Below are 56,881 nucleotides of genomic sequence, written 5' to 3'. Positions count from 1 at the left end.
CGAAGAGGGCGGGAGTCGTCTGGTTGACCCGCAGGTCGGTGGTCTGGGCCGACAGGACCGTGGCGACGAGGAGTTGGAAGGAATTCTCGAAGTCCAGCTCGGGGTGGGCGTACGGATAGACCTCGGCGAGCTCCCGGTCGATCCGGCGAGCACGCCGGACGAGAGCGGTGCGTGACTCGTTGCGGGGCGGCGACTTCGGGGCGGCTGCGGTCTTGGCGGTACCGGTCTTGGAACCGGCCGCCTTGGGAGTGGCGGCCTTGGAAACGGCGGCCCTGGAGGCAGGCCTGGTGGTGGCCGGCTTCGCGGACGCGGCTTTCTTCACCGGCGCGACCCTCTTCGCCGGCGCGGCCTTCCGCACCGGTCCTGCCAGTCCCGCCGGTTCTGCCGGTTCTTCCGGTTCGGACGGTCCCGCGGACTTGTCCTCCAGGGCCCCCTTCGCGGTCGTCCCAGCCCGCTCGGTCGCCCCGGTCACCTTCTTGGCGGCTTTCTCCACCGACATCACCTCTGCCGCTTTCTACGCATTCCGGCCCCCACCCGTACCCTGTTCGCCCACAGCGGAATCGCACCCTGCGGCCACCCGCTCAGCCCCCTCGGCCTGCGCTCCCACCGGCGATTTGGACACCCGGCCAGCCTAGAGCCCGGCACTGACATCCGCCCCGGACCCTGAAGATCGGCGCCCAATTGGCCCCCTGCCACACTGGCGGAGACACTCGTGCGGCATCCTTGTGACAGATCACACTGTTTGGACCGTCCGGCAAGATGGGGAACACGGTCCCCGTTAACCGGGGAGCAAGATCCCCTGAGCAGGTCGACAAGGAGAGAACTCGTGGACGACGTTCTGCGGCGCGCCCCGCTCTTCGCGGCGCTCGATGACGAGCAGGCCGCGGAGCTCCGCGCCTCCATGAGTGAGGTGACCCTCGCGCGCGGTGACGCCCTTTTTCACGAGGGCGACCCGGGTGACCGGCTCTACGTGGTCACCGAGGGCAAGGTCAAGCTTCACCGCACGTCCCCGGACGGGCGCGAGAACATGCTGGCCGTCCTCGGCCCCGGTGAGCTGATCGGCGAGCTGTCGCTGTTCGACCCGGGCCCGCGCACCGCCACGGCCACCGCACTGACCGAGGTCAAGCTGCTCGGCCTCGGCCACGGCGACCTCCAGCCCTGGCTGAACGCCCGCCCCGAGGTGGCCGCCGCGCTCCTGCGCGCCGTCGCCCGGCGCCTGCGCAAGACCAACGACCAGATGTCCGACCTGGTCTTCTCCGACGTGCCGGGCCGCGTCGCGCGCGCCCTGCTCGACCTCTCGCGCCGCTTCGGCGTGCAGTCGGAGGAGGGCATCCACGTCGTGCACGACCTGACGCAGGAGGAGCTGGCGCAGCTCGTCGGCGCCTCTCGCGAGACGGTCAACAAGGCGCTCGCCGACTTCGCGGGCCGCGGCTGGCTGCGCCTGGAGGCGCGCGCCGTGATCCTGCTGGACGTGGAGCGGCTGGCGAAGCGTTCGCGTTAGCCGGGAGCCGTCCGTACGTGCGAGAGGGGCCCTGCCGCATGGCGGGGCCCCTCTCGCATTCAACGGGTTCACCGGGGCGGGGGCCATGCGGTGACGAGAACGTGTTGCACGGAACCAAGGGGTGGGTGGCATGCACCAGGACAGAGCGCCCGAGTCGGTCTGGGAGGCCGCACCGGAGCCCACGAAACGCAGGTTGCGCCTCTTCCGCCGGGACCCGGAGGCGCAGACGCTGTGGCAGTCCGAGTTCGAGCAGCGGGACCTGGGCGAGCCGTTGGGCCTGTGGGCGACGGACCGGGCAGTGGCCCAGGCCCGCTTCGACCGCGTCACCGCGTACGCACCGGCGACCGGTGAGCCTCTCTGGACCTGGCAGCCGCCGGGCCAGGACGTGATCGTCGGGGCCTCCCAGGACGCCCAGGACGGCCTCGGCGTCGTCCTGCACCACGACGACGGCGAACCTCGCGCCGAGCATGTCCGCCTCACCGCGCTCGACCTCGGTACCGGGGCCGTGGCGTGGTCGCGTGAACAGCCGAAGAACCAGCTGGCCTACATCGGCGCCGATTCCGCGCGCGGGGTGACGATCGGCGGCGGCCGGATAGCGACCGCCCCGGTCTGGATCGCGAACAGTCAGGGCTGGAAGGGCAACGAACCACCGGTCGTCCGGTGTCTCGACGCGCGCACCGGCGCCGTCCAGTGGGAGCGGTCGCTCCCGGACCAGTGGGGCGACTGGTTCTCCGTCCTGGCGACGGACCCGCCGGTCCTGTCCGTCCGCAACAACGGCAAGCGCTCCCGCCCTCGGCTGTACGTGGTGCGCGAGGACGGGGAGTGGTACCTCGAGCTTCCGGACGGCTACAAGGACTTCGGACCCGCGGTCGCCGTCGTCGGAGACACGCTCGCCGTCGGCCTCGAACCGGACGACCCCGTCGGCGACACCGAGAAGAGCGCCGACACGGTCCTGCGCGCCTACTCCGTCCCGACCGGCGAGCAGCTCTGGGAGTGGCGCACCGATCACGGCCGTACGCTCCATCCGCTGGCCCACCGCGGATACCTCATGGTGGGCAACGGCTACGGCAGCCGGGTGACCGTCCTCGACCCCACCGACGGCCGGGTCGTCGCGGAGCGCAGACTGCCCGGCTTCAGCTACCGGGCCCGGTACGCCGCCTGGGACGACCGCCTGGCCGTGGTGTGCCACGCGGTGAGCGAGACCCGGCGCGTGCGGGTGTTCCGCTGGAAGTGACGTGACGTACGGGGTGCCGGCGCGTCCGGGGCTGGACGAGCACGGGTTCATCGCGCGTGAGGGCTCCCTCGCTCGCGTGCCGCCCGCTTTCCGGCCCGTCGTCGGTGCGGCCCGCGACCGGGTCGTCGACGTCTTCGGGGCGCGGCTGCACAGTGCGTACGTGTACGGGTCCGTCCCGCGCGGCACCGCGCGCGTGGGCCGCAGCGACCTGGACCTTCTGCTCGTCCTGCGCGATGAGCCCACAGAGGTGGACCGGGCGGCGGCCCGCGCTCTGGACGCGGCGCTCGACAACGAGTTCGAGCAGATCGACGGCTCCGGCACGCTGCTGGTCTCGCGGGCACAGGTGTTGAGCGACCTGGAGAGGCACGACCTGGGCTGGTTCGTGGCCTGCCTCTGCACACCTCTCCTCGGCGAGGACCTGGCCGGGTACCTGCCCCGCTACCGCCCCGACTCCCTCCTCGCCCGCGAGACCAACGGCGACCTGGCCCTGTGCCTCCCGCGCTGGCGGCGCCTGATCGCCGATGCGACCGCCCCGGGGGCTCCTACGGGGGCGGTACGCGCACGCGTGCGGGGCATTTCCCGCCGCCTGGTGCGGACCGGCTTCACTCTCGTCATGCCGCGCCGGGAAGGCTGGACCAGTGATCTGTACGAGATGGCCGAGGCGTTCGCGGCGTACTACCCGCAGTGGGGCCCGCGCATGAGGGAGGCAGCGTCACTGGGCCACGAGCCGACGGACGACCCGGCCGTCCTGCGGTCGTTTTCGCGCTCGCACGTCGAGGAGCTGGGCTCGTGGCTCGCCGAGGAGTACACGCGCGTGCACGGCGTCAAGGCACCCAGGCCCGAATAGGGGCCCGGGCCGGACCTAGATGAGCCCGTGCTCGCGCAGGTACTCCAGTTGGGCCCGTACGGACAGTTCGGCGGCCGGCCACAGGGAGCGGTCCACGTCCGCGTACACGTGGGCGACTACCTCCGCGGGGCTCGTGCAGCCGTTCTCCGCCGCTGTCTCGACCTGGGCGAGTCGGTGGGCCCGGTGGGCGAGGTAGAACTCGACTGCCCCCTGGGCGTCGTCCAGGACGGGACCGTGACCCGGCAGGACGATGTGTACGCCGTCGTCCACGGTCAGGGACCTGAGTCGCCGCAGGGAGTCCAGATAGTCCCCCAGGCGGCCGTCAGGATGGGCCACCAAGGTCGTTCCACGCCCCAGGACGGTGTCACCCGTCAGGACGGCCCGATCGGCCGGGAGATGGAAGCACAGCGAGTCCGATGTGTGTCCCGGCGTCGGTACGACCCTCAGCTCCAGCCCGCCGACGGACACGACGTCCCCGTGCCCGAGCCCCTCGTCCCCCAGCCGCAGCGCCGGATCGAGCGCCCGCACACGCGATCCCGTCAGCTCGGCGAAGCGTCCGGCGCCCTCCGCGTGGTCCGGATGCCCGTGCGTGAGCAGTGTCAGCGCGACCCGCTTGCCGGCCTTCCGCACGGTGTCGACGACATGCCGGAGGTGTACGTCGTCGAGGGGGCCCGGGTCGACGACGACGGCCAGTTCGGAATCGGGCTCCGAGACGATCCAGGTGTTCGTCCCGTCGAGCGTCATCGCGGAGGCGTTGGGCGCGAGGACATTGACCGCGCGCGCGGTCGCGGGGCCCGAGAGAACCCCGCCGCGCGGCTGGCCGGGGAGAGCGGCGGCTTCGGTCATGCGGGGGCACCTGCCAGGGCCAGGGGGTGGGTGGGGGGTGTGTGCGGGTGCACGGGGGCGGGTGTGCTCGCCGGCGCCGTCATGCGGGGGCTCCGCCGAGCGGGATGTGCTTGGTGAACTCCTCGTGCCCCGGCCAGGCCAGCACGATCTCACCGTCCTCCAGGCTGGCCCTGGCCAGGACTGGCGCCAGGTCGCGCTCCAGGGCCCCGGCGAGGGCCCCCGACACGCTGTCGTACGGTGCCAGCGCCCGCAGGGTCGCGATCGTGGGCGGCAGCATCAGCAGCTCGCCCTTGTCGTACGAGGCCGCCGCGGTGGCGGGTTCGATCCACACCGTGCGGTCGGCCTCCGTGGAGGCGTTGCGGGTGCGCTGGCCCCTCGGGAGCGCGGCGACGAAGAACCAGGTGTCGTAGCGGCGGGACTCGAACTCCGGGGTGATCCAGCGGGCCCACGCCCCGAGGAGGTCCGAGCGGAGCACCAGTCCGCGGCGGTCCAGGAACTCGGCGAAGGACAGTTCCCGGGCGACCAGTGCCGCGCGGTCCGCCTCCCAGTCGTCGCCCGTGGTGTCGCCGACCACGGAATCGGCGGTCGGGCCCGCGAGCAGGACGCCCGCCTCCTCGTACGTCTCCCGTACGGCGGCGCAGACGACCGCCTGCGCGGACGTCTCGTCGGTGCCCAGGCCCAGCCGGGAGGCCCACCACGCGCGCGTGGGGCCCGCCCAGCGGATCAGGTGGTCGTCGTCGCGGGGGTCGACGCCGCCGCCCGGATACGCGTACGCGCCCCCGGCGAAGGCCATGGAGGCGCGTCTGCGCAGCATGTGGACGACGGGGCCGGTGTCGGTGTCGGTGTCGGTGTCCTTCAGGAGCATGACGGTGGCCGCACGCTTGGGGGTGACCGGGGTGAGGGTGCCTTCGGCGAGCCCGCGGATGAGGTCCGGCCACTCCGGTGGGTACCACTGCCCGTTTGCCATGGGCGGAGGCTATCCGGTGGTGAGCGCATGTTCGAGGGCGCGAGGGTTTCTTCGCCCCCGCCGCCCCTCCCCGTCCCATCCCTGGGGGCTGCGCCCCCAGCCCCCCCCCTGTCGCGCTGAACGCGCTCGTCCTCAAACGCCGGACGGGCTAAAGACCGACCAGCTCAACCTGGACCTCGACCTCCACAGGCGCGTCCAGTGGCAGTACCGCCACGCCGACCGCGCTGCGGGCGTGGACGCCCTTGTCGCCCAGTACCTCGCCGAGGAGTTCGCTCGCGCCGTTGATCACACCGGGCTGCCCGGTGAAGTCCGGCGCCGAGGCGACGAAGCCGACGACCTTCACGACGCGCGCGACCAGGTCGAGGTCACCGGCGACCGACTTGACCGCCGCGAGCGCGTTCAGCGCACACGTACGGGCCAGTTGTTTGGCCTCCTCCGGCGTGACCTCCGCGCCCACCTTCCCGGTGACCGGAAGTTTCCCGTCCACCATGGGCAGCTGGCCCGAGGTGTACACGTACACCCCCGACCGCACAGCCGGCTGGTACGCGGCCAGCGGCGGCACGACCGCCGGCAGGGTCAGGCCCAGCTCGGCGAGGCGGGCCTCCACCGCGCTCACGCCTTCTCCCGCTTCAGGTAGGCCACGAGCTGCTCGGGGTTGTTCGGCCCGGGCACGACCTGGACGAGCTCCCAGCCGTCCTCGCCCCAGGTGTCCAGAATCTGCTTCGTGGCGTGGACGAGCAGCGGCACGGTCGAGTATTCCCACTTGGTCATGGAGGCGACTTTATCCGCTGCCGCCAAGCGCTCCGCGCCCACGTTGTCCACAGCCTCCGGCGTAGGTTCGAGCCGGACTGGTTAGTCTCGAATACGTGAGCAGGTTCCAGGTCGTCAGCGGTAAGGGCGGGACCGGAAAGACCACGGTCGCCGCAGCGCTCGCGCTCGCCCTCGCAACCGAGGGGAAGCGCACGCTTCTCGTCGAGGTCGAGGGCAGGCAGGGCATCGCGCAGCTCTTCGAAACCGAAGTGCTGCCTTATGAGGAGCGGAAGATCGCCGTCGCTCCCGGGGGCGGGGAGGTGTTCGCCCTCGCCATCGACCCCGAGCAGGCACTGCTGGACTACCTCCAGATGTTCTACAAACTCGGGAGCGCCGGTCGTGCCCTGAAGAAACTCGGCGCGATCGACTTCGCCACCACCATCGCCCCGGGCATCAGGGACGTGCTCCTGACCGGAAAGGCGTGCGAGGCGGTCCGGCGGAAGGACAGGAGCGGGCGGTTCGCCTACGACCACGTCGTGATGGACGCCCCGCCGACCGGCCGCATCACCCGTTTCCTGAACGTCAACGACGAGGTGGCCGGCCTCGCGAAGATCGGCCCGATACACAATCAGGCCCAGGCCGTGATGCGCGTGCTCAAGTCGCCCGAGACGGCGGTGCATCTGGTGACGCTGCTGGAGGAGATGCCCGTCCAGGAGACCGCGGACGGCATCGCCGAGCTGCGTGCGGCGAAGCTGCCGGTGGGGCGGATCATCGTCAACATGGTGCGGCCCGAGGTTTTGGACGAGGCCGAGCTGGAACTCGTACGGGCGGCCCCTCGCGGCGCGCTCGCGCGGTCGCTGTCGGCCGCCGGGCTCGGCGGGGCGCGGCGCGGCGGGAACGCCGAGAAGCTGGTGGATCCGCTGCTGGCCCAGGTCGAGGAGTACGCCGAGCGGTACGCCCTGGAGCACGAACAGCGGTCCGTGCTGGGCGGGTTGGAGCTGCCCCTGCACGAACTGCCGTTGTTCGCCGAGGGCATGGATCTGGCAGGTCTGTACGAACTGGCCAACGAGCTGCGGAAGCAGAGGATTTCATGAGCCCGGACCCGCACGACTCCGCCTCCCGTCACGGCCTGTCCCCCGCGCGCGTGCTTGAGGTGGATCCGCTGATCGACGATCCGAGGACGCGGATCGTGGTGTGCTGCGGATCCGGCGGGGTCGGCAAGACGACCACCGCGGCGGCGCTCGGACTGCGCGCCGCCGAGCGGGGGCGGAAGGTGGTGGTGCTGACCATCGACCCGGCCCGCAGACTCGCCCAGTCCATGGGCATCGACTCGCTCGACAACGTCCCGCGGCGGGTCAAGGGCGTCGAGGGCGGCGGCGAACTGCACGCCATGATGCTCGACATGAAGCGGACGTTCGACGAGATCGTCGAGGCGCACGCCGACCGTGAGCGGGCCGCCGCGATCCTCGCCAACCCCTTCTACCAGTCACTCTCGGCGGGCTTCGCGGGCACGCAGGAGTACATGGCGATGGAGAAGCTGGGGCAGCTGCGGGCGCGCGACGAGTGGGATCTCATCGTCGTCGACACACCTCCGTCCCGGTCCGCGCTGGACTTCCTGGACGCCCCGAAGAGGCTCGGCTCGTTTCTCGACGGCCGGCTGATCCGGCTGCTGACGGCGCCGGCGAAGCTGGGCGGGCGCGCCGGAATGAAGTTCCTGAACGTCGGCATGTCGTTGATGACCGGCACCCTGGGCAAGCTCCTGGGCGGCCAACTCCTCAAGGACGTACAGACGTTCGTCTCCGCGATGGACACCACCTTCGGTGGGTTCCGTACCCGCGCCGACGCCACCTACCAGCTTCTTCAGGCGCCCGGTACGGCGTTTCTGGTGGTCGCGGCCCCGGAGCGGGACGCGCTGCGCGAGGCCGCGTACTTCGTGGAGCGGCTGGCCGCGGAGGACATGCCGCTCGCCGGGCTGGTGCTCAACCGGGTCCACGGCAGCGGCGCCGCCCAGCTGTCGGCCGAGCGTGCGCTCGCCGCCGCGGAAAATCTTGAAGAGCCCCGCATTGTCGATCAGGAGGACGGGAAAGCTGGACTTCGTAACTCCCCCGACCCGTACGGCGGTTCAGAACGTCCGGACCAGACAGCAGCGCCCGAGGCAGGCGTCGAGGAACACGTCAGGGAACACGTCGAAGGCTCCCCCACCGCCACCGACGGTGCCCCGACCGCCGACCCGAGCGAACCCACCGTCCAACAACTCACCGCAGGCCTGCTCCGGCTGCACGCCGACCGTATGCAGCTGCTCTCCCGCGAGCAGCGCACACGCGACCGCTTCACCGCCCTCCACCCGGAGGTGGCGGTCACCGAGGTCGCCGCACTGCCCGGCGATGTGCATGACCTCGCGGGCCTGCGGAACATCGGCGACCGACTCGCGACCGACCGGCCAGAGCTGCCGGACCCTCCGGTGACGAGCGACTGAGACGAGACGTGACTGAGACGAGACGTGACTGAGACGAGTGACTGACGAGACGGCGGTTACCGACCGCGAGGTTCCACGAGGTTCCACGAGGTTCAGTGACCGACTGTCGACGGCTCAGCCCACTGCCAAGTAGTTCTCGTACACCTCTTCCTCGTCGAGGGGCAGGATTCCCGCCCCCCGCTCGTACTCCGTACGCGCGGTTTCGAGCAGCCGACGCCACGAGGTGACGGTGGGACGCCTGCGCAGCAGTGCGCGGCGCTCCCGCTCCGTCATTCCTCCCCACACGCCGAACTCGACACGGTTGTCGAGCGCGTCAGCCAGGCATTCCGTGCGTACCGGACATCCGGTGCACACCGCCTTGGCCCTGTTCTGCGCTGCTCCTTGAACGAACAGTTCATCCGGATCGGTAGTGCGGCAGCCCGCCTGCGCACTCCAGTCGGTTACCCAGCCCATACCGGCGCCGTCCTCTCCCGAATCGAGGCTCCCCCACGGCGGCAGCGGCATATTCACCGCGCCAGTTGAGGACGTTACGGAAGGCGGGGACAGCGCAACACCCCCTTCGGGCCCAATCTTGAATGGCCCGAACGGACTATGGGTAAGCGGCAGATCACCCGGGGGAGTGAGCGACCGACATGCGTGACCATCCCGACAAAGGGGGACAGTTCACCTGGGTCACAACGGATACCTCGTGACACACGAGGCCAATCCGGGCGCGTACTCCACAAAAAAAGTTGGACTACATCCGAAACGTTTCCGGTCTCAGGGACGTATTGATACGTGACCTCACAGCTGTGACAGTTGTGAGCAGCTTAGGCCAAGGCCTGTACGTGTGTCCGGCGAATGAGAACGTAGGCTGCCCTTATGCCAAACAAGCGCTCGGGCGGAGGCCTGTCGGTAGTCCAGCAGGCCGCCAAGTTCCTCGGTGTCAGCGTGCTCGCGGGTGCGGTCGCGGCGGGCATCGCCCTGCCCGCCGCCGGCGCGCTCGGCCTCGCGGCCAAGGGTTCGGTCGAGGGGTTCGACGAGATCCCGGCCAATCTCAAGACCCTGCCGCTGAGCCAGCGCACCACGATCCTGGACGCCAAGGGCGGCCAGCTGGCGACGGTCTACTCGCGCGACCGCACGGTCGTCGAGCTCAAGGACATCTCGCCGTACATGCAGAAGGCGATCGTCGCGATCGAGGACTCCCGGTTCTACGAGCACGGCGCGATCGACCTCAAGGGCGTCCTGCGGGCGCTCAACAAGAACGCGCAGAGCGGCGGCGTCGCGGAGGGCGCCTCCACGCTCACGCAGCAGCTCGTGAAGAACGTGTTCGTCGAGGAGGCCGGTGACGACCCGACGAAGGTCGCGCAGGCCCAGCAGCAGACGATCGGCCGCAAGATCAAGGAGCTGAAGTACGCGATCCAGGTCGAGGAGGAACTGGGCAAGAAGAAGATCCTCGAGAACTACCTGAACATCACGTTCTTCGGCCAGCAGGCCTACGGCGTCGAGGCCGGCGCCCGCCGCTACTTCTCCAAGTCCGCGAAGAACCTCACCCTCCCCCAGGCGGCCCTGCTGGCCGGCATCGTCCAGTCGCCGACCCGGTACGACCCGGTGAACGACCCGGCGGAGGCCACCAAGCGCCGTAACACCGTGCTCAAGCGCATGGCGGAGGTCGGTGACATCTCCCAGCAGGAGGCCGCCGCCGCGCAGGAGAAGCCGCTCGGCCTGAAGGTCAGCGAGCCCAAGAACGGCTGCATCGCCGCGGTCAAGGGCGCGGGCTTCTTCTGCAAGTACGTCGAGAAGGAGTTCCTGGCCAGCCCCGTCTTCGGCAAGACCCGCGCGGACCGGGCGAAGATCTGGAACCAGGGCGGCCTGACCATCCGTACGACGCTGGACCCGCAGTCGCAGGCGTCCGTGCAGGCGTCGATCAAGGAACACGTGTACCAGTCGGACTCGGTGGCGACAGCCGTCACGCTGGTCCAGCCGGGCACCGGCAAGATCCTCGGCATGGGCCAGTCGAAGCCGTACGGCTACGGCAAGAACCAGACCGAGATCAACTACTCGGTCGGCAGCGACCGGGGCGGTTCCAACTACGGCTTCCCGACCGGTTCGACGTTCAAGCCGTTCGTGGCGGCGGCGGCCCTGGAGGAGGGGCGCCCGGCGATCCAGCAGTACTCGGCGCCGTACGAGATGGAGTACCCCAGCCCGGTCCAGACGTGCAGCGGCAAGCCGTGGGTCAACCTGAAGGGCGAGAAGCTGGAGAACGAGAGCGAGTCGGAGAAGGGCCCCTACCGCCTGAAGAAGGCGATGGCGCTGTCGGTCAACACCTACTTCGTGCAGATGATCTCCGACATCGGCCTGTGCCCGGTGATGAACATGACCGACGCACTGCACGTCAGACAGGGCAACGGCGACAAGCTCCCCGAGGTGCCGGCCATCGCCCTCGGCTCCAGGGGCATCTCCCCGCTGACGATGGCGAGCGCGTACGCGGCCTTCGCCTCCCGAGGCATGTACTGCACGCCGATCGCCATCGAGTCGATCACGCAGAAGGTCAACGGCGGGCAGAAGTCGCTGGAGGTCCCGAAGTCGACGTGCTCCCGTGCGATGTCGGAGACGACCGCGGACACGGTCAACACCCTGCTCCAGGGCGTCATCGACTCCGGCACCGGCCAGTCGGCCGGCCTCACCGACGGCCGCGACAACGCGGGTAAGACGGGTACGACGGACGAGCGCAAGAACGCCTGGTTCGTCGGCTACACGCCGACCCTGTCGGGTGCCGTCTGGGTCGGCAGCGCCATGCAGAACGTGAAGATGCGCAACATCAGGATCGGCGGCAACTACTACGACCTGGTCTTCGGCGGCAAGGTCCCGGGCCCCATCTGGAAGGACGCCATGACCGGCGCCCTCCAGGGCAAGGACTCCGGGAAGTTCAACATCATCCCCATCATCGAGCCGGCCCCCCCGAAGCCGGACGACAACGGCAACAACGACGGCGGCAACGGGGACAACAACGGCAACAACAACGGTGGCGCGACGGACGGCAACGACAACGGCGGCACGACGTTCCCGAACCCGACCTTCTCGATCCCCGAGGGCTTCATCCAGGGCAACGACAACGGCGGCAACAACGGAACCAGCAACGGGAACAGCAACGGCAACGGCAACGGAGGCTTCCCGTAGAGGGTCCGCGCGCCGCGGCCGAGCGAGTGAGCCGGGCAGCGAGTGAGCCGTAGTCGCCTGTACGTCGATGGGGGCGCCCTTCTCAGGAAGGGCGCCCCCATCGACGTACAGGCGCGTCGGTGCTCGCGTCGGTGCTCGTGTCGTTGCTCGCCGCAGGTCAGCCGGCGAGGAGCTTCTTCACCGCGGCGGCGACCCGGCCGCCCTCAGCGAGGCCCGCGACCTTCGGGTTCACGATCTTCATGACCTGACCCATGGCACGCGGCCCCTCGGCACCGGCCGCCTTCGCCTCCTCGACGGCCTGGGCGACGATCCGGTTCAGCTCCTCGTCGTCGAGCTGCTTGGGCAGGTAGACGGCGAGGATCACACCCTCCGCCTTCTCCCGCTCGGCCTGCTCGGGGCGGTCGCCCTGGGCGAAGGCGTCGGCCGCCTCACGGCGCTTCTTCGCCTCGCGGCTGATCACCTTGATGATCTCCTCGTCGGAGAGCTCTCGCTTCTCCTTGCCGGAGACCTCTTCCTGCGTGATCGCGGTAAGGGTCAGCCGGAGCGTCGAGGAGCGGAGTTCGTCGCGCGCCTTGATGGCGGTGTTGAGGTCTTCCCTGAGCTTCGACTTGAGCGTGGTCATGGGATCGATTGTCGCAGGTGCGGCAAGCGGAACGCCCGTGGATTTCCACCGCTCCTTCCCGCCTGACACGATGGGAGCATGCGCGCGCGATACGCAGTACCCCTGGGAATCACGGCCGTTGCCGCCGCCGGCCTCGTCTACTCGGCGGGTTTCGAGACCCGCTCCTTCCGCCTCCGCCGGGTGACCGTGCCGGTGCTGCCCACGGGCATGCGCCCCCTGCGCGTGCTCCAGGTGTCGGACATCCACATGGTCGGCGGTCAGTACAAGAAGCAGCGCTGGCTGCGCTCCCTGGCCGGCCTGCGCCCCGACTTCGTGATCAACACGGGCGACAACCTGTCCGACCCGGAGGGCGTGCCCGAGGTGCTGGACGCGCTCGGCCCGCTGATGGAGTTCCCGGGCGCGTACGTCTTCGGCTCGAACGACTACTACGGCCCCAAACCCCGTAACCCCGCCCGGTACCTGCTCGAGAAGACCCAGGGCAAGCACGGCCTGAACGGCAACCCGCCCGCGGTCGACGTGATCCACAACCCGTGGGAGGAGCTGCGTGACGGCTTCGACACCGCGGGCTGGCTGAACCTGACGAACACGCGCGGCGTGCTGAAGATCGACGGCTTGTCCGTGGAACTGACGGGCCTGGACGACCCGCACATCAAGCGGGACCGCTACCAGCAGGTGGCCGGCGGCCCCTCGAAGACGGCGGACGTCTCGCTGGCCGTCGTCCACGCCCCCTACCTCCGGGTCCTGGACGCGTTCACGGCGGACGCGTACCCGCTGACCCTGGCCGGCCACACCCACGGCGGCCAGCTGTGCATCCCGTTCTACGGCGCCCTGGTCACCAACTGCGACCTCGACACGGACCGCGTCAAGGGCCTGTCGACGCACACGGCGGAGGGCCGGACGTCGTACCTCCACGTCTCGGCGGGCTGCGGCGCCAACCGCTACACGCCGGTACGTTTCGCCTGCCCGCCCGAGGCGACCCTGCTGACGCTGACGGCACGGGCGTAGCCCACTCGGGTCGCCCGGATCGCCCCTTTTGCCCACTCGCCCTAGCGTGAGGGCATGACCGCGCCGATACCCAGGGACATACCGGACCTCCCCGCGCTCCCGGGCGGACCCGGACTCCTCCCCTCCCCCGTCCCCGCCACGGCCGTGGTGACCCCGGTACGCCGCCCGGTGACGGCGGTCTTCCGCCTCCTCACCGCCGCCGCGGCTGCCGCGGCCGTGACGACGGAACTGGTCCTGGGCAGCCCCGCCCAGGTTCTCAGCCAGTTCACGATCCAGAGCAGCATCCTGCTGACCCTGGTCATGACCGTCTCGGCCCGCCGCGCCTGGACAGCCCGCCGCCCACTGCCCAGCGCCCTGGCAGGCGCCGCCCTCCTGTACGTGGTGATCGGGGCCCTGGTCCACCACATCCTGGTGGCGAACCCGTCGAGCCCGTTCACCACGCCGCCCTCCCCGACGGGCTGGCACGCCGTCACCGACCAGGTCCTGCATACGGCGATCCCGATCGCGGCCCTCACCAACTGGCTGCTCCTGACCGCCGCCGGCCACCTGCACCTGCGCCAGGCGGCACCGTGGCTCCTGTACCCCCTGGCGTACCTGACCTTCTCCCTGCTCCGAGGCGAGCTCCTCCTCCCGGGCTCACCGAACCGCTACCTCTACGCCTTCCTCGACGTGGACGAGCACGGCTACAAGAGCATCCTGGCCAACGCCCTCCTCCTCGGCCTGGCCTTCTACACCCTCGCCGTCCTCCTCATAACCCTCGACCACATCCGCCCGAACCCCGTCCACCACCGCGCCAAAACCGGATTTCGCCTGGGGCCACCGGTGGGCTAAAGTAAACGACGTCGCCGCGACAAGCAGGACAAGCAGCGACATCGGGGTGTAGCGCAGCTTGGCAGCGCGCTTCGTTCGGGACGAAGAGGTCGTGGGTTCAAATCCCGCCACCCCGACAGTAAAACGCCAGGTGAGGCCCGGTGCTGAGAAATCAGCGCCGGGCCTGCCTCGTTCTCCAGGGGCTCTCTGGAGAAATCTGGGAGAAGATCTTGGAGTCTGTCTCCGGATCAGCGCGGCTGCTAGACCCGTTCCAACGGGCGGTGAGGGAGAGGCGGGGTTTCGACCTGGATGGCATCGTCGGGGCGGACGATGCCTCCGTGTCGGACCACGGCCATGACACCGCTCTTGAATGTGAACTCACCGGTCACGGAGTCCATGGTGAAGACCTCGCCGAGCAGTCCCTTGCGGAAGTCGTTGATCTTCGCGCATGGGTTGCGCAGCCCCGTGACCTCGAGTACCGCCTGCTCTCCGAGATGGAGCAGAGCGCCGGTGGGCAGCCCCAGCAGGTCCACATCTCGCGTGGTGATGTTCTCGCCGAGCTGACCCGCAGAGACCTTGAAGCCCTTGAGCGCGAGCTCGCCGAAGAGTTCCTCGTGCATCAGGTGGACCTGGCGCAGATTGGGCAGGTCCGGCTCGTAGGTCATGCGGAACTGATGGCGGATCGTCTCACCTGCGTGCACGTCTCCCTCCACCCCGAGTCCTGTGAGCAGCCTGATGGAATCTCGATTGGGCTTGCTGAACGAGTACACCTCGTTACGGCTCACTGCGGCGACCTGGCCGGTCATCACGCCCTCCCCCCTGTGGTCGTTTCGCGGCAGTCGATCTTATTGGTGGGGCAACCAGCCTTGCGAGGAGGGCCCAGTGAGCGGGCCGGGCGGATGCTCCAGTACCGCTTCTGACGTCAAGAAGGTGTGACCCGACCCGCGCGGCTTCAAGCCCCGGATCCTGGCCAGTACAGACGCGTCAATCGCTCAACCTGGCCGCCTTCGCGGGTTCGGGCTCGGTGCCGTCCCGTGCGTCCTGCGCATGATCTGCTGTCCGTCCGCTCGCGGCCAGGACTGCGCACTCCGCCCACATCGTCTTGCCCAAGGGGTGGCGGGGTGTCGATCCCCAGCGCACCGACAGGACGTCCACCAGGAGCAGGCCCCGGCCCGACTCGCCCTCGGGGTACGAAGTGGGTGGGGTCGTAGGCGGACGTTTCGTGGAAGCGGCGTCCGAGACCTCGATGCGTACGAAGCCTGCGGCCGTGTCGAGAGTGAGCCGGAGTCCGAAGTCCCGTCCGGCGACCCGGCCGTGCAGCACGGCGTTCGCCGCGAGTTCACCGACGACGAGGGCGATCGTGCACGACGCGTCCGACGCCGGCGGGTGGCCCCACACCTCCAGCTGCCGGACAGCGAGACGCCGGGCGAGCTGCGCGCCTCTCGGTGAGGATCCGAACTGCTCGGCGAATGAGCGGAGTTCACTCGGCTCGTCACCCATTGCGGTTGTTTCGGTTGTTGCGGTCGCCACGGCTGGTCTCCGTCCTTGTCTGTTCTGTCTCGGCACATCTGGTTCGATGTCATTTCGCGACGTACACGAGACGTCACGTTCCGTACTCAAGAGTCGACTGATCGCTCTACGCTCGACAGGGGGCGCAGCCTTACCTTTCATCCCGTAAGGAACGGAAGTGACGCTTTGGCCAACGGAATTGACCCCAGTACGTCGATGGCGGCGCTCTTCGGCTCCCGGGTGCGCAGGCTCCGTACGGCGGCCGGACTGACCCAGCCCGAACTCGGTGCGATGGTGCACGTGGTGGGCACGCGGATCACGCAGATCGAACGGGCGTCCGGGGCGAAACCGACACTCCCGCTGGCCCGTGCGCTCGACGTGGCCCTCGAAGCGGACGATCTGCTCGTCGACCTGTGGCCCTACGTGTATCGGGAGGCGTTTCCCAACTGGTCGCGAAAGTTCATGGAGTACTCCGCGCGGGCGGTGGCCATCAGGCAGTACGCGGCCCATGTGGTGCCGGGTCTGTTGCAGACGGAGGACTACGCGCGGGCGCTGCTTCGAGTCGGGCGAACACTCGGCAGCGAGGAGCAGTTGGAGGAGCGGGTCTCCTTGCGCATGGGGCGCCAGGAGCGTCTTGGTACGCCCGACCGGCCCGAACTGTGGGCGGTCCTCGACGAGTCGGTGCTCAGGCGTCCGGTCGGCGGACAGGCGGTGATGCAGGAGCAGTTGGCGCGACTGCTCGGGACCGTGACGGAGCCTCACATCACCGTCCAGGTACTGCCGTTCGACCAAGGCGAGCACGATGCCCTGGGCGGCTCGCTCACCGTGCTCACCATGCCGGGCGGCTCGGAGATCGCGTACACGGAAGGCGCGCACTACGGCCAACTCGTCGAGGATCCGGACGAGGTCAGGAACTTGGCGCTGTCCTACGATCGGCTGCGGGCGGCAGCCCTGCCCCCGCTCATGTCGCTCGACATGATCCGATCCGTGATGGAGGACAACCACCGTGGAGCGAAGGTCCCGTCCCGATCTGAACGGCGTCGCTTGGCGCAGGAGCAGCTACAGCAATCAAGAGGGGGGCGATTGCGTGGAGGTGGCCGACGGGTTCCGGGGCGTCGTCCCGGTTCGTGACAGTAAGGCGCCGGACAGGCCGGAGTTGTGCTTCGGTGACGGCTCCTGGGCTGTGTTCATAGGTGAGTTGAAGGGCTGACACCGCCGTCGTCCGGGTGGCCGGGGCCCGGTCGCCGTCCGTCCTACGGGCTCACCGGGTCCTTGTTCGCGAGGGTCCGGCGGGCCACTGACCTCCTGAAAGAACCGGGGGAAAGAACTACCCGCCCACCCACCCTCCCCGGTCGCGAGCCCGCGTTCACCCGTCCGAGTGACCGGCTTGCAGGCGCGGGATGCGGGCGGTTACGTTCGCCGCGACCACCACAGACAAATGCGGCCCCCGGCCGGGATTCCCGTCCCGATCGAGGGCCTGACCGATCAGGAAGAAGACGCTTCCCAAATGGCTGAAACGCAGTCTAGTGCGCGCCTACGCGCCGGTGCCGGAGCGCCTACCTCCGGCGTGATCCACGTACGTACCCGCCTCACCTCCGACTTCACCGTGATCGCCAACGCCCTCGTCCAGCGACGCGGCAGCGCGGTCACCATCGGCGTCGCCGCCTACATCGCCTCCCTTCCCGACGCCTCGTCCGTGAGCATCACCGCCCTGTGCGAGCACTTCAGCGAGGGCGAGATCCTCATCTCGCGCGCCCTCAGGGAACTCGAGTCGGCGGGCTATCTGGAGCGCCGCCGCGAGCGGACCTCCACTGGGAAGATTCGCACCCGCACCTACTTCTACGACGTCCCCGGCGGCCATCCCGGCCCGGATCCGGATGGCCCTCCCGAACCGCGTCGGTCTCGTCAGCAGCCGGACATTTCGCAGGCGGCGGCCCCTTCCGTGACCTTGCGGGATGCCACGCCCGTACTCGCTCAGGCGGAAACCGAAAAACCAGCACCAGCAGCCCTCGGCGACGCCGATCCGCAGGCAGTCGCCGTGCTCACCGCGCTGCGGCGGGTCGACCCGCGCCTCGTCCTGTCCGCGCAGGAGGCCGTCCGGCTGGCCCCGGCCGTGGCCCAGTGGCTGGAGGCGGGTGTGGCGGCGCCCGAGATCACCGGGCTGCTCACCGCACGGCTTCCCGACACGTTCAAGGGACGTCCGGCAGGCATCCTTGCCTTCCGCCTCCGGGAGACGCCCCTTCCCGCGCCACCGCCGCTCCCCCTCAGCCCGATCACGCCCCGCCCACTCGTACTGCCCTTCCAGGACTGCGACGGCTGCGACCGGCCCTTCCGAGCGCCCACACCCGGACGCTGCCGGGACTGCCGACCGGGGGACCGGCTCCGGGCAGCGGGCTGAGGCGGTGAACGGGATTGCGGTCGGACCCCGGGTGGGAGGCTTGATGTGCGACGATGCGAGATCTTTCATCTACAACGGCACCAGCACCGGCACCGGGAGGAGGTGGAGCATGGTCGACAGGTTCGTAGACGGACTTTTGACTCCCACGGAGACGGCCTCCTATCTGCAGATTCCGCAGACGACGCTCGCCTCGTGGTTGAAGGGCAAGGCCGCCGGAGCGCCTCTCGTCCACCAGGTGGAGCCCTTGCGCAAGGGGCAGCCCTCGGTGCCGTTCATCGCGGTGGCAGAGGCACACGTGCTCCGTTCCCTGCGTTCCCTCGGACTCCGCATGAGTGAGATCAAGGAAGCCGCCGCCGCCGTACGGGACGCCTTCGACACCCCCTACGGCCTCGTGTCGAAACGCATCGCGACGGACGGTGTGGACATCTTCGTCGAACACGGTCTCGGGGATCTCCGCAGAGCCCGGGACGGCCAGGCTCCCATCCAGGAAGTGGTCTCCAGATATCTCCGTTACCTGAACTGGGACGCCGGCGACGACTTTCCCTCCAGCCTGCGGCTGAGGCAGTACCCGGAGTCCGTCCCTGTCGTGATCGATCCCAGGTTCGGCCACGGTCTTCCCGTGGTGGCCGCCAACCGGGTCTCGGTCAAGGCGATCACCGACCTGTGGGAGGCCGGGGAGAGCGTCGAGGACATCGCGTACGACTTCGCCATGACGCCTGAGCAGGTGGACGCGCTCTGCCAGGCAGTGGTGCACCTTGTCGCCTGAGTTCTTCCTCGACCGAAATCTCGGTCGCCGTGTCGCCGAAGGACTCAGGGCTTGCGGGTGGACCGTCCACCGCATCGGAGACGTCTTCCCCGACGACGGCCAGGACGTCGCCGACGAGGAGTGGATCGCTCATGGTCTCGACCGGTCCTGGGTCCCTCTCTCGAAGGACGGGCGGATCAAGACGCGAGACCTGGAGATCCAGCCCGTCCTGGAGCGTGCGGCGGTGCTCTTCTATCTCGACAACCAACAGCTTCCTGCCGCCGAGATGATCGAACGTCTCGTGGCGCGTCGTGACGCGATCCACCGGGCTGTCGAGAAGGGCGGCCCGGCTGCCTACGCGGTGAGGAGCGACCGCATCGAGCGCACGTGGCCGTAGCCGGTGGACCGAGCGCCCGGCGGCGGAGCGTCGTCGGCATCATCTGACCGTGAATCCGCTTCTCGACGCGCTTTCCAGAAGGCTCAAAGTCATGCCGTAGATGCCAGGTTGGAGCCCCCTTCTCAAGTAAGGAGCCGTCACTTCGTGGTGGCCCCACTACGCTCGCCGGTCATGGACTGGCTGGAGCGCACCGCGAACCTGAGGCAGTGGACGAGGAGCGGGGCCCGTGCTCCGCACAAGCCGTTGCTGTTTCTGTATGCGCTCGGTCGGTTCCAGCAGGATGCCGATGGTGAGTTGCGGTTCAGCGCGGTGGAGGAGGATCTGCAACGGCTGCTGGCCGAGTACGGATCGGCCAACAGGACGTCGCCCGCCTACCCGTTCCATCATCTGGTGAGCGACGGTGTGTGGGAGGTGCGCACCGAACGCGGACCAGGCAGCCCCGGCACTGGTGTGTTGGAGCTGCGGGCCGTCGGAGCCGCGGGGCGGCTGACGCCGGAACTGCGGGCGGCGCTGCGGCGAGAGCCGTCGTTGCTCGGCCGGATGGCACGGGTTCTGCTGGATCTGAACTTCCCGCCCTCGCTCCACAGCGATCTGTGCGAATCCGTCGGCCTGGACCTGGAGTTGGAGTTGGAGCCGGTGGAGACCGGACAGCTCTCGGCCGTCGTTCGGAGGCGACGGGATCCGCGGATGCGGGAGCAGGTCCTGACGGCGTACGAATACCAGTGCGCCTTCTGCGGCTACGACGGCAGGATCGGCGCGGTGCCGGTCGGGCTGGAGGCCGCACATGTGCGCTGGTGGGCGTTCGACGGCCCGGACGACGTCGACAACGGACTGTGCCTGTGCTCGTTGCACCACAAGCTCTTCGACAAGGGCGTCCTCGGCGTCGACGACCGTCACCGCATCCTGGTCTCGCAGCGCTTCGTCGGCCGGAGTCCTGCCGCCCGGGAACACGTCATAGCCCTTGCCGACCGCCCGCTCATAGGTCCCCAACCAGGCGCCCAGCCCGTCGCGGCCGTCCACCGCTCCTGGCACACCAGTCAGGTCTTCCACGGCAGCCCACGCCCCGCCACAATCACCTGATCGCATGCACCGGCTTACTTCGGGGGACCCCGACAACCATCAACTCCCGCCCAAAACCCGGCAACTTTCGATCACAACCCGACCGAAGTCAGTCCTACAATGCCCACCTACACCTGCTGCACGCCGCCGGCGCCTTCGTGCGATTCGGTTCGTGTGGTGGAAAACCGGGGGGTTTGGTGGGGGAACGAGGGTTGCCGGCAGGCGTGTTCGGGTTTGTCGTGTTGCGGGCGTGGGTGTATCGCGCGCTTCTCGGGGCCGCTCTGCTGACCGTGCTGCTGACCACGACCGTGTTGGCCACGCTCACCGCCTACTCGGGCGCGATCGGGGATGCCGCGTTGCGGCGGTCGCTCGGCGAGCAGCGGACCGCTGCCGAGGCCGCTCTGGTGGTCAAGGCCGATGTGCCCGCCGGGGAGCGGCAAGCTGCCGACGACGCCGTGCGGGTGGGGGCCCGTGCCATCTTCGACGGGCTGCCCGTGCGGGTGCGTACCCTGCCGCGTTCCGGTCCCTACGCCCTGCCGCCCTCGTCGCGGTCGGCCTCCGAGCGGGGCGGGAACCCGGATCTCACGTACTTCGCGGCCCTGGATCGCACGCAGGTGCGGACCATCGCCGGGCGGCTTCCCAAGGCCGCCGGGACCGGCGGGACCGGCGGGACCGTCGAGGCCGCGCTGCCGCAGAGTGCCGCCCGGCAGCTTCGGGTGGCGCCCGGCGACCGGCTGACCGTCACCGACCAGCTGCACGGGCCTGCCGTGCGGGTGCTGATCACCGGCGTGTACCGGGCCGTGGACATCCGGGCGCCCTACTGGCAGTTGGACGATCTGGGCGGTCGCGGTGTGCAGGCGTCGAGTTTCACGACGTACGGCCCGCTGCTCACCGGTGCGGGCGTGCCGGCGTCGGGACGGGTGAGCGTCGGGGCGTCGGGATGGCTGGCGTCCGCCGACTACTCCTCGCTGACGACCGAGCGGATCGGCGCGCTGCGCGAGGCCGTACGTGCGGGGAGCGCCCAGTTGCGCAAGCAGCCCTCGCTCAGCGGGGCGACCGTCGCGGCCACCGCGTTGCCCGACGTGCTGGACCGTATCGAACGCTCCCTGCTCGTCACACGGTCCAGCATGCTGATCGTCGCCGGTCAGCTGGTGCTGCTCGCGGCCTGCGCCCTGTTGCTCGTCGCTCGGTTGCTCAGCTCCGAGCGCACGGCCGAGACCCGGCTGCTGCGTGCGCGCGGTGCCACCCGGGCGCGGCTGGCGGGCCTGGCCGCGCTGGAGGCCCTGCTGATCTCCGTACCGGCGGTGGTGTCGGCGCCGTTGTTGTCGGGGCCGTTGACGCGGTTGCTGGTCGGGCAGGGTGCGCTGGGCCGGACCGGGGTGCGGGTCGAGGTGCCGGTCGGGGGTCGGCCCGAGGTGTGGGTGGTCGCCGCCGGCGTGGCCGCGCTGTGCGCGCTGGCGGTGGCCGTCCCCGCGTGGCGGGCGTCCTTCGCGGACTCGGGCGCGGAGCGGGCGGGGGCGCTGCCCGCTTCCGTGCGCGGCGGGGCGGACGTCGGGCTGGTCGCCGTGGCCGGTGTCGCCGTCTGGCTGCTCGGCAGCCAGGACTCCGGTGCCGTCACCGCCGACCGTGAGGGGGTCCTCGGCGTCGATCCGCTGCTGGTGGCGGCGCCCGCCCTGGTGCTGCTCGCCGGAACGGTCCTGGTGCTGAGGCTGCTGCCCCTGCTGGCGCGGATCGGTGAGCGGCTGCTGGCCCGTGGGCACGGGCTGACGGCGGCCATGGTCGGCTGGCAGTTCAGCCGTCGGCCGATGCGGGGCGCGGGTCCGGTGCTGCTCCTGGTCATCTCCGTGGCGCTGGGCGTGATCGCGATCGGGCAGAGCGCGTCCTGGCACCGTTCCCAGGCCGACCAGGCCGACTTCCGGGCGGGCGCCGAGGTGCGCGTACTGACCGCGGGAGGCGGCGGTGTGGGCCGTACGGACGTCTACGCGGCCCTTCCGCACGTCGACGCGGTCGTCCCCGCCGCCCGTGGCACCGTGTCGCTCTCCGGCAGCCGCACCGCGACCGTCGTGGCCCTGAACACGGCGGAGGCGGCCGGGACGGTGCTGGCGCGCGGCGACCTGACGGAGGGTCCGCTGCTCGCCGGGCTCGCGCCGCACGGAGTGCCCGCCGGCATCGACGTACCGGCGGGCACGGCCCGGCTCACGCTGACCGCCACCCTGCACAGCAGCACGCCGGGGCCGGCCGCGGACGTCACCCTCACCCTGCGGGACCGGCACGGAACCTCGTACGACATACCGTCAGGAAGCCTCGCCGCCGACGGCCGCCCGCATCCGCTGACCCCCGATCTGGGCGGCGCCCGGGGCCCGTTGGCGCTGACCGGGCTCACCCTGACCCTGTCGCAGCCGGCCGACCGTGCCGACCGGCACCGTCTGGTCCTGGGCTCGCTCACGGCGACGACGAGCGACGGTGACGTCCGGCGGCTGACCCTGCCGACGAAGTGGGCGACCTCGTTCGAGGCCGACTCCATCGCCTTCGCCCCCGACGACAGCGCCCGGCCGACCCGGCCCCGGATCACGTCGACGGCACCCCTCACCATGACGTACAGCACCGGATACCTGCCGCCGGACGTCCCGCCGACCTCCGTGCCCCTGGACGTCCGGCTGAAGGTGCCGCAGCCCCCGACGCCGGAGATCCTCGCGGTCGCCACCCGACGGTTCCTCAGCGCGTCCGGCGCGCGCGAGGGCCAGCGCGTGGAGGTGACGTTCGACGGCCGTTCCGTGCCCGTACGCATCGTCCGTACCGCGAGCGCCCTGCCCACGACGGACACCACCACGGGGATCACCGCGGGGACCGCCGCCACGACCGCCTCGACCACCGCCTCCAGGACCACCGCGACGGACGGCGGGGCCCTGATGGTCGATCTGCGGGCCGTCAACCGGGTGCTGCAGGCCCGCTACGGAACCGGTCTCGCGCCCACCGAGTGGTGGCTGCGCACGACCGCGCCCGCCGCCGCGGCAGCTGCCGTGCGGGCCCTGCCCGACGTCGAGCCGGAGCAGGTGGTGGTGCGCGACGAGACAGCGGCTCAGCTGCGCGACGACCCCTTCGGGGCGGCCCCGGAGGCCGCGCTGCTCGGGGCGGCCGGGGTGACGGTGCTCTTCGCCTCGCTCGGCTTCGCGGTGAGCGCGGCGGGCGCGCTGCGGGCCCGGGACGGCGAGTTCGCCGTGCTGCGCGCCCTGGGGACACCGCGCCGTCGGCTGGTCCGGCTGGTCGCGGTGGAGCACGGTGTGCTGGTCGCCCTGGCGCTGCTGGTCGGCACGGCCCTGGGCGCGGTGCTGACGTACGCGCTGGTTCCTCTCGTCGTCCTGACCGGGCAGGCCACCCGGCCGCTGCCGCCGGTGCTGGTCGAACTCCCGGCCCTGCGGCTGGCCGTCCTGCTGGCGGCCCTCGCGGCGGGCCCCGCCCTCGTGACCGTGGCCCTCGCGCTTCGGCGGGCGAAGCCCGTGTCGACTCTCAGGGACGAGGTGACGCAGTGACCACGACCGCCCAGCCGGGGCCCCCTGAGAGCGGGGGGACCAGAAAAGTGCCTTCGCGCGTACGGGCCGGGGTGCGGGCCCGGCTGGCGGCCTTCGCCGGTACGTCGGTGGCGCTCGCGCTGCTGGTGGCGGTGACCGCCGCGCTGGCCGCCGCGTATCCGCGTGCCGTCGACCGGTACGGGGACGCGGGGCTGCGCCGGGCGGTCGAGCAGGCGTTTCCCGACCGGACGACCGTGCGCGTGGACGCGCCTCCACCCTGGACGGACACCGCCGAGGAGGCCGAGGCCGCCCTGCGCCCCGGTGCGCTGGCCGCCGCGCGGGCCAAGGTCCTCGCCACCCCCAGGGCGCCGCTGGTGGCCGACCGGGCGCAGTCGTCGTACGGCGTGCGCACGACCGTCGGCCTGGTGGCGTCCGACGCCTGGCTGCCGCAGCCCGCCGGCATCCCCGCCCAGCTGATGCTCGCCGCCCAGCAGGACCTGGCCTCCCACGGCCGGCTCAGCGCGGGCCGGCTGCCCCGGACCACGGGCGGACCGGTGACCGCGACGACCGGGCTCGTCGAGGCCGCCGTCACCACCGAGACCGCCCGCACGCTCCACATCCGGGCGGGCTCCGTGATCCACCTGCCGAGACCGGCGGGCGCCCCGCTCGCCGTCCGGGTCACCGGGATCGTCGTGCCGCGCACGCCCACGGGCGCCTACTGGTCGACGCTGCCGGTGCTGCGTAAGCCCGCGCTGAGCCGCCTGCCCGGCGCCCAGCTGTCGGAGGTCTACTGGCTCGGCGGCCTGCTCCTCGCCCCCGACGCCGGCCCGGTCCTCCTGAGCACCGCCGGTGTCCCGCACCGCTACTGGCACGTGGCGCCCGACCCCGCCGCCCTGCGCGGCCGGGATCTCGGCCGGCTGGCGTCAGCCGTGGCCGCGTTCGAGTCGGGCCCGGGAGTGCAGCGCCTGCGGACGGTCGTCGACCCGCGCCTGGAGGCCGGGACTAATCTCGACGAGGTCCTCGCGGACCATGCCCGGCTGCGGTCGGGGATCGAACCGCTGTTCCTCCTGGCCGCCGTCGGGACCGGCAGCCTCGCCGTGATCGTCCTGGCCATGGCCGGCGGTGTGGCGGCCGATCGCCGCCGCGCGGAGCTGGCGCTGCTGCGGGCCCGTGGCGCCTCACTGCCCGGCATCGCCCTGCGGCTGCTGGCGGAGACGGCGGTGGTGGCCGTACCGGCCGGCGCCCTCGGGCTGACCGCCGCCCTGCTCGTCCTGCCCGGCGCCCGCACCGCGCCCGCCGTCGCCGCCGCCCTCGCCGTCACCCTGCTCGGCTGTCTGTCGCTCCCCCTGCGCGGTGTGGTGACGCACCGCACGGTACGGATCCACGAGGACCGGGACGACCTCACCTCCGCCCGGCCGACGCGGCGCCGTACGGTGGCCGAACTGACCGTGCTGGTCATCGCGGTGGGGGCGGTCGCCGCACTGCGCCGACAGGGATCCGGCAGCACCGGTCTGGTCGCCGCCGCCCCGCTGCTGACGGGAGTGGTCGCGGCCCTGCTGCTGGCCCGTCTGCACCCCCTGCCGCTGCGGGCGCTGAGCAGGGCGACCACGCGTATGCGCGGCCCGGTGATCCCGCTGTCGCTGGCCCAGGTGGCCCGCGCCCCCGGCTTCGCCGTGCTGCCGCTGCTCGCCCTGCTCACCGCCCTGACCACGGCCGCGTTCGGCGGCTCGGTCCTGGCCGGGGTCACAGCCGCCCGCGACCGGGCGGCCCTGCTCGCCGTCGGCGCGGACGGCCGTGTCGAGACCCCGACAGGTGAACTCCCCGGGGCCATGCCCGACCGCGTCCGCGGGCTGCCCGGCGTACGGGACATGACGGAGGCGAGCGTGATCAACGAGGCGAGGCCCCAGGAGGGCAGCCAGGCGGTGCCACTGGCCGGCGTGGACCCCGCTGCCTACGCGCGCCTGTCGCACCGTACGGGGCTGGGCTCGTTCGACGCGTCGGCCCTTCGGCCGGAGGGCGCCGGTACGGCAGGCGGCGCCGACCGGCCGCTGCCCGCGCTGGCCTCACCCGGCGTGGCCGAGGAGTACGGCACCGGCCCCTACCCCGTCCTGCTCCCGGACGGCACCTCCGTCACCGTCCGGATCGTCCTGGTCCGGGAGCGCACCCCGGCCGTCGTCGGCGACGACTTCCTGGTCGTGGACCGGGCCGCTCTCTCCCGCGATGTGGCGCGTACGACGACGCTGCTGCTGACCGGTGACGCCCTGGACGGCCGGGCGCTGCGCTCGGCGGCGGAAGGCACGACGGCGACCGTCCGGCTGAGCGGCGAGGAACGCGCGCGGCACGTCGACTCACCTCTGCAGTCCGGCGCTGAACGCGTGTTCGGAGTCGCGGTCGCCGCGAGCGCCGGATACGCGGTCCTCGCCCTGCTGCTGACCGTGCTGCGTACCGCGCCCGAACGAGGCGCCCTGCTCGCCCGGTTGCGCACGATGGGCATGAGCCGGTCCCAGGGCCGCCGACTGCTGATCCTCACGGCTCTCCCCCAGGCGTTCCTGGCCACGGCGGGCGGTCTGCTGACCGGCTGGGCCGGCATTCACCTGCTGTCGCCCGGCGTCGACCTCACGGCCATCGCCCTGGCCTCCTCGTCCGCCCTCGACGGACTCGACGGGGCCGCGCTGCGCGCCGATCCGCTCTCGCTGGCGGTTCCGGCGCTGACCGTGCTGCTCCTGGCCGTCGGCGTTCCCGCGGGCCAGGCCTGGTGGACCGGCCGGCGTGGCTCGGTGCGGGAACTGAGGGCGGGTGACGACTAGCCAGTGGACATCAGCGGACATCACCTGACCAGCAACGACCGACGAGTGGCGAACCGTCAGCCCAGGAGCAGCCGATGACCAGCACCCCCACCTTCCATGAGCTCACCGACCGTGCCCTCGCCGCGCGCGACGCCGCCGTCTACGGTCACGACGCCCTGATCACCTGCGACCGGCTGGTACGTATCTTCTCCGCCGACGGCGTGGAGGTGCAGGCGTTGCAGGGCCTCGACCTCCTCGTCCGCAAGGGGGAGCTCATGGCCCTGGTCGGCGCCTCCGGCAGCGGCAAGTCCACTCTCATGAACATCCTGGCCGGACTGGACAGACCCAGCGCCGGCGTGGCCCGGGTCGCCGACCACGACCTGGTCACGATGTCGGCCAAGGAACGGCTCGCCTACCGCCGCAGGACCGTCGGCTTCGTCTGGCAGCAGACCTCGCGCAATCTCCTGCCCTATCTCACCGCCGCGCAGAACGTCGCCCTGCCCCTGCAGCTGGCCGGCGGGCGGGGGCGGCGCCGGGGGATGGCCGAGCGCGCCATGGAGCTCCTCGGCCTGCTGGAGGTCGCCGAGTGCCGCGACCGTCGGCCGTACCAGATGTCAGGCGGTCAGCAGCAGCGCGTCGCGCTGGCGGTCGCCCTCGCCAACGATCCCGCGGTCCTGCTCGCCGACGAGCCCACCGGCGAACTCGACTCCCACACCGCCGAGCAGGTCTTCGCCGCGTTCCGCACCGCCAACGAGGAGCTGGGGACGACCATCGTGATCGTCACCCACGACCAGTCCGTGGCCGGCGAGGTCCGCCGTACGGTCGCCATCCGGGACGGCCGCACCTCGACGGAGGTACTGCGCCACAGCGAGGTCGACTCCGCCACCGGCCAGGAGAACCTGGTCGCCCGCGAGTACGCCATGCTCGACCGGGCCGGCCGCCTCCAGCTCCCCGCCGAGTACACCCGGGCCCTGGGGATGCGTGACCGTGTCGCCCTGGAACTGGAACCCGACCACATCGCCGTCCGCCCGGACGACACACCGGCCCAGCGTCCCGGCGGCGGCCCTACGACGCCGTGATCTCGCCGTCCTTCAGCTCCAGCACGCGGTCGGCGAGGTCGAGAAGCGTTCGGTCGTGGGTGGCGACGAGGGCCGTGATCCGTTCGCTGCGGACGACCGCGCGCAGCAGTTCCATCACCGAGTGCCCGGTCTCCGCGTCCAGCTGACCGGTCGGCTCGTCGGCGATGAGGATCGAGGGGCTGTTGGCCAGGGCACGGGCGATGGCGACGCGCTGGCGCTGCCCGCCCGACAGCTCGCCCGGGCGCTGCGCGGCATGGTCCGCGAGCCCCACGAGAGACAGCAGCAGCTCGACGCGTTCCCGCCGCTCGCGCGGGTCCGCCCTGCGCAACCGCAGCGGCACGCCCACGTTCTCGGCGGCCGTCAGGATGGGGATGAGCCCGAACGACTGGAAGACGAAGCCGATGCGCTCCCGGCGCAGTGCGAGAAGGGCGTCCTCGGTCTGGTCCCGCAGGTTCAGCCCGTCGACGGTGACGTCTCCGCTGTCCGGCTCGTCCAGGCCGCCGACGATGTTGAGCAGGGTGGTCTTGCCCGAGCCCGAGCGTCCCTTGAGAGCGACGAGTTCCCCCCGGGGGACCTCGAAGGAGACCCCCCTCAGCGCGTGGACGGCGCTGACGCCCCGGCCGTACGACTTGTGCACATCCGCCACCCGCAGCATGGCCGCGGTCACCACCTGACTCATCGCGCCCCCGTACGCTCCGCCGATCGAGCAGTGCGCCAGTCTCTCACCCGGCACCACGACCGGCAAAGCACTCCGCCGGTACCTGGGCCCCGGGCCGTTGTCGCTTCTGTCGGGGAATGGCACGGCGGCGCCCGACACGAGGCAGACTGGCGAAACACGGTAAACAGGTGGACAGGTAGAACAGACAGGGCTGCACATGAGGAAACCGCAGATCGACTACGCGGCGGTCTTCCGGGCCCTGCCCGGCATGGTGGCCCTGCTCACCCCTGAACTGGTGTACGCCGACGCCAACGACGACTTCGTACGGCTGTCCGGGCGTACCCGTGAGCAGCTGCTGGGCCGCTACATCTTCGACGTCTTCCCCGAGAACCCGAACGAGCCGGACGCGGCCGAAAGCATGCGGGAGACCAAGACGTCGATGCTCCGTACGGTGGCCACCGGCGAGCGGGACACGATGGCGCTGCTCCGCTACGACATCGAGGACCCGGAACGGCCCGGCCACTGGCAGGAGCACTACTGGAGCCCGGTCAACGCGCCGGTCCTCGACTCCGCCGGGCATGTCGCCCTGGTGGTGCACCGGGTGGAGGAGGTCACCGAGTTCATCCACGCCTTCGGCGTTCCGGACGGTGACAGAAAGGCCCACGCGCTGGAGGCCGAGCTGTACACCCGGGCCCGCGAACTGCAGGAGGTCAACGAGCGGCTGCGTACGGCGCACGCCCATGAGCGTGAGGTCGCCCTGGCGCTGCAGGCGGCGATGCTGCCCCCGCCCGGCCCGACCGGGCCGCACGCGGCAGCCGTGCGCTACCAGCCCGCCGTCGGCACGCTGAACGTGTGCGGCGACTGGTACGACCTGGTCGATCTGCCCGGCGGAGGCCTCGCGGTCGCCGTCGGTGACGTCGTCGGCCACGGTCTGGCGGCGGCCTGCGTGATGGGCCAGTTGCGCAGCGCGCTGAGCGGCGCGACCCGGGTCTCGGGCGGGCCCGCCCAGGCTCTGGACGCCCTGGATCTGTACGCCGGCTCCGTCGAGGGCGCACAGTCGGCCAGTGTCGTGACGACGTTCATCGACTGGGACAGCCGCACCATCACCTACAGCTGCGCCGGTCATCCTCCGCCGGCCCTCGTGCACCCCGACGGCAAGGTCGCCTTCCTCGACGGGGCCACCGACCCACCGCTCTGTGCCAGACCCGAGCCCACCCCACGCCCCGAGGCCCGTACGCCCTTCGCCGAGGGTTCCCTCCTGGTCCTGTACACCGACGGCCTGATCGAACGCCGCGACGAGGACATCGACACCGGTCTGACCCGGCTCTCCGACTCCCTCACCCACCACCGGCGCGCGACCCCCGAGGCCCTGGCCGACGCACTGCTGACCGACCTCCTGCCACCCGCGGGCCACACCGACGACACCGCCCTGATCGTCCTGCGCCTCTGAAACGTCCCGTGCGACCCCGAGGACGGCTCCGAGCGCGACCTCGACAGCTTGGCTACGCTGGCCTCAAGTTCACATAAGCCCTTATTGGGATTATGTTTCACTTTGTGCCAGAACTGCACAAAAACTTAAAGGAACCGAACATGAGTCTCGGTACCGGCCGTTCAGTCACCCTCACCGTCGTCGCCGTCGCCGTCGGTACGTCCCTTCTCGGAGCCTGCGGCGGCCAGAGCGCCGGTGGTGACGGGGGTGACAGCATCAACGTCGGGGTGCTGATGCCCGGGGGCGGCGACTCCCGGTTCGGGCGGTTCGACCGGCCGCTGATCGAGAAGCAGGTCAAGGTGCTGTGCCCGGACTGCCCCGCCGCGACCGTCGCCGCCACGTCCGACCCGACGATTCAGCAGCAGCAGTTCGAGGCCATGATCACCCGGGGTGTGGACGTGGTCATCCTCGCGGCCGTCGACCCCCAGCTGATGCGTCCGTCCGTCGAGGCCGCGCACCGGGCCGGCATTCCCGTCGTCGCCTACGACCGGCTCGCGGAGGGACCGATCTCCGGGTACGTCACCTTCGACGGGGCGGAGGTCGGGCGGCTCCAGGCCGAGGCGCTGCTGAAGGCCATGAGCGCCAGGGGCCCCGGCCGGCGGATCGTCATGATGAACGGGGCCACCACCGACCCCAACTCCGGCTGGTACAAGGGGGGTTCCCTCTCAGTCCTCAAGGGCAGGGTGACGATCGGCAAGTCGTACGACACCGTCGGGTGGCGGCCCGAGAACGCCTACGTCAACATGACCGGCGCCATCGCCGCCCTGGGCGCCGAGAACATCGACGGCGTGCTGTCCGCCAACGACACCATGGCCGGCGCCGTGATCTCCGCCCTCAAGGCCGCCAAGGTCGCGAAGCTGCCCCCGGTCACCGGTCAGGACGCCGACCTCCTGGCCGTACAGCGCATCGTCAGGGGCGAGCAGTACATGACCGTCTACAAGCCCTACAAGCGCGCGACCGACGCGACCGTGGAGATGGCCGTCGCCCTCGGCCGCGGCGAGAAGGTCGGGGCCATCGCCACCGGCAGCGTCGACAGCCCCACCACCAAGGACGTACCGGCGGTTCTGCAGCCGTCCGTCCCGGTGACCGCCGGCGATATCGGGAGGACCCTGGTGAAGGACGGTATGTACACCGTCGATCAGATCTGTACGCCCGCTCTCCGGTCGGCCTGTGACCGGGCCGGACTCACCTGACCCATCCGAAGGAGGTGGACCCGTGCCCGGTCAGCCCCTGCTGGCGTTGCGCGGTGTCTCCAAGCGGTTCGCCGCCGTCCAGGCGCTGGTCGACATCGAGCTGGAGGTCGCGGCCGGGGAGGTGGTCGCCCTCGTCGGGGACAACGCCGCCGGCAAGTCCACCCTGGTCAAGGTGATCTCGGGGGTCGGGCCCCCGGACCGGGGGGTCGTCGAGTGGGAGGGCCGCGCCGTCCAGATCCGGCGCCCCCAGGACGCCCGGCTGCTGGGGATCGCCACCGTCTACCAGGACCTCGCGATGTGCGAGAACCTCGATGTCGTCGCCAACCTCTTCCTCGGCCGGGAGATCCACCGCTTCGGCGTACTCGACGAGGTGGAGATGGAGCGCCGCACCCGCGAGCTGCTGCACACCCTGTCCATCCGCATCCCCGACGTACGGGTACCGCTCGCCGGCCTCTCCGGCGGTCAGCGGCAGGTCGTCGCGATCATCCGCTCGTTTCTGGCCTCGCCCCGGCTGCTGCTGCTCGACGAGCCCACCGCGTCCCTCGGCATCCAGCAGACCAACCAGCTCCTCGACCTGATCGAGGAGCTGCGCGACCAGGGGCTCGGAGTGCTGCTGATCAGCCACAACATGAGTGACATCAAGGCCGTCGCCGACCGGGTCGCCGTCCTGCGCCTGGGCCGCAACAACGGCCTCTTCGACGTCAACACCACGTCCCAGGAGCAGATCATCTCCTCCATCACCGGCGCGGCGGACCACGCCGTGGCCCACCGGCCGCACCCCGACGAGGTGTGGCCGTGAGAGGTGCGGCTGTGAAGGACGCCGCTGTGCGAGGTGTGGCCGGGAAGGTGAAGCCGCGTCTCGTCGCGGGCGTCGGCGCCGTGCGGCGCAGGGCGCGCGAAGGCGGGCTCGGTCCCGCCCCGGTGCTGCTCGCTCTCGCCGCGACCTGGGTGGTCTTCCAGTGCCTCAACGACCACTTCCTCTCGCCGCGCAACCTCTCCGTCCTCAGCGTGGACATCGTCGGGACCGGCATGGTCGCCGTGGGCATCGTCTTCGTGCTGCTGATCGGTGAGATCGACCTCTCCGTGGGCTCACTCGCCGGACTGGCGGGCGCGGTGTTCGCGGCGCTCAACGTGAACGTCGGCATGACGGAATGGCTGGCCGTCATCATCTCGGTGGTCTGCGGTACGGCCATCGGGGCGATCCACGGGTTCCTCTTCGCCCGGTTCCGCGTACCCGCCTTCGTCGTCACCCTCGCCGGGCTGCTGGCCTGGAGCGGTCTGATGCTCTACCTGCTGGGGCCGGACAACACCATCCACTTCGGTGAGGACGGCCTGGTCGCCCAGCTGACCAGCCGGTACATCGGCGCCCCCGTCCTCACCTACGGCCTGGCGACGCTCTGCACGGCCGCCTACCTGCTCGTCTCCCTCCGGGACCGCGGCCGTCGGGCCGGCGCCGGGATGCCGTGCCGGCCGGTGGGCGAGATCTGGGCGCGTATGGCCCTGCTCGCGGCGATCGCGTTCACCACCGTCGCCGTACTGAGCCGCTTCGAGGGGTTGCCGCTGGCGCTGCTGATCTTCCTGGCGGTCATCGTCGCCTCGGACCTCGTGCTGCGCCGCACGCCCTACGGGCGGCAGGTCCTCGCGCTGGGCGGCGGTGCGGAGGCGGCCCGGCGGGCGGGCCTGGACGTGACACGCGTACGGATCTCGGTGTTCATGGTGTCGGGGGCCCTGGCGGCGTTCGGCGGGCTGTTCGTCGCCTCGCGGTTCACCTCGGCGAGCCCGGTCTCGGGCTCCGGGATGCTGCTGATCAACGCCGTCGCCGCGGCCGTCATCGGCGGCACCAGTCTGTTCGGCGGGCGCGGCTCGACCTGGTCCGCGCTGCTGGGCGTGCTGATCATCCAGTCCATCGCCTCGGGCATGGCGCTGGTGGGCGTGCAGACAGCGGTCCAGTACATGATCACCGGCGGGGTGCTGATCACCGCCGTCATCTTCGACTCGCTGGCCCGGCGCACCCCTGAGTCACGCGGACGGGCCTGAGCGCGGGAGTCGCATGATCGGATGACAGGTTCTTCAAAAGTTCTTCATCATGTCCGTTCTACCGTCGGGCTGTCCGCCGCGTTCGTGGCCGGACGCGACAGGACTACGGGGAGATACCGATGAGGACGAATCGGGTACTGCTGGCCGCGGCGGTCTCGGTCATGGCGTTGGCGCTGACCGGCTGCGGGGGCGACGACGGCGACTCGAAGGTCCCCTCGGCGGTGACCGGGGGAGCGTCGACGTCCGGCTCGTCGGCCGGGAGCAGCGGCGGGAACGGCGCCGGGGACGATGTGGCCGCTTACGTGGCGGCCCAGGGCAAGTACGTGAAGTGTCTGCGGGACAACGGCATCGACGCGCCCGACCCGGACGCGAAGGGCAACATCGACTTCGGCGGCGGCGACAACCTGCGGGCCCTGAAGAAGGACCCGAAGTTCAAGACCGCCTCGGTGGCGTGTGCCGAGTATCTGACGGCCGTCCCCGAGAGCGTCGAGAAGGGCAACCAGCCCGCGCTCACCGCCGCGCAGATCAGGGTGAAGCAGGAGTACGCCACCTGTATGCAGAAGAACGGCGCCGCCGACTTCCCCGACCCGGGTGCCGACGGTCTGGGCCAGGGCGAGTGGGACCAGACGTCGGCCGGGGCCAAGCGGGCCACCCGCGTCTGCGGGCCGATCGTCGGCGTTCCGGCGACCGCCGCGCCCGGCAAGGGCTGACCGTGGCGGAGACGGACACCGTGACGCACTTCGACGACGACACCGAACCGGCGGAGACCGAGCCGCCTCGCGGGACGCGTGGCCGGCGTACCGCGCTCATCGCCTGTGCCGTGGTCGTCGTGGCGGCCGTCGCCGTGGTCGGGGCTCTCGGGCTCGGCGGCGGCGAGGAGAAGGGCCCGAGCGCACCGCCCCGGGCCGGTTCGGTCGTTCCGGTCACCCGGGCGACGCTCACCGAACGCACGGACGTGGACGGGCAGTTGGGCTTCGGTACGGAGATACCGCTGCCGGTGAAGGCGACGGGCACCGTGACCTGGCTGCCCCAGCAGGGCGCGACGGCCGAGCGCGGTGACACGCTGCTGCGGGTCGACGACCGTCCCGTGGTGCTGCTGTACGGGTCGATGCCCATGTACCGGGATCTCGGCCTCGCCGCCGCGTCCACCGAGACCTCCACGTCCGCCGGGGCCGGAGCCGATGCCGGAGCCGGGGCCTCGGATTCCGCGTCCCCCGCCCCCACCTCGGGGACCGGGACCGGAGCAGGAACCGGAAGCGGAAATGGAACCGGAAACAGTGCGCCCGCGCCGCTCACCGGTATGGACGTCCTGCAGTTCGAGACCAACCTCGCGGCGCTCGGCTACACCGGCTTCACCGTGGACGAGAAGTTCACCGAAGCCACCGTGCGGGCCGTCAAGCGCTGGCAGAAGTCGCTCGGGCTGGCCGAGACCGGGACGGTCGGTGTCGGGGACGTCATCTACTCCGCCGGCAAGGTGCGCATCGGTCAGCCGGGGGCCCGGCTCGGCGCGGCCGTGGGCGAGAACACGCTGACGTACACCGGTACGGCACGCAAGGTCGTCGTCAACGCCTCTGCCTCGGACGCCGGTTGGGCCGTACGCGGCACGGTCGTCGGGATCGCGCTGCCGGGCGGGAAGTCCGTACGGGGCGAGGTGGCCTCGGTCGGACGGCAGGCCAGCGCGCCCGAAGGGGGCAGCGCCGAGGGCGAGTCGGGTGCGGGCTCCGCGACCCTGCCGGTGACCATCACCATCGCGGACCAGAAGTCCGTGGGGCGGCTGGAGAGCGGACCCGTGACCGTCGAGTACGTGGGCCGCGAGGTCAAGGACGTGCTGAGTGTGCCGGTCGCCGCGCTGGTCGCCCTCGCGGAGGGCGGGCACGGTCTGGAGACCGACGACGGCCGGTTCGTCGCGGTGAAGACGGGACTCTTCGCGGACGGGAACGTGCAGGTCAGCGGTTCCGGGGTCACCGAAGGCATGAAGGTGAGGATCCCCGAGTGAGCGAGCCTTCACCTCCGGACGCGTCAACTCCCGCCGCGACCAAGCACCTTGCCGCAACTCCCTTCACAGCAACGCCCGTTGTCGAGTTCGACTCCGTCTCCAAGACCTATCCCGGCGGGGTCGCCGCCGTCCGTGACGTGAGTCTGCGGATCGGGCGCGGTGAACTGGTCGGTGTGGTCGGGCCGTCGGGGTCGGGCAAGTCGAGCATGCTGCATCTCATGGGGAGCCTGGACCGGCCCTCGGCGGGGCGGGTCCTGGTCGACGGATACGACGTGGCGAAGCTGTCCGACCGGGAGGTCTCCGCGCTGCGGGCCACCCGGATCGGCTTCGTCTTCCAGCAGTTCCATCTGGCCGTCGGTGTGCCGGTGCTGGACTCGGTCGCGGACGGTCTGCTCTACACGGGCATGCCGATGCGCCGCCGCCGGGCCAGGGCGTCGTCCGCGCTGTCCAGGGTCGGGCTCAGCCATCGCGTCCGGCATCTGCCGCACCAGCTCTCCGGGGGCGAGCGGCAGCGGGTCGCGGTCGCCCGTGCGGTGGTCGGCGGCCCGTCGGTGCTGCTCGCGGACGAACCGACCGGCAACCTCGACTCCGTGTCGGGAGCCGCCGTACTGGAACTGCTGCGCGAACTGCACGCGGCCGGGACGACGGTCGTGGTCATCACCCACGACCTGGAGATCGCCGCCCAGCTCCCCCGCCGTATCGAGATGCGCGACGGCCGACTGGTCAACGACACCCTGCAGCAAGCGAGTTCGGGTACAGGTTCGGATACAGGCACGGGTACGACGATCGGGGCTCATCGGTGACGGACCGCTCGGAGATGTCCAGGCCGCCACTGCGGGCGGCGCGGCTTCGGCCCGCCGATGTCGTACGGCTCGGTGGGACCGGGTTGCGGACACGGCCGCTGCGGGTGTTCCTGTCCGCGCTCGGGATCGCCATCGGGGTCGCCGCCATGGTCGCGGTGGTCGGTATCTCCGGGTCCGGACAGGCGGAGGTGGACCGGCGGCTGGACGCCCTGGGGACGAACCTGCTGCGGGTCGCCCCGGGCGAGTCCCTCACCGGCGAGAAGACCAAGCTGCCCTACGAGGCTGTCGCGATGGTCCGGCGTATCCCGCCCGTGGAGCGGGTGACCGCCACCGGCGCGGTCGGTGCCAGCGTGTACCGCAACGAGCGCATCGCCATCGGGCGGACCAACTCGCTGACCGTGCTGGCGTCCGGCACCGATCTGCTGCCGGCCGTCGGCGGGGAGATGAACCGGGGCCGCTGGCTGGACTCGGCCACCGACAAGTACCCGGCGGTCGTGCTGGGCGCCACGGCCGCGCAGCGCCTGGACGTGTACACCCCGGGGACCCGGCTGTGGATCGGGGGCCGCTGGTTCTCCCTGATCGGCGTCCTCGAACCCGTACCGCTGGCACCGGAGCTGGACAGTGCCGCGCTGGTCGGCTGGCAGGCGGCCCGGAGCTATCTGCGCTTCGACGGTCATCCGTCGACGGTGTACGTCCGTGCCGAGGACAGCCAGGTGACCGCCGTACGGTCGGTGCTGGCGGCCACCGCCTACCCCGAGAAGCCGGGCGAGGTGCAGATCTCGCGGCCCTCCGACGCGCTCGCGGCCCGCGAGGCCACCGAGTCGGCGCTGACCGGGCTGCTGCTCGGGCTCGGCGGGGTCGCGCTGCTCGTCGGTGGGGTGGGGGTGGGCAACACCATGGTCATCTCGGTGCTGGAACGCCGGCCGGAGATCGGGCTGCGTCGCGCGCTCGGGGCGACCCGGGGGCAGATCCGGACGCAGTTCGTGACGGAGTCGCTGCTGCTGTCCCTGATCGGCGGGCTCGGCGGGACGGTGCTCGGCACGTTCATCACGGCGGGCTACGCCCTCAGCCGTGACTGGCCGACGGTCGTTCCGGCCTGGGCCAGCGTCGCGGGCATCGGCTCGACCCTGCTCATCGGCATGATCGCCGGGCTGTATCCGGCGGTCCGGGCGAGCCGGCTCGCTCCGACGGAGGCGCTGGCCGGCACATGACCACCACCGGGCGTTCTGGCCGACGCTCCGGTGGTACGGAGCGGGGGCGGACCCGAGAACCGGGACCGCCCCCGCTGTCGCGCTGTTCTGTGTGCCTACTTCACTGTGCGAGCCGTACCGGGCGGATCAGAAGCCGCAGTACACGCTGCTGCCGTTGTCGCTCAGCAGGTCGTCGCGGATCCAGCCGGTGACGCCGGTGGAGTCGTTCCGGACGAACGTCCAGGTGCCGCCCTCACCGGAGGTCCAGCAGTGGTAGTCGAGCGACTGGGTGTTGTAGGCGATGCCCTTGATCGTGCAGCCGGTGCTGGAACCGCTGCGCTCGTTGGCCCCGTTGGCCGTCTTGTTCCAGGAGCTGCCGTCCTTGTCGGCCACGGTGGTGCCGCACGAGGCGGACGCACTGGCCGGCGAGGCGATGGACAGCGGAACGGCGATGGCCACGGCCGCGAGTGCGGGAACGACGGCCGCGAGTCGACGCTTCATTTCATACCCCCTGTATGTGATTCGTCGGCGCTGCGAATGGAGAATGCAGCGGCCCCTGCGACCCCCTGCTGTGACTGGGGCCTCAGTGACTTAAGTACGATCACCGGGCATTCATATTGAAGAAATGATTCCGCCTAGGACTGTCTACTTTTGATACCCAGGAGACCGAAATCGATCAGGGAGGAAATTCGCCACTCCTGAGGAATTCTGGCCGACAACGCCCTCTTGCGATCCACGGAGACCCACGAAGACCAGGGAACTCATGAAACCCACCGAGAAAGGATCATGTCGATGAGTTTCCGGCTGCGGGTCCTGGGCCTGCTCATGCTGGTCGCCCTCGCCGCGACCGCCGCCACCGGCTGGCTGACCCTGCGACAGGCGAACCGCCAGGTCCAGGAGACCGTCACGGCCGGGCGGCAGGAGGTCGCCCGGATCACCGGTGAGCTGCGGACGTACGGATTCACCCACGGCACCTGGGACGGACTCTCGCCCACGGTCGCCGAGCTCGCCCGGGACACCGGCCAGCGCATCCGGGTCGCCACCGAGTCCGACGTGCTGCTCACCGACTCCGACGCCCTGGCCGGACGTACGCCCCGCGCGCTGAGCGGGCAGCCCGCGGTGCTGGTGGACGCGCGGCCCGCGCTGAAGTTGCCGGCGGGCCAGGGGCACCGGGCCTCCATGAAGCAGGTCTCCGTCGCGATCGCCGCCTACCGCGCCGAAGTGGCGTACGCGGCCTGTCTCACGCGAGCCGGAGCCGAGGTGACCGTCCGGGCGGACGGCCTGGGCATCCCCCGGTACAGCGCCGACCGGCGGCCTGCGCGGTGCCCGGCGCCGGGCGCCGCCGGTGGTCCGCTGGACCCGGCGGATCTGAACGCCGTCAACTCCTGCGATGCCCAGCAGCAGTTCGCCGCCTGTATACAACGGGTGTTCGACGACCGGGTCGGCCCGGCCGCCCCGCCCCGGCTGCAGGTCCACCTGGGCGTGCGGAACGAGTCGGCGCCCACCCTGGCCGCCGCGCCCACCGTGGCCGTCGCGGCGGGCGTCGCCCTCGCGGTCGTCGCCGTCGCCCTGCTGCTGAGCCGGGCCGTCCTGCGTCCCGTACGGGCCATGACCGTCGCCGCGAAGGGGCTCGGCGAGGGCGACCTCGGGCGCCGGGTGCCCGTCTCCGGACGGGACGAGATCGCGCAGCTCGGCGGCGCCTTCAACCGTATGGCCGACTCGATCCAGGCCGGCGAGGAACGGCAGCGCCGGCTCACCGGGGACATCGCGCACGAGCTGCGCACCCCGCTGGCCAACCTGCGCGGCTACCTGGAGGCGCTGCGGGACGGGGTCGTCGAGCCGACCCCCGAACTCCTCGAATCCCTCCACCGGGAGGCCCTGCTGCAGCAGCGGATCGTGGACGACCTGCAGGATCTCGCCCTCGCGGAGGCGGGCGCGCTCACCTACCACCCCACCGACGTCGACCTGCGCGGCGTTCTGGAGGCGGCCCGCCGGGCCCATCTCGCCCAGGCCGAGGCGGCGGGGGTCGCGCTACGGGTGGACGCACCGACGTCCGTTCACGTCACCGCGGACACGGACCGGCTGCGCCAGGTCGTCGGCAACCTGGTCGGCAACGCGCTGCGGGCCACTCCGGTCGGGGGCTCGGTCACCCTGGCGGTGGCTCCCCGGGGTGAGCTGGCGGTCGTGGAGGTCCGGGACACCGGCAAGGGCATCGCGGCGGAGGACCTGCCTCACCTCTTCGACCGCTTCTGGCGGGCGGACGTCTCACGGGGGCGGGCGACGGGGGGCAGCGGGCTCGGGCTGTCGATCGCCCGCCAGATCGTCACCGATCACCGGGGGAAGATCGACGTACGCAGCGAGGTGGGGACCGGGACGACGTTCACGATCGTGCTGCCACGCTCCGCTGGGCAAGCAGGTGTTTCGCCGCGGCCCGGCGGGGGCTGAGCGCGCAGTTCCCCGCGTCTCCGCTCCGCTGGGCAAGCAGGTGGTTCGCTGCGGCCCAGTGGGGGCTGAGCGCGCAGTTCCCCGCGCCCCTGCCGGGCACCCCCGGGCCGCGAACGCCCCGCTCGCGACAGGCAGCTCCTTCACCACCGGCCCGTGGGGGCTGAGCGCGCAGTTCCCCGCGCCCCTACAGGGCGCGGCCCGAACCGCGAACCCGCCACTCACGACAGGCGCTCCTCCACCACCGGCCCGTGGGGGCTGGGCGCGCAGTTCCTCGCGCTCCTTCAGGGTGCTCCCGAGCCGTCTGCCAGGCGGTAGCCCCGGCCGTACACCGTCTCCAGGAGGCGGGGGCCTGCCTGGCTGTCGGCCTCCAGTTTCCTGCGTAAGTTCATGACGTGGGCGTCTACCGTGCGCTCCAGCACATCCCGGTCATAACCGAAGACGCGTTCGATTATCTGGGCCCGAGTGAAGACCCGGCCCGGTTCGCGGGCCAGGGTCTCCAGGATGTTGAACTCCTTGGAGGTCAGCACCACCGGCCGGCCGGCCATCCGTACCTCGAAGCGCGCGGTGTCCAGCTCCATGTCGCCGACCCGCAGCACCGAGGGCTGCGCCGCCGCGCCCGCCTTCCGGGACCGGCGCAGCAGGGCACGTACCCGTGCGGTCAGTTCACGGGGGCTGTACGGCTTGGTGAGGTAGTCGTCGGCGCCGAGGTCGAGGCCGAGGAGCATGTCCTCCTCGGTGGTGCGCGCGGTGAGCAGCAGAATCGGTACGTCCGACTCGCCGCGCAGGATGCGGCACACGTCGAGCCCGTCGACCAGGGGCAGCATCACGTCCAGCACGATGAGGTCCGGGCTCGTCGAGCGCGCCCGGTCCAGCGCCGCGCGGCCGTCGCCGACCACCTGTACGGCGTTTCCCTCCCGTTCCAGATAGATCCGGATCAGGCGGGACTGCATCTCGTCGTCTTCGGCGACCAGAATCCGAGCGCTCAACGGTTCTCCCCCAGCGAGGTCCTGCGCGTCACAGCACCGTACTGCCCCCACAACGCCGTTCGGCACCGGTCCCTCCCCACGTGGGGACCGGTGCCGAACGATGGTCGGGGACCCGGGAGGAGTCCGGACATCGGCCGGTTCCGCGGATCTCAGGCCTGTGTGGTGCCATCGACTCCCCCGGCTGGCGAATCCCGGAAGCCGTGGCCGAAAACGTCCGGCCTCCGAGCTGCCCCTGGGATCGCTGCGCTGGTGGTCCGGGTGGACGCCACGCGGCTGGTTCTTTGTTGCGGCATGATCCTGCCATTCACGGCTCCCGGAGAGGAGGTTCCGGTCCGGGGCCGACGACGTAACCGCAGGTCAGCCGTATAGAGTGGGTTTTCCGGTCCGGATGACACCGGATGACGCACGCGGGCGAGGTAAGGGGTGGAGACCTTGAGTTCCGACTCAGGGGCACGCACGGCCTTCGCGGAGCGGCTCTCACTGCTGTACAAGGAGGCCGGTAATCCTCCCCTCAAACGGGTGGCCGAAGCCGTCGTCCAGTTGCAGCGGGTCGACGAACGAGGGCGCCCCGTGCGGGTCTCCGTACAGCGGATCAGCGACTGGCGGCGCGCCAAGAACGTGCCCGCTCAGTTCGCCGCCCTCGCCGCCGTACTGAGCGTCCTCGTGCCGCGGGCCCGGCGGGCCCGGCCCGTGCCCGTCTCCCCCGGTCTCTACGACATGGTCCAGTGGCAGCGCCTGTGGGAACGCGCCGTCGCCGACCCGGTGGGCGACCGCGTCACCGGCCCCCCGGACGAGGAGGAACCGCCCGCCGCCGAGGTCCCGGCGGTGCCGGGCGGGGTGTGCCCCTACCGGGGCCTCGCCTCGTACCGGCTGGAGGACACCCGGTGGTTCTTCGGCCGGGAGCGCAGCACCGACGCCCTCGTGGCGCAGCTCCGCGCGGCGGGAAGCACCGCGAGCGGGGACAGCGACGCCGCCGGCGGTCTCGTCATGCTCGTGGGCGCCTCCGGGGCGGGCAAGTCCTCCCTGCTGAGCGCCGGACTTGTGCCCGCGCTGCGGGAAGGGGCACTGGACGGCCCGGAACAGCCGGCCCCCGAGATCCTTCAGCTCGTGCCGGGCAGTGATCCACTCGCCGAACTGACCAGCCGTATACCCGCCCTCTCGGAGATCCTCTCCCCCGCCGGACAGCCGGCGAACGAACCCGGTACGCCCGAATTCGCCCGCGCGATACGGAAAACGATCACCGCCTGGTCCCGCCGCGACGCCCCCAGCGACTCCTCCGCCTTTCCCCCTCCCTCTTCTCCATCTCCTTCTATTTCCCCTCCCATTTCTCTTCCTCCTTCTGTTTCTCCTTCTGTTTCTCCTTCCTGCGGGCGACCCGTCGTCATCGTCGACCAGTTCGAGGAAACGTTCACGCTCTGCTCCGACGAGGCGGTCCGGAACACCTTCATCCAGTTTCTCCACGCCGCCTCCTCGCCCCCCGGTCACGGTGAGGAGGCCGCCGCGCTCGTCGTCCTCGGTGTGCGCGCCGACTTCTACGAGCAGTGCCTGCGCCATCCCGAACTCGCCGACGCGCTGCAGCACCGGCACATGGTCCTCGGGCCGCTGACCAGCGCCGAGCTGCGGGAGGCGGTGACCGGGCCGGCCAAGGCCGTCGGTCTGGAGCTCGAACCGGGGCTCGCGGAGCTGATCGTGCGGGAGGTGAGCGCCGACGGACCGCGCGGCACGCACGACGCGGGCGTCCTGCCCCTCCTCTCGCACGCCCTGCTCGCCACCTGGCAGCGCCGCAAGGCGGGACGGCTGACCCTGTCCGGCTATCGCGCGGCCGGCGGTATCCAGGGAGCGGTGGCGGCGACCGCCGAGCGCGCCTGGACCGGCCTCGACCCGGCGGCCCGTACCGCCGCGCGGCTGCTGCTGCTCCGGCTGGTGCGGCTGGGCGAGGACACCCAGGCCACCCGTAGGCGCGGTACGCGACGGCAGCTGACCGCCGAGTCGACGGACCCGGACAAGACGGAGGAGTCCCTCGAAGCGCTGGTGCGCGCCCGGCTGGTGACGCTCGACTCGGAGAGCGTGGAGATCACCCACGAGGCACTGCTGCACGCCTGGCCGCGACTGCGCGACTGGATCGAGGAGGACCGGGGCGGCAACCTGCTGCGCCAGCGCCTGGAGGACGACAGCCGGTCCTGGGAGGAGTCGAAGCGCGACACCTCACTCCTCTACCGGGGCTCCCGGCTGGAGCAGGCGCACACCTGGGCCAAGGCCGCCGGTGACACGTTCCTGACCCGTGGCGCCGTGCAGTTCCTGGCCGCCTCGGTCAAGCTGCGCCGACGTACCGTCCTGATCAGCCGCGCCGCCGTCGCCGCGGTGGTCGCGCTGGCCCTGCTGGCCGGGGGCGCGGCGCTGATCGCCCGGCAGCAGCGCGACGACGCGGTGTTCGAGAACGTGCTCGCCGAGGCGGACCGCGTCCAGTCCAGCGACCCGTCGCTGTCGGCGCAGCTGAGCCTGGTCGCCCACGGTCTCCGCCCGGACGACGCGAGTACCCGCAGCCGTCTGATCTCGATCGTGAACACACCACTGGCCACGCCGCTGAACGGCCACACCGGCGCCGTCTACCTGACCACGTTCAGCCCCGACGGACGGCTCCTGGCCACCGCCAGTTACGACGGGACCGTACGCCTGTGGGACGTGTCGGACCGGGCGCGTCCCAAGGCGCTCGGCAAGCCCCTTGCCGCGAACGCGAGTTGGGTGAGCAGCGCGGTCTTCAGCCCCGACGGGCACACTCTGGTCAGCGCGGGCGACGACGGCACGGTCCGCCGCTGGGACGTGACCGACCCCGCCCGTCCGCGCCCCCTCGGCACACCCCTGGACGGCCATGACGGCACGATCTATCTGATCGCCTTCAGCCCGGACGGCCGTACGCTCGCCTCGGCCGCCGAGGACCGCACGGTCCGCCTGTGGAACATGGCCGACCCGGCCCGACCCACGCTCCGCAGCACCCTCAGGGGCGCGGGCGCCGCCGTGCGCGCCATCGCGTTCAGCCCCGACGGGCGGAGACTGGCGGCGAGCGGCGACGACCGGGTGATCCGGCTGTACGACGTCTCGAAGCCCGGTGACCCGAAGCCGTACGACACGAGACTGACCGGGCACACGGACCTGGTGCACTCCGTGGCCTTCAGCCCCGACGGCCGTACCCTCGCCAGCGGCGCCGCCGACGACACGATCCGGCTGTGGGACGTGTCCGACCCCGCCCACGCGGCCCAGCTCGGCGCACCGCTGACCGGTCACACCGACGCGATCTGGTCGGTGGCGTTCAGCCCGGACGGGACCACGCTGGCCGCCGCAAGCGCGGACGGCACGGCGAGCCTGTGGAACGTCAGCGATCCGCAGTACCCGTCGGAGGTCGGCGAACCCCTCGCGGGCAGCAGCGGCGAGATGTACGCGCTGGGCTTCAGCCCCGACGGCCGTACGCTCGCCACCGGCAGCGGCGACCGGAAGGTGCGGCTGTGGTCGCTGCCGACGTCGGACATGATCGGCCGCATCGGCGTGTTCCGCCCCGACGGCAGGCTGCTCGCCACGGGTTCGCGCGACGGACGGGTCCGGCTGTGGAACGTGTCCGATCCCGAGCACCCGGTGGCGGAGGGCGAACCGTTCACGCCCGGCGAGGGCGAGGTACGGTCGCCGGTGTTCTCCCCCGACGGCCGCGTTCTCGCGATGGCCAGCGGAAACAGCACGGTCCAGCTGTGGAACGTCAGCGACCCGAAGCGACCCGTGGCCTTCGCGGCCCCCGTCCGGCTGAAGACCCGGTTCGCTGCCACCGTCGCCTTCAGCCCGGACGGGCGCGTACTGGCCACCGCGTACGAGGACTTCACCGTGCAGTTGTGGGACGCGACCGACCCGGCCCATCTGCGCCCGCTCGGACCCCAGCTCACCGGTTACAAGGGTTACGTCGACTCCTTCGTGTTCAGCCTGGACGGCCGTACGCTGGCCAGCGCCAGCGCGGACGGCACGATCCGCCTGTGGAACGTCACCGACCCGGCCAGGGCCACCCTTCTCGGCAAGGTGCTCAGGGGACACCTCGGTCCCGTCAACGAGCTGGCCCTCAGTCCGGACGGCCGCACGCTGGCCAGCGGGAGCGACGACGGCACGGTCCGCCTCTGGGACGTCTCCGACCCGGCGGACGCGCACAGCGTGGGCTCCCCTCTCACCGGGCACACCGAGGCGGTCGAGTCACTGACGTTCAGCCCGGACGGAGACGTCCTGGCGAGCGGCGGCAACGACAACACCGTCCGGCTCTGGGAGGTCGGCGACCCCGCCAGGGCGAAACCCATCGGCCAGTCGATGAGCCCCAACGCCAAGACGGGCAACTTCCTGGCGTTCAGCCCCCACGGCGACTTCGTCGGGGTGTCGAGCGGCGCGGACACGGTCCGGCTGTGGAACCTCGACGTCGACACGGCCGTCGAGCACATCTGCGCGACGACCCGGGGCGTTCTGACGGCGGAGAGGTGGCACGAGTATCTGCCGCAGCTGTCGTACGAGCCACCGTGTGCCGGATGAGGCAGGGGTGCTGGTCAGGAGGCGGGTACGGGTGCGGGTCAGAAGGCGGGTGCGGGGGCGGGGGCTCGTGCGGGTGCGGAAAGAGGCCGGTCATCCGAAGTCGTACGAACCCCAGTCGGTGAGCAGTCGGTAGCCGATGCGCCGGTAGAGGGCGTTGCTGGTGGGGTTGGCCGGGTCCGTGTACAGCACGACGTCGGTGGCACCGGCGGCGAGCGCGGCTCGGGTGACCTCGACCGTCACGGCGCCCGCGTAGCCCCGGCCGCGCAGATGGGCCGGGGTGTAGACGGGGTCGACCCGCACCTGGCCGCCGACCAGCGGGTTCACACCCGCCATGGAGACGGGGGTGCCGTCAGGGGTCTCCCAGTAGGTGTAGCGCTTCTCACCGAAGCGGGTGCGGGGCCAGGTCTCGGCGTTGATGGTGACGTCCTCCCCGAACTCCTCCGCCGCCTCGCGGCACCACCCCATGAGGTGTTCGTGGTCCTCGTCGCCCACGAGTCGTCCCCGGCCCGCCGGGACCGGCTCCGGCGGGGTGAGCGTGCCGAGGCGGTACAGGTGGATCCGGTCGCGGAAGGCCGGTGTCGCGCCGGTACGCCGTTGCCAGGCCTCGGCGAAGGCGGTGGCGGTGCCGATCTCCGCGCTGACGCCGGGGAGTCGGTGGCCGAGGGCGACCAGGTGGGCGGCGAGGCCGTCGGCCTGCTCGGGGGTGAGGGAGGTGGTGCTCAGGAGTCTGCGCGGGGTGAGCCGGTAGAAGACGGCGGTGACCCGGCCCGCCTCCTCCAGCCGGCCGAAGACGGGGTCCTCGGTGACCGGCGCGTCGGCTCCGCCTGTCCGCAGCCTCTCCAGCGTGGTCAGCGCGGTGGTGTGCGGGGCGGGCCGGGAACACAGGAAGTCCCCGGCGTGGGCGAGGAACTCGTGGACGTCGTCGGTGAGGTACCAGTCATCCGGGCGCATGGTTCATGATCTCCGACGCGTTGGACACGAGAGGGCGTCTTACTGGGAAGTACTGGCAAGTAGTTGGGGAACGGTTGTACTGAAGTGGGCAATAAAGTTAGTGATCCCGATCACAACTGGTCGTTGTTGCGGAGTAGTCGGCTCCCACCGGGCATCCAGTCTTGTTATCCTTGGCCAGAGCCCGATCGCTGGTGCATCCCCCGTCGCCAGCGGTCGGGTTCTTTTGTGCCCGCAGGCCGTCACCTGGGTCAGGCGCTCGCGGGCCGGATGATCTGCCACTCCTGGTCGTCCGTGTTCGAGCAGGTGAAGAGCGTGAGGTTGGTTCCCTTGCCGCCGGTGCTGAAGCCCGCGACGTCCAGGCACGCGTTGTTGCTCGCGTAGTTGCGGATCCAGTAGTCGCCGCTCTTCTGCTTGGCGAGCCACCACAGCTGGTTGTCGGCGGTCGTGCCGTCGCAGGTGTACCGCAGGATCGGGGACCTGAGGGGCTGGGCCCCGTAGTACCCGAGATCCATGCACAGCCCTTCCTTGACGTTGCGCATCTGGAAGAGAGCCGTGGCACCGGGCCCCAGCTTCGGATACCTCACCTCAAGGTTCCACCGCTGGGTGGCGGAGCCCTCGTCGCACGTCGACTGCACCACCCGGTTCTTCGAGTCGGTGTCGTCGGCCGCCGGAAGATCGGCGCACATCTTGGTGGTCGGGTTGCGCAGCATGATGTCGGGCGCGGGCAGCACGCTCGGCGCCTTCGGCTTGGCGGGCGGGGCCTTCTCGCCTCCCCCTCCGCCGCCACCTCCGTCGGCCTGCGGCGAAGCCGTCGGCTGTGCCACCGGCGGGGCGGCCTCGACGGGCGGCGCCGACACCGCGGGCGCCGAGGGCTGGGCCGGGGGCGCGGAGAGGGCGGGCGGCAACGTGCTGACGGCGGTCTCCTGCCACTCCTTGGCGCTGCTGACGACCCGGGGTTTGTAGGCGATCCACAGCATCGCGAACGTGATCGCGAGCGCCAGGAAGATCCCGAGCGCGCCGGCCAGCCAGCCGGGCAGGAAGCTCCGCTGCACATAGGTGCCCTCGACGGCGAGCGGTGTGACACCCGACCGCTTCACCGCGAGCGTGTACGGCTGCTCCTGCTTGGACCCGAACCAGATGATCTGCCGCGGCTTCAGCGTGGTCTTCACGAACGCGGCACGGCCGGGCTCGATCTGGACGTTGGCCGGATGGATGTCGTACGACAGCTGGTCGCCGTTGTCGTGCCCGCTGAGTGACGCGGTCACCCTGGTGTTGCCGAGGTTGTCGACGGCGAGCTTCGGCCGCCCCCGGAAACGGCCCTTCACCGTCGGGGGTACGAGCTCGGCGCGCACCTCCGTGAAGGGGGTGATCGTCAGGTTCCCCTCGGGGACGGTCGTCGACTCCGGATACTCGGTCGGCGTGATCCGTACCGCGTACGCGTTCGGGCCGGCTGTCGCGTCCGGTGTGCGCGGGGGCGCGAAGGTCAGTTCCACCGTCCCTGTCGTACCCGGGAACAGCCGCAGCGAGGCGGGCTCCACGGTCGTCCAGGGCGCGAGGGCCCCGACAGGTTCGAAGCGGTACTCGTCGACCACGTCACCGGTGTTGCGCAGACGCAGCCGCACGGTCGCACTGCCGCCGGGATCCACGGTGGTCGAAGCAGGTTCGAGGGAAGTCCATAGGCTCACTGTTCGACGCTACGGCCGTGCGGGTCATCCGTCAGGAGCCGTCCGGGCAGGCCGGGCTGACCGGAGGGGCACCGATCGCCGCGCCGCGCCCCGCCTCACCGACAGCGCCGGTACGCCCCTCACCTGCCCCCTTACCGCCCAGCCGCCGCCGCTGCCGCCACCGCCGCCCGGGCGCGTGACCTGAACGCCTCCAACTTGTCCACCGGCTCGATCAGTTGGCGGCTGCGGGAGCGGACGGTGACGTCGTGCCCCTCGGCCGCCGCGCGCAGCGCGCCGACCGTGGCCCGGTCCTTCGGGATGTGGGAGAAGGGGTCGAAGGAGTACCAGCGCATCGCGTTCTCGTGGGTCATCCTGACGATGTCCTCGTCCGGGACGGAGTGCTTCCGCAGGACGTCGTGGATCTGTTCCGGCGCGTCCGGCCACATGGAGTCGCTGTGCGGGTAGTCGCCCTCCCAGCAGATGTTGTCGATGCCGATCTCGTGCCGGAGCTTCACACCCAGGTCGTCACTGATGAAGCAGGTCAGGAAGTGGTCGCGGAACACCTCGGACGGCAGCTTGCCGCCGAAGTCCTGGAGCGTCCACGTCGCGTGCATCTCGAAGGTGCGGTCGACCCGCTCCAGGAAGTACGGGATCCAGCCCGTGCCGCCCTCCGACAGCGCGATCCTCAGGTCCGGGTACTCCTTGACGGCCCTCGACCACAGCAGGTCGGCCGCGGCCGAGACCAGGTTGATCGGCTGGAGGGTGATCATCACGTCCGGCGGCGAGTCGACCGCCGGGATGGCCAGCCTGCCCGAGGAACCGATGTGGACCGACATGACGGTGTTCGTGTCGGACAGCGCCTGCCACACCGGGTTCCAGTACTCGTCGTGGAAGCTCGGGTAGCCGAGGGCGGCCGGGTTCTCCGGGAAGGTCAGCGAGTGGCAGCCCTTTTCGGCCACCCGGCGGATCTCGGCCGCGCACAGCTCCGCCGACCAGATCGCGGGCAGTGCCATGGGGATGAAACGGCCGGGGTAGGCACCGCACCACTCGTCTATGTGCCAGTCGTTGTACGCCCTCACCAGCGCCATCGAGAAGTCGTCGTCGTCCGTGGCGAACAGGCGTGCCGCGAAGCCGGGGAAGGACGGGAAGTTCATCTGGGCGAGGACGCCGCCGGCGTTCATGTCCTTGACGCGCTCATGGACGTCGTAACAGCCCGGCCTGATCTCGTCCATGCCCTGGGGGTCGAGGCCGTACTCCTCCTTGGGGCGCCCGGCGACCGCGTTCAGCGCGGCGTTGCCGATGGTGCTGTCGCGGAACTGCCACACGTCGCTGCCGTCCTCGCGGTGGACCAGCTTCGGCGCATCGTCCAGATACCGCTTCGGCAGGTGGTTCACGAAGATGTCGGGCGGCTCGATGATGTGGTCGTCCACGCTGATCAGGATCAGGTCGTCCCGTTCCATGACGTTCCTCCGCAGTGGTTCCGCACTGATTCCGACCTTCTCTGTCAACGTAAATTAGCTTCTCACTTTCAGAGAATCAACCGTCCGGACGCGGTGGAAGGGGCCGCTGTCCGCGCGTTCGTAGAATCACCGGGGCCCGCAGCACGCACGTCGACGGATGAGTGAGAGCACTGTGTTCGAGTACGAGAAGGACGGCGCCTCGATCTACCGCCAGTCCTTCGCCACCATCCGCGCCGAGGCGGACCTCGCCGGGCTGCCCGCCGACGTCGCCCAGGTCGCCGTACGGATGATCCACGCCTGCGGGATGGTCGACCTCGCGGGCGACCTCGGCTACACCCCGGACGTGGTCACCCGCGCCCGCGAGGCTCTGCGCGCGGGCGCGCCCGTCCTCTGCGACGTCTCGATGGTGGCCAGCGGCATCACCCGCGCGCGGCTCCCCGCCGGCAACGAGGTCATCTGCACGCTCACCGACCCGGCGGTGGCCGACCTGGCGGCGAGACTCGGCACCACGCGCAGCGCCGCCGCGCTGGAGCTGTGGCGCGACCGGCTGGAGGGTGCCGTCGTGGCGGTGGGCAACGCCCCGACCGCGCTCTTCCGGCTACTGGAACTGATCGAGGAGGGCGCCCCCCGCCCGGCCGCGGTGATCGGCGTCCCGGTGGGCTTCGTCGGCGCGGTCGAGTCGAAGGCCGCACTGGCCGAGCACCCGTCCCGACTGGAACATCTGGTCGTACGGGGCCGCCGCGGCGGCAGCGCCATCGCGGCGGCAGCGGTGAACGCGATCGCGAACGAGACGGAGTAGAGGGGGGCGCTGCGCCGGCCTGGGCGGGGGTGTTGCGCGGCCGGTGTGAACAGTGCGGTGGGCGGGGGGGGCGTGCGGCGCGTGTGAACAGTGCGCTCCACGGACAAGGGCAGGAGTCGTGCGGCGCGTGTGAATCGAGCGCTGCACGGACGGGTACGGGGGTCACGCAGCGCGTGTGGACAGTGCGCTGCACGGACAGGGCGGGGGGCGTGCGGCGCGTGTGAACCGAGCGCTGCACGGACGGGTACGGGGGTCACGCAGCGCGTGTGAACAGTGCGCTCCACGGGTGGGGCAGGGATCGCGCGGCGCGTGTGAACCGAGCGCTGCACCGACGAGTGTGGAGGCCTTGCGATCCGTGTGAACCGGGCACTGCACGGACAGGAAGGAGGCCCCGCAGTCCGTGTGAACCGGGCACTGCGCGGGCGGGCCGTGCGGTCGGTGTAAGTGGGCGGGGTGCTCCTGGAGTCGGTCAGGAACGGGTCGCTACGTCTTTGATTTCGCCAGGGCCGGTTTTGCCAGGTCCGAGGTCCACCTCTCCTCTATGCGGCCGACCTTCCACACCACCAGGGCGACGGCCCATGTTCCGAAGAACAGGCCGACGATGACGTAGCCGACGATGTTGAGGTCGAGGCCGGACACCCGGTCCCAGAACGGGCCGTGGAGGTCGGCCTGTTCGGCCAGCAGGCCGAGGAGTTCGACCGTGCCGATGATGAGCGCGACGGCGACGGACAGTCCGGTGATCGTCAGGTTGTAGTAGACCTTGCGGACCGGCTTGGAGAACGCCCAGCCGTACGCGAAGTTCATGAACGAGCCGTCGATCGTGTCGAGCAGTGACATCCCGGCCGCGAAGAGGACGGGCAGGCACAGGATCGCGTACCAGGGCAGCCCCGAGGCCGCGCCCGACCCGGCCAGCACCAGGAGCGCGACCTCCGTGGCCGTGTCGAAGCCGAGGCCGAAGAGCAGGCCCAGGGGATACATCTGCCACGACTTGGTGATCGACCTGGTGAAGCGGCCCAGGAGACGGTTCATGAAGCCCCGGCCGGCCAACTGCTCCTCCAGCGCGGCCTCGTCGAAGTGGCCGGTCCTCATCTGCCGGAACACCTTCCAGATGCCGACGAGGATGACCAGGTTGATGCCGGCGATGAGATAGAGGAACGTCCCTGAGACGGTCGTACCGATGAGGCCGGTGACGTCGTGCAGGTCGGATCCGTCGTCCCGGACCGGTCCGGCGAGGGCCTTGACGCCCAGCGACAGCAGCAGGGCGAGGACGAAGACGACGCTGGAGTGGCCGAGCGAGAACCAGAACCCGACGGACAGCGGGCGCTGCCCCTCGCCCATCAGCTTCCGGGTCGTGTTGTCGATGGCGGCGATGTGGTCGGCGTCGAAGGCGTGCCGCATGCCGAGCGTGTAGGCGGTCACGCCGATGCCGATGCCGAAAGCCTTGCCGCCCACGCTGTAGTGCTCCGGCGCGACGAGCGCCACCAGCGTGAACCAGCCGATGACATGCAGCGCCACGATGAAGGCGGCCATGCCACCGACCCTGATCCACTCCTCACGACTCATCGCCTCAGCCTGCTGCCAGCAACAGTCACCTGCAATCAATGTGCAGTAAAGCTCCCGACAGGTTTCGGTCAGGGGGTTCGGGAGACCTGCGGGGCCCGGGGAAGCCGGGGCCGGTCATGTGCGCCGTCCTGACCAATCCGCACCAATCCACCGTCCGCGCGGGAACGGATTACGCCTGGACATGTCCCGACCATGGAGGCTCTCGGTGAAAGAAGCGGTACATATCAGCAGAAATCCATCGGCCGGGCCGGACCTGCAGGAACTCGTCGGCCGTGTCGCCCTGGGCGACGAGGAGGCGTTCTCCGGTGTGTTCGACGCCGTCTCGGCCGGGGTGCTGGGTGTCGTGCGGGCCGTGGTCAGGGATCAGGCCCAGTCGGAGGAGGTGGCGCAGGAGGTGCTGGTGGAGGTGTGGCGGACCGCTCCGCGCTTCCGGCCCGAGCGCGGGACGGCCATGAACTGGATTCTCACCCTGGCGCACCGCCGGGCGGTCGACCGGGTGCGCTCGGTGGAGGCCGCCACCCTCCGGGACCACAAGGCGGCGCTGCTGGAACGCGTGCCCGAGTACGACGAGGTGGTCGAGCGCGTCGAGGCACGGCTGGAGCGGGAGCAGGTGCGGCGCTGTCTGCGCACCCTGACCGAGATCCAGCGCCAGGCCGTCACCCTGGCGTACTACCGGGGGCTGACCTACCCCGAGGTGGCGGAAGCCCTGGCCGTTCCGCTGGGCACGATCAAGACCCGACTGCGGGACGGACTCATCCGCCTGCGCGACTGCCTGGGGGTGACCGCGTGACGACCACCGATCCGCACCGGCTGACGGGCGCCTACGCCCTGCACGCCCTGTCCGACGACGAGGGCGAGGCGTTCGAACGGCACCTCGCCGGGTGCGAGGCGTGCGCGCTGGAGACGGCCGAGCTGCGCGAGACCGCCGTCCGACTGGGCCTTGCGGTGGCCACCGAGCCCTCTCCTGAGCTGCGCGCACAGGTGCTGCGCAGGATCACCACCGTCCGTCAGCAGACCCCCGGCACCCCGGCCAAGGAGCTTCCCGTACGGGTCGGCCCGCGCGCGCGGACGCTGTCCCGGTGGGCCCTCGCCGCCTGCCTCGCCGCCGTGGCGGCGCTGGGCGGGACGACCGTGTGGCAGCACCAGCAGGCGCGGGACGCCCAGGAGCAGGCGCGCCGTGCCACCCGGGCCGCCGACGGGATCGCCGCCGTACTGGCCGCGCCGGACGCCCGGACCCGGGCCGCCCGGCTGGCCGGTGGCGCCGCCGGTTCGGTGGTCGTCTCCCCCAGCCTGGACAAGGCCGTCTTCGCCGTGTCCGGGATGGCCTCCCCGCCGAGCGGAAAGGTCTACCAACTGTGGTTTGACGACGACGGCACCATGCGCTCCGCCGGCCTGATGAACCCCGGCCGCAGTGAACAGACCGTCCTGCTGAAGGGCACCGTGGACGGGGCGTCGGGCATGGGCGTCACCGTCGAACCCACCGGCGGCTCCAAGCACCCCACTTCCGCGCCCATCGCCCTGATGAGCTTCCCCGGCTGAGCCCTGGCGTCCCGGCCCTCCCGCCTCGACGGGAGGGTGCCGCCGGGAATTCGGTCACGACGGGTCCGGCGCCTTCCGCCTCGGTGGACGCGGGAGGAAACCGCTGGTGCGGGCCACGTACTCGGCGTAGCCGGGCCGGCCGGTCATGTGCCGTTCCAGCAGGCGCTTTCCGCTGCCCCGGGTCAGCAGCAGACTCATCACCACCGGGGAGACCGCGGACACGGCCGCCGCCTCCGGGGAGTCGCAGACCAGCAGGAACAGACCCCACCACACGCAGAAGTCGCCGAAGTAGTTGGGATGCCGGGTCCAGGCCCACAGACCCCGGTCCATGATCCTGCCCCGGTTCGCCGGATCGGCCCGGAACCGGGCCAGCTGCGCGTCCCCCACCGCCTCGAAGCCGAGGCCGACCGCCCACAGCGCGACGCCGGCCCAGGCGAGCCCCGACAGCGGTCCCGGCACGTACTGCGCGGCCTGGACGGGCAACGACACCAGCCACACCAGCCCTCCCTGGAGCAGGTAGACCATGCGCAGGGCGTACAGGTTCCGGTTGCCGGAGCCCTTCGCGAGGAGTGCCTCGTAGCGCGGGTCCTCGCCGTGACCCCGGCCCCGGCGGGCGATGTGCGCCGCCAGCCGCAGCCCCCACACCGCTGTCAGTACGGTCACCAGCAGACGTCGTACGAGATCGCCTTCCCCGGCGGAGACGACGAGGCTCACCGCCGCCACCGCCGCGAACCCGATCCCCCAGGCGATGTCCACGATCCGGTGCAGGCCTGTGCGTACGGCGACGGCGAAGGTGACGAGCATGACGGTGAGAGCCGCGCCGGCGGCCGGGGCCAGGCCCTGCGCGAAGGCCTCCCACGAGAAGCCGTTCACGCCGGGTGCCGTCCCTGCTGGTGGGTCCGGTGGGTGCTCACGGCGGAGGTCTCCTTCGTGAAGAGGTACTGCTGGACATCGAGGTAACCGGCGCGGAACCCGGCCTCGGAGTAGGCGAGGTAGAAGGTCCACAACCGGCGGAAGGTGTCGTCGAAGCCGAGCGCCCCGACGTCGTCCGCGCGCTCGGCGAACCTCTCCCGCCACAGCCGCAGGGTCTCCGCGTAGTGCGCGCCGAAACCGTCACGTCGGGCCCGGCGCAGGCCGGTGTGGTCGCGGACCGTCTCCTCGATCGCCCGCGTGGACGGGATGAACCCGCCGGGGAAGACGTACTTGTGGATCCAGGTGAAGGTGTCCCGGGTGGCGAGCATCCGCTCGTGCGGCATGGTGATGGTCTGGAGCGCCACCCGGCCGCCGGGGGCGAGCCGCGCGTCCAGGGTGCGGAAGTACACCGGCCAGAACTCGGCGCCGACCGCCTCGACCATCTCCACGCTGACGACGGCGTCGTACTCCCCGCGCGCCTCACGGTAGTCGCGCAGTTCGACGGAGATCCGGTCGGCGAGCCCCGCCGCGTCGGCCCGTTCCAGGGCCAGCGCCCGCTGCTCCGCGGAGAGGGTGAGCGAGGTGACGCGGGCGCCGCGCCCGGCGGCCCGGAGGGCCAGTTCGCCCCAGCCGGTGCCGATCTCCAGCACACGGGTGCCCTCGCCGACCTCGGCGAGATCGAGCAGCCGGTCGATCTTGCGGTGCTGGGCATCGGCAAGCAGGTCCCAGCTCGCCGGGAATCCCCGGAAGAGCGCGGAGGAATAGCTGAGGGTGTCGTCGAGGAAGAGGGCGAACAGGTCGTTGGACAGGTCGTAGTGGCGGCTGATGTTGGCGCGGGAGCCGTCGGGGGTGTTGCGTTCGTCCGACGGGTGACGCGGCGCCCACAGGCCGCGCAGCCGTTGCAGGGGAGCCGGGATCAGTTCGGCGGCGTGGGCGGCGAGCACGGTGAGGGTGGCGACCAGGTCGGGGGCGTCCCATTCCCCGGCCATGTACGACTCGCCGAACCCGACCAGTCCCCCGGTGCCGAGGCGGGCCCGGAAGGCGGCCGGGTCGCGCACCTCCAGCAGCGGCCCGCCCAGCCCGACGGTCTCGCCGTCCGCGAACCGCACCCGCAACGGCAGCCCGCTCAGCGCTCGCCGGACCAGGGCCGCCGTCACCGCGGTCCGGGGGCGCGACGCCCGGGGCACGGCGGCGACGTCGGGCCAGCGCGCGGGGTCGACGGCGGCGGCCTGCCCGGGGAGGGCGGGCTGTGGGTCTGCGGTCCTCATGTCATGTTCTCCGGGGTGCGGTGGTCGGGGCGGGGCTGGACGGGCAGTCCCCGCAGGTAGAGGCGTATTCCGTGGAACCGGATCGCGGCCGATCCGGCGAGGGTGGACCAGGGGTGGCGCAGGGCCAGCCGCAGCAGGGCCGCAGGGCTCGCCTCGCGCCGGACGCCACGTACGGTCGCGGTGAACGCCGGGCCGCCCGCGCGGTCCAGCCGGACGGTCAGGTCGAGCCGCTCCCCGGGCGCGGGCAGCCGCATGCGGTAGTCGCCGTCGACCGGGAAGAACGGCGAGACGTAGAACTCCTTGCCGGTCCGGGCGACCCCGGCGGCGTCCGGGCTCAGCAGATAGCAGTGCCGCCCGCCGTAGGTGTTGTGCACCTCCGCGACCACGCAGCGCAGCTCACCGTCAGGGCCGTGGCACCAGTACAGGGTGAGCGGGTTGAACACGTACCCGAACACGCGCGCGTGGGTCAGCATCACCACCCGGCCGCCGTCCAGCCGGACGTCGTGCCCGGCCAGGAAGGCGTCCAGACCGGCCCGGACGGAGGGCAGCTCACCGGTGAAGTGGTCACGCGGGTCGAACCGGGCCAGCGGACGCAGCGGCAACGGCAGCCGGGGCGGGTGGTCGGGGTCGACGAGCCACAGGTAGGTGCGGTGCCGCAGGGTGTACCGCAGGGGCGTGGTCCGCACATGCCGGATCGTGCAGGCGTAGAGGGCGGGTACGGCGTTCACCAGCGTGCCCCCAGCGCGGCGGCGGCCTCGACGCCGGAGCGGCAGCCGTCCTCGTGGAACCCCCAGCCGTGATAGGCGCCCGCGAACGCGCAGACCGTACTGGCCAGTTCGGGGAGCCGCTGTTGCGCGGCCACCGACTCGGGCGTGTAGACCGGGTGTTCGTACACCATGCGGGCCAGCACCCGCTCCGGGTCGACGCGGTCCTCGCCACCCAGGGTGACGACGAACGTCTCGGCGGCGTCGAGGCGTTGCAGCCGGCTCATGTCGTAGCTGACCCGCACCCGGTCGGCGCCCGCCTCGCACGACGGCATCAGGTAGTTCCAGGAGGCGCGGGCCCGGGGGGCGCGCGGCAGGATCCGGGTGTCGGTGTGCAGAAGAGTGGTGTTGCGGGAGTAGCGGAAGGCGCCCAGCACCTCCCGCTCCCGCTCGGTCGCGTCGGCCAGCAGCCGCAGCGCCTGGTCCGGGTGGACCGCGATCACCACGGAGTCGTACGGCTCGGTGGCGCCGTCGTCGGTCGTCACCTCGACGCCGTCGGCGTGGCGCCGCACGGCGCGCACCGGAGCGCCGGTCCGTGTCTCGCCGAGCTGCTTGGCGACCCGGTCGACGTACGTGCGCGAGCCGCCGGTGACCGTGCGCCACACCGGGGAGCCGCCCACCGACAGCATCCCGTGGTGTTCGAGGAAGCGGAACAGATAGGCGGCCGGGTACTGCTGGGCGGTGCCGGCGTCGCAGGACCACACCGCCGACACGACCGGTGTCACGAAGTGGGCGCGGAAGTAGGCGGAGAAGCCCTCCCGGTCCAGGAACTCTCCGAGCGTGAGCGGGGCCCGTCCGTCCTCGGCCAGCAGCCGCCGGGCCGCCCGGTAGAAGACGGGCACCTCGGTCAGCAGCCGCAGGTACGGGCCGCGCGACAGGTTGCGGGGCCGGGCGAACAGTCCGGCCGGGCCGCG

Annotated in this window: 50 protein-coding genes and 1 tRNA gene (2 of these 51 only partly in view); 31 read left to right on the top strand and 20 right to left on the bottom strand. The window is 71.1% G+C overall.

All coding sequences use genetic code 11. The features are described from left to right. Positions 1 to 499, bottom strand: the 5' end (the start) of a protein-coding gene (gene nth / locus PV734_RS23455; RefSeq protein ID WP_319291474.1) for an endonuclease III. Its footprint begins 593 nt before the window's first position; 499 of the gene's 1,092 nt are visible here — the first part of the coding sequence; its start codon is at positions 497 to 499; its stop codon lies off the left edge, out of view. Between the two features lie 327 nt (positions 500 to 826). On the opposite strand from nth, the gene PV734_RS23450 reads away from it, so the two are divergent. The 3 genes from PV734_RS23450 to PV734_RS23440 all read left to right on the top strand — a co-directional run bounded on the left by PV734_RS23450 (position 827) and on the right by PV734_RS23440 (position 3,582). Then, on the top strand, positions 827 to 1,501 hold the full coding sequence (locus PV734_RS23450; protein WP_006382668.1) for a Crp/Fnr family transcriptional regulator: 675 nt from the start codon (positions 827 to 829) through the stop codon (positions 1,499 to 1,501). A 130-nt stretch (positions 1,502 to 1,631) separates the two neighbouring features. Continuing rightward, entirely contained in the window at positions 1,632 to 2,735 is a 1,104-nt protein-coding gene (locus PV734_RS23445; protein WP_319291472.1) for a PQQ-binding-like beta-propeller repeat protein, read from the top strand. A gap of 1 nt (position 2,736) precedes the next feature. Further along, entirely contained in the window at positions 2,737 to 3,582 is an 846-nt protein-coding gene (locus PV734_RS23440; RefSeq protein WP_319092706.1) for a nucleotidyltransferase domain-containing protein, read from the top strand. Positions 3,583 to 3,597: 15 nt separating this feature from the next. Here PV734_RS23440 and PV734_RS23435 read toward each other — a convergent pair whose 3' ends face one another. The 4 genes from PV734_RS23435 to PV734_RS23420 form a co-directional block, all read right to left on the bottom strand. Continuing rightward, on the bottom strand, positions 3,598 to 4,428 hold the full coding sequence (locus PV734_RS23435) for an MBL fold metallo-hydrolase (protein WP_319092707.1): 831 nt from the start codon (positions 4,426 to 4,428) through the stop codon (positions 3,598 to 3,600). A 79-nt stretch (positions 4,429 to 4,507) separates the two neighbouring features. Beyond that, on the bottom strand, positions 4,508 to 5,395 hold the full coding sequence (locus tag PV734_RS23430; protein ID WP_319291469.1) for an NUDIX hydrolase: 888 nt from the start codon (positions 5,393 to 5,395) through the stop codon (positions 4,508 to 4,510). Positions 5,396 to 5,543: 148 nt separating this feature from the next. Continuing rightward, a complete protein-coding gene (locus PV734_RS23425) occupies positions 5,544 to 6,011 on the bottom strand; it encodes a RidA family protein (protein WP_006373280.1) in 468 nt (155 codons plus the stop codon). Further along, positions 6,008 to 6,166, bottom strand: a complete 159-nt coding sequence (locus tag PV734_RS23420) for a DUF4177 domain-containing protein (RefSeq protein ID WP_019063748.1) — start codon at positions 6,164 to 6,166, stop codon at positions 6,008 to 6,010. The genes PV734_RS23425 and PV734_RS23420 overlap by 4 nt, the downstream gene beginning before the upstream one ends. A gap of 95 nt (positions 6,167 to 6,261) precedes the next feature. Here PV734_RS23420 and PV734_RS23415 point away from each other — a divergent pair, with 95 nt between their 5' ends. Together PV734_RS23415 and PV734_RS23410 are read left to right on the top strand one after the other, a co-directional pair. Next, on the top strand, positions 6,262 to 7,239 hold the full coding sequence (locus tag PV734_RS23415; RefSeq protein WP_319092709.1) for an ArsA-related P-loop ATPase: 978 nt from the start codon (positions 6,262 to 6,264) through the stop codon (positions 7,237 to 7,239). Beyond that, positions 7,236 to 8,621, top strand: a complete 1,386-nt coding sequence (locus PV734_RS23410; protein ID WP_319092710.1) for an ArsA family ATPase — start codon at positions 7,236 to 7,238, stop codon at positions 8,619 to 8,621. The genes PV734_RS23415 and PV734_RS23410 overlap by 4 nt, the downstream gene beginning before the upstream one ends. A gap of 114 nt (positions 8,622 to 8,735) precedes the next feature. On the opposite strand, the gene wblA is transcribed toward PV734_RS23410, so the two are convergent. Continuing rightward, entirely contained in the window at positions 8,736 to 9,074 is a 339-nt protein-coding gene (gene wblA, locus PV734_RS23405) for a transcriptional regulator WblA (protein ID WP_319092711.1), read from the bottom strand. A 408-nt stretch (positions 9,075 to 9,482) separates the two neighbouring features. Here wblA and PV734_RS23400 point away from each other — a divergent pair, with 408 nt between their 5' ends. After that, positions 9,483 to 11,780 carry a transglycosylase domain-containing protein gene (locus PV734_RS23400; protein ID WP_319092712.1) on the top strand — a complete coding sequence of 766 codons (2,298 nt, stop codon included), beginning with the start codon at positions 9,483 to 9,485 and terminating at the stop codon, positions 11,778 to 11,780. 157 nt (positions 11,781 to 11,937) lie between these two features. Here PV734_RS23400 and PV734_RS23395 read toward each other — a convergent pair whose 3' ends face one another. Further along, positions 11,938 to 12,402, bottom strand: a complete 465-nt coding sequence (locus PV734_RS23395) for a GatB/YqeY domain-containing protein (protein ID WP_319092713.1) — start codon at positions 12,400 to 12,402, stop codon at positions 11,938 to 11,940. Positions 12,403 to 12,480: 78 nt separating this feature from the next. Between PV734_RS23395 and PV734_RS23390 the strand changes: the two genes are divergently transcribed. The 3 genes from PV734_RS23390 (at position 12,481) to PV734_RS23380 (ending at position 14,354) form a co-directional block, all read left to right on the top strand. Then, the gene (locus tag PV734_RS23390; protein WP_319092714.1) at positions 12,481 to 13,407 is read left to right on the top strand and encodes a metallophosphoesterase; all 927 of its coding nucleotides are present in this window, start codon (positions 12,481 to 12,483) and stop codon (positions 13,405 to 13,407) included. Between the two features lie 54 nt (positions 13,408 to 13,461). Continuing rightward, positions 13,462 to 14,238, top strand: a complete 777-nt coding sequence (locus PV734_RS23385) for a Pr6Pr family membrane protein (RefSeq protein WP_319291466.1) — start codon at positions 13,462 to 13,464, stop codon at positions 14,236 to 14,238. 42 nt (positions 14,239 to 14,280) lie between these two features. Continuing rightward, positions 14,281 to 14,354 (top strand) — tRNA-Pro (locus PV734_RS23380). Positions 14,355 to 14,477: 123 nt separating this feature from the next. Here the strand turns inward: PV734_RS23380 and PV734_RS23375 are convergent. Together PV734_RS23375 and PV734_RS23370 are read right to left on the bottom strand one after the other, a co-directional pair. Next, on the bottom strand, positions 14,478 to 15,023 hold the full coding sequence (locus PV734_RS23375) for an MOSC domain-containing protein (protein WP_319291463.1): 546 nt from the start codon (positions 15,021 to 15,023) through the stop codon (positions 14,478 to 14,480). A gap of 178 nt (positions 15,024 to 15,201) precedes the next feature. Next, positions 15,202 to 15,717, bottom strand: coding sequence for an ATP-binding protein (locus PV734_RS23370; RefSeq protein ID WP_319291460.1), 516 nt, complete (start codon positions 15,715 to 15,717; stop codon positions 15,202 to 15,204). Positions 15,718 to 15,942: 225 nt separating this feature from the next. Between PV734_RS23370 and PV734_RS23365 the strand changes: the two genes are divergently transcribed. The 9 genes from PV734_RS23365 (at position 15,943) to PV734_RS23325 (ending at position 27,699) form a co-directional block, all read left to right on the top strand. Beyond that, positions 15,943 to 16,857, top strand: coding sequence for a helix-turn-helix transcriptional regulator (locus tag PV734_RS23365; protein ID WP_319093044.1), 915 nt, complete (start codon positions 15,943 to 15,945; stop codon positions 16,855 to 16,857). Next, positions 16,814 to 16,936 (top strand): DUF397 domain-containing protein, encoded by a 123-nt coding sequence (locus PV734_RS23360; protein ID WP_319291457.1) that lies wholly within the window; start codon positions 16,814 to 16,816, stop codon positions 16,934 to 16,936. Before PV734_RS23365 ends, PV734_RS23360 begins: the two co-directional genes overlap by 44 nt. A gap of 297 nt (positions 16,937 to 17,233) precedes the next feature. After that, on the top strand, positions 17,234 to 18,124 hold the full coding sequence (locus PV734_RS23355; RefSeq protein ID WP_319291454.1) for a hypothetical protein: 891 nt from the start codon (positions 17,234 to 17,236) through the stop codon (positions 18,122 to 18,124). Positions 18,125 to 18,233: 109 nt separating this feature from the next. Then, positions 18,234 to 18,890, top strand: coding sequence for a DUF433 domain-containing protein (locus PV734_RS23350; protein ID WP_319092746.1), 657 nt, complete (start codon positions 18,234 to 18,236; stop codon positions 18,888 to 18,890). After that, positions 18,880 to 19,266: a toxin-antitoxin system, toxin component, PIN family protein gene (locus PV734_RS23345; protein ID WP_319291452.1), complete on the top strand. Its 387-nt coding sequence runs from the start codon at positions 18,880 to 18,882 to the stop codon at positions 19,264 to 19,266. Before PV734_RS23350 ends, PV734_RS23345 begins: the two co-directional genes overlap by 11 nt. A gap of 171 nt (positions 19,267 to 19,437) precedes the next feature. Further along, entirely contained in the window at positions 19,438 to 20,346 is a 909-nt protein-coding gene (locus PV734_RS23340) for a phosphorothioated DNA-binding restriction endonuclease (RefSeq protein WP_319291896.1), read from the top strand. Positions 20,347 to 20,549: 203 nt separating this feature from the next. Continuing rightward, positions 20,550 to 23,855: an ABC transporter permease gene (locus PV734_RS23335; RefSeq protein ID WP_319291449.1), complete on the top strand. Its 3,306-nt coding sequence runs from the start codon at positions 20,550 to 20,552 to the stop codon at positions 23,853 to 23,855. Between the two features lie 47 nt (positions 23,856 to 23,902). Next, positions 23,903 to 26,641, top strand: a complete 2,739-nt coding sequence (locus tag PV734_RS23330) for an FtsX-like permease family protein (protein ID WP_319092749.1) — start codon at positions 23,903 to 23,905, stop codon at positions 26,639 to 26,641. Between the two features lie 74 nt (positions 26,642 to 26,715). Further along, positions 26,716 to 27,699: an ABC transporter ATP-binding protein gene (locus tag PV734_RS23325; RefSeq protein ID WP_319092750.1), complete on the top strand. Its 984-nt coding sequence runs from the start codon at positions 26,716 to 26,718 to the stop codon at positions 27,697 to 27,699. Here the strand turns inward: PV734_RS23325 and PV734_RS23320 are convergent. Further along, positions 27,686 to 28,378 carry an ABC transporter ATP-binding protein gene (locus PV734_RS23320; protein WP_319092751.1) on the bottom strand — a complete coding sequence of 231 codons (693 nt, stop codon included), beginning with the start codon at positions 28,376 to 28,378 and terminating at the stop codon, positions 27,686 to 27,688. The genes PV734_RS23325 and PV734_RS23320 overlap by 14 nt on opposite strands. A gap of 196 nt (positions 28,379 to 28,574) precedes the next feature. Here PV734_RS23320 and PV734_RS23315 point away from each other — a divergent pair, with 196 nt between their 5' ends. The 8 genes from PV734_RS23315 to PV734_RS23280 all read left to right on the top strand — a co-directional run bounded on the left by PV734_RS23315 (position 28,575) and on the right by PV734_RS23280 (position 37,086). After that, positions 28,575 to 29,807, top strand: a complete 1,233-nt coding sequence (locus PV734_RS23315; protein WP_319092752.1) for a PP2C family protein-serine/threonine phosphatase — start codon at positions 28,575 to 28,577, stop codon at positions 29,805 to 29,807. 140 nt (positions 29,808 to 29,947) lie between these two features. Beyond that, positions 29,948 to 31,039 carry a sugar ABC transporter substrate-binding protein gene (locus PV734_RS23310; protein WP_319291446.1) on the top strand — a complete coding sequence of 364 codons (1,092 nt, stop codon included), beginning with the start codon at positions 29,948 to 29,950 and terminating at the stop codon, positions 31,037 to 31,039. A gap of 22 nt (positions 31,040 to 31,061) precedes the next feature. Next, positions 31,062 to 31,838: an ATP-binding cassette domain-containing protein gene (locus PV734_RS23305; protein WP_319092755.1), complete on the top strand. Its 777-nt coding sequence runs from the start codon at positions 31,062 to 31,064 to the stop codon at positions 31,836 to 31,838. 26 nt (positions 31,839 to 31,864) lie between these two features. Beyond that, a complete protein-coding gene (locus PV734_RS23300; RefSeq protein ID WP_319291893.1) occupies positions 31,865 to 33,076 on the top strand; it encodes an ABC transporter permease subunit in 1,212 nt (403 codons plus the stop codon). Positions 33,077 to 33,195: 119 nt separating this feature from the next. Continuing rightward, positions 33,196 to 33,786: a hypothetical protein gene (locus PV734_RS23295; RefSeq protein WP_319092757.1), complete on the top strand. Its 591-nt coding sequence runs from the start codon at positions 33,196 to 33,198 to the stop codon at positions 33,784 to 33,786. A 2-nt stretch (positions 33,787 to 33,788) separates the two neighbouring features. After that, the gene (locus PV734_RS23290) at positions 33,789 to 35,072 is read left to right on the top strand and encodes a peptidoglycan-binding protein (RefSeq protein ID WP_319092758.1); all 1,284 of its coding nucleotides are present in this window, start codon (positions 33,789 to 33,791) and stop codon (positions 35,070 to 35,072) included. Continuing rightward, the gene (locus PV734_RS23285; RefSeq protein ID WP_319092759.1) at positions 35,069 to 35,875 is read left to right on the top strand and encodes an ABC transporter ATP-binding protein; all 807 of its coding nucleotides are present in this window, start codon (positions 35,069 to 35,071) and stop codon (positions 35,873 to 35,875) included. Before PV734_RS23290 ends, PV734_RS23285 begins: the two co-directional genes overlap by 4 nt. Positions 35,876 to 35,889: 14 nt before the next feature. Next, on the top strand, positions 35,890 to 37,086 hold the full coding sequence (locus PV734_RS23280; protein WP_319092760.1) for an ABC transporter permease: 1,197 nt from the start codon (positions 35,890 to 35,892) through the stop codon (positions 37,084 to 37,086). A gap of 126 nt (positions 37,087 to 37,212) precedes the next feature. Here PV734_RS23280 and PV734_RS23275 read toward each other — a convergent pair whose 3' ends face one another. Then, the gene (locus PV734_RS23275) at positions 37,213 to 37,566 is read right to left on the bottom strand and encodes an SH3 domain-containing protein (RefSeq protein WP_319092761.1); all 354 of its coding nucleotides are present in this window, start codon (positions 37,564 to 37,566) and stop codon (positions 37,213 to 37,215) included. Positions 37,567 to 37,857: 291 nt separating this feature from the next. Here PV734_RS23275 and PV734_RS23270 point away from each other — a divergent pair, with 291 nt between their 5' ends. Beyond that, on the top strand, positions 37,858 to 39,510 hold the full coding sequence (locus tag PV734_RS23270; protein ID WP_319291443.1) for a HAMP domain-containing sensor histidine kinase: 1,653 nt from the start codon (positions 37,858 to 37,860) through the stop codon (positions 39,508 to 39,510). A gap of 281 nt (positions 39,511 to 39,791) precedes the next feature. On the opposite strand, the gene PV734_RS23265 is transcribed toward PV734_RS23270, so the two are convergent. Further along, positions 39,792 to 40,496, bottom strand: a complete 705-nt coding sequence (locus PV734_RS23265) for a response regulator transcription factor (protein WP_319092763.1) — start codon at positions 40,494 to 40,496, stop codon at positions 39,792 to 39,794. A 423-nt stretch (positions 40,497 to 40,919) separates the two neighbouring features. On the opposite strand from PV734_RS23265, the gene PV734_RS23260 reads away from it, so the two are divergent. Continuing rightward, positions 40,920 to 45,047 carry a hypothetical protein gene (locus PV734_RS23260; RefSeq protein ID WP_319291440.1) on the top strand — a complete coding sequence of 1,376 codons (4,128 nt, stop codon included), beginning with the start codon at positions 40,920 to 40,922 and terminating at the stop codon, positions 45,045 to 45,047. Between the two features lie 90 nt (positions 45,048 to 45,137). Here the strand turns inward: PV734_RS23260 and PV734_RS23255 are convergent, their stop codons facing one another. The 3 genes from PV734_RS23255 to PV734_RS23245 all read right to left on the bottom strand — a co-directional run bounded on the left by PV734_RS23255 (position 45,138) and on the right by PV734_RS23245 (position 49,122). Then, on the bottom strand, positions 45,138 to 45,998 hold the full coding sequence (locus tag PV734_RS23255) for a GNAT family N-acetyltransferase (protein WP_319092765.1): 861 nt from the start codon (positions 45,996 to 45,998) through the stop codon (positions 45,138 to 45,140). 248 nt (positions 45,999 to 46,246) lie between these two features. Next, a complete protein-coding gene (locus PV734_RS23250) occupies positions 46,247 to 47,683 on the bottom strand; it encodes an RICIN domain-containing protein (protein WP_319092766.1) in 1,437 nt (478 codons plus the stop codon). Between the two features lie 131 nt (positions 47,684 to 47,814). Beyond that, the gene (locus tag PV734_RS23245) at positions 47,815 to 49,122 is read right to left on the bottom strand and encodes an amidohydrolase family protein (RefSeq protein WP_319092767.1); all 1,308 of its coding nucleotides are present in this window, start codon (positions 49,120 to 49,122) and stop codon (positions 47,815 to 47,817) included. Between the two features lie 157 nt (positions 49,123 to 49,279). On the opposite strand from PV734_RS23245, the gene PV734_RS23240 reads away from it, so the two are divergent. Then, the gene (locus tag PV734_RS23240; protein WP_319291437.1) at positions 49,280 to 49,921 is read left to right on the top strand and encodes a precorrin-8X methylmutase; all 642 of its coding nucleotides are present in this window, start codon (positions 49,280 to 49,282) and stop codon (positions 49,919 to 49,921) included. Between the two features lie 483 nt (positions 49,922 to 50,404). On the opposite strand, the gene PV734_RS23235 is transcribed toward PV734_RS23240, so the two are convergent. Then, positions 50,405 to 51,523, bottom strand: a complete 1,119-nt coding sequence (locus PV734_RS23235; RefSeq protein WP_415924252.1) for a HoxN/HupN/NixA family nickel/cobalt transporter — start codon at positions 51,521 to 51,523, stop codon at positions 50,405 to 50,407. A gap of 166 nt (positions 51,524 to 51,689) precedes the next feature. On the opposite strand from PV734_RS23235, the gene PV734_RS23230 reads away from it, so the two are divergent. Both PV734_RS23230 and PV734_RS23225 read left to right on the top strand, forming a co-directional pair. Next, on the top strand, positions 51,690 to 52,274 hold the full coding sequence (locus tag PV734_RS23230) for a sigma-70 family RNA polymerase sigma factor (RefSeq protein WP_319092770.1): 585 nt from the start codon (positions 51,690 to 51,692) through the stop codon (positions 52,272 to 52,274). Next, positions 52,271 to 53,023, top strand: a complete 753-nt coding sequence (locus PV734_RS23225) for an anti-sigma factor (protein WP_319291434.1) — start codon at positions 52,271 to 52,273, stop codon at positions 53,021 to 53,023. Before PV734_RS23230 ends, PV734_RS23225 begins: the two co-directional genes overlap by 4 nt. 54 nt (positions 53,024 to 53,077) lie before the next feature. Here the strand turns inward: PV734_RS23225 and PV734_RS23220 are convergent, their stop codons facing one another. The 4 genes in view from PV734_RS23220 to PV734_RS23205 are tightly spaced (each overlapping or abutting the next) and all read right to left on the bottom strand, a layout consistent with a single transcriptional unit that may run on beyond the window. Further along, a complete protein-coding gene (locus PV734_RS23220; RefSeq protein ID WP_319092772.1) occupies positions 53,078 to 53,896 on the bottom strand; it encodes a DUF1295 domain-containing protein in 819 nt (272 codons plus the stop codon). Beyond that, positions 53,893 to 55,203, bottom strand: coding sequence for a cyclopropane-fatty-acyl-phospholipid synthase family protein (locus PV734_RS23215; RefSeq protein ID WP_319291430.1), 1,311 nt, complete (start codon positions 55,201 to 55,203; stop codon positions 53,893 to 53,895). The genes PV734_RS23220 and PV734_RS23215 overlap by 4 nt, the downstream gene beginning before the upstream one ends. Beyond that, positions 55,200 to 55,931 carry a DUF1365 domain-containing protein gene (locus tag PV734_RS23210; RefSeq protein ID WP_319291427.1) on the bottom strand — a complete coding sequence of 244 codons (732 nt, stop codon included), beginning with the start codon at positions 55,929 to 55,931 and terminating at the stop codon, positions 55,200 to 55,202. Before PV734_RS23210 ends, PV734_RS23215 begins: the two co-directional genes overlap by 4 nt. After that, positions 55,928 to 56,881, bottom strand: partial view of an NAD(P)/FAD-dependent oxidoreductase gene (locus PV734_RS23205; protein WP_319092775.1) — the 3' portion only. The gene runs 360 nt beyond the window's last position; 954 of the gene's 1,314 nt are visible here — the last part of the coding sequence; the start codon falls outside the window, past its right edge; it ends in the stop codon at positions 55,928 to 55,930. Before PV734_RS23205 ends, PV734_RS23210 begins: the two co-directional genes overlap by 4 nt.

Source organism: Streptomyces sp. AK08-02, assembly GCF_033795085.1.
GTDB classification, from domain to species: Bacteria; Actinomycetota; Actinomycetes; order Streptomycetales; family Streptomycetaceae; genus Streptomyces; species Streptomyces echiniscabiei.
The sequence above is the reverse complement of the archived record's forward strand: the minus strand, read 5'-3'. Positions and strand labels throughout refer to the sequence as shown.

What these genes read in the sequence shown, in the direction of transcription:
- PV734_RS23385 (WP_319291466.1), top strand. Translation starts at nt 13,462, where the DNA reads ATGACCGCGCCGATACCCAGGGACATACCGGACCTCCCCGCGCTCCCG.
- PV734_RS23245 (WP_319092767.1), bottom strand. Translation starts at nt 49,122, where the DNA reads ATGGAACGGGACGACCTGATCCTGATCAGCGTGGACGACCACATCATC.
- PV734_RS23315 (WP_319092752.1), top strand. Translation starts at nt 28,575, where the DNA reads ATGAGGAAACCGCAGATCGACTACGCGGCGGTCTTCCGGGCCCTGCCC.
- PV734_RS23375 (WP_319291463.1), bottom strand. Translation starts at nt 15,023, where the DNA reads ATGACCGGCCAGGTCGCCGCAGTGAGCCGTAACGAGGTGTACTCGTTC.
- PV734_RS23400 (WP_319092712.1), top strand. Translation starts at nt 9,483, where the DNA reads ATGCCAAACAAGCGCTCGGGCGGAGGCCTGTCGGTAGTCCAGCAGGCC.
- PV734_RS23295 (WP_319092757.1), top strand. Translation starts at nt 33,196, where the DNA reads ATGAGGACGAATCGGGTACTGCTGGCCGCGGCGGTCTCGGTCATGGCG.
- PV734_RS23445 (WP_319291472.1), top strand. Translation starts at nt 1,632, where the DNA reads ATGCACCAGGACAGAGCGCCCGAGTCGGTCTGGGAGGCCGCACCGGAG.
- PV734_RS23420 (WP_019063748.1), bottom strand. Translation starts at nt 6,166, where the DNA reads ATGACCAAGTGGGAATACTCGACCGTGCCGCTGCTCGTCCACGCCACG.
- PV734_RS23310 (WP_319291446.1), top strand. Translation starts at nt 29,948, where the DNA reads ATGAGTCTCGGTACCGGCCGTTCAGTCACCCTCACCGTCGTCGCCGTC.
- PV734_RS23320 (WP_319092751.1), bottom strand. Translation starts at nt 28,378, where the DNA reads ATGAGTCAGGTGGTGACCGCGGCCATGCTGCGGGTGGCGGATGTGCAC.
- PV734_RS23275 (WP_319092761.1), bottom strand. Translation starts at nt 37,566, where the DNA reads ATGAAGCGTCGACTCGCGGCCGTCGTTCCCGCACTCGCGGCCGTGGCC.
- PV734_RS23240 (WP_319291437.1), top strand. Translation starts at nt 49,280, where the DNA reads ATGAGTGAGAGCACTGTGTTCGAGTACGAGAAGGACGGCGCCTCGATC.
- PV734_RS23410 (WP_319092710.1), top strand. Translation starts at nt 7,236, where the DNA reads ATGAGCCCGGACCCGCACGACTCCGCCTCCCGTCACGGCCTGTCCCCC.
- PV734_RS23435 (WP_319092707.1), bottom strand. Translation starts at nt 4,428, where the DNA reads ATGACCGAAGCCGCCGCTCTCCCCGGCCAGCCGCGCGGCGGGGTTCTC.
- PV734_RS23430 (WP_319291469.1), bottom strand. Translation starts at nt 5,395, where the DNA reads ATGGCAAACGGGCAGTGGTACCCACCGGAGTGGCCGGACCTCATCCGC.
- PV734_RS23390 (WP_319092714.1), top strand. Translation starts at nt 12,481, where the DNA reads ATGCGCGCGCGATACGCAGTACCCCTGGGAATCACGGCCGTTGCCGCC.
- PV734_RS23215 (WP_319291430.1), bottom strand. Translation starts at nt 55,203, where the DNA reads ATGAGGACCGCAGACCCACAGCCCGCCCTCCCCGGGCAGGCCGCCGCC.
- PV734_RS23350 (WP_319092746.1), top strand. Translation starts at nt 18,234, where the DNA reads ATGGTCGACAGGTTCGTAGACGGACTTTTGACTCCCACGGAGACGGCC.
- PV734_RS23340 (WP_319291896.1), top strand. Translation starts at nt 19,438, where the DNA reads ATGGACTGGCTGGAGCGCACCGCGAACCTGAGGCAGTGGACGAGGAGC.
- PV734_RS23365 (WP_319093044.1), top strand. Translation starts at nt 15,943, where the DNA reads ATGGCGGCGCTCTTCGGCTCCCGGGTGCGCAGGCTCCGTACGGCGGCC.
- PV734_RS23355 (WP_319291454.1), top strand. Translation starts at nt 17,234, where the DNA reads ATGGCTGAAACGCAGTCTAGTGCGCGCCTACGCGCCGGTGCCGGAGCG.
- PV734_RS23395 (WP_319092713.1), bottom strand. Translation starts at nt 12,402, where the DNA reads ATGACCACGCTCAAGTCGAAGCTCAGGGAAGACCTCAACACCGCCATC.
- wblA (WP_319092711.1), bottom strand. Translation starts at nt 9,074, where the DNA reads ATGGGCTGGGTAACCGACTGGAGTGCGCAGGCGGGCTGCCGCACTACC.
- PV734_RS23255 (WP_319092765.1), bottom strand. Translation starts at nt 45,998, where the DNA reads ATGCGCCCGGATGACTGGTACCTCACCGACGACGTCCACGAGTTCCTC.
- PV734_RS23370 (WP_319291460.1), bottom strand. Translation starts at nt 15,717, where the DNA reads ATGGGTGACGAGCCGAGTGAACTCCGCTCATTCGCCGAGCAGTTCGGA.
- PV734_RS23280 (WP_319092760.1), top strand. Translation starts at nt 35,890, where the DNA reads ATGTCCAGGCCGCCACTGCGGGCGGCGCGGCTTCGGCCCGCCGATGTC.
- PV734_RS23270 (WP_319291443.1), top strand. Translation starts at nt 37,858, where the DNA reads ATGAGTTTCCGGCTGCGGGTCCTGGGCCTGCTCATGCTGGTCGCCCTC.
- PV734_RS23325 (WP_319092750.1), top strand. Translation starts at nt 26,716, where the DNA reads ATGACCAGCACCCCCACCTTCCATGAGCTCACCGACCGTGCCCTCGCC.